The following is a 43045-nucleotide window of genomic DNA, read 5'->3' on the forward strand; positions in this document are numbered from 1 at the left end:
TCCGCCGTCGTGAACCCTGAACTAATAGACATTTCCCTGCCTCCTACTGATCATGAACTGACTCACAACCAGCCTGACGCAGAGGGTACGCGGGAGATCGGTTCTGGCCACAACTCCAGCGCAACCCGCCACGCTGGACTTGCGCCAGTGCGCCCGAGTTCCGCCTCCCGCGCACTGGCGCAACTCGCGCGCCTCGCGAAAGCGGCCCGCGACGAGCTCCCGACCGCTCGGTCAAGGCCGCGCAGGGCCTCACCGGGCGCAGTAGCCTGCCCCACTCGCCCGACCCCGAAGCCTCGTGAGCGCAGGCAGCCTCGCCCCCTAGTTCCGGACTGCTACGTTTGCTACACTCGCGGCATGAGAACAATCGCTCATCGTGACCTACGCAACAACAGTGCCGAGGTGCTCCGCGCCGTGCGGGATGGCGAGACTCTCCAGATCACCAATCACGGCGAGGTCGTCGCCGTGCTGTCCCCACCGCCCGTCGCAGCACTCGGCGGCATACGACACCGGGCGCCCCTGATCCGCGGCGGCTTTTCCAACATGCCGCTCTTCACTGTCGCCGTGAGTACCGAGTCCGCCCTGGACGAGTTGCGCGCCGAACGTTGATCACCTACTTGGATACCTCTGCCGTCGCCAAGCTCCTCGCCGACGAAGCCGAGACCAGCGCGCTCCGGGCGCATCTCGACAACAAAGTCGCCGGCGGGGACGCCGATCTGGTCTCGGCATGTCTTTTGGAAACCGAATTGCGGCGCATGGCCACACGAACAGGAATACCGCAGACCGCGGTCACTGACGTGCTCTCACGATTGGCCGTGCTGGATATGGACCGCAGCGTCTTCCGCGAAGCCGGGCTCCTCACGGGCGCCAGCTTGCGGAGCCTGGACGCCCTTCACATCGCCGCGGCGCTCCAAGCAGGAGCGAACGAGTTCATCACGTACGATGCTCGCCAGCAGGAGGCAGCCGAGGCCGTCGGCCTGCTCGTGCACACCCCGGGACGAACCTAGCCTCTTTTCAGCGAGCTGCAGACCTTCAAGTGTGCGCCCTTCACCAGCGGATGCCTTAACCCAGCGTCGCGCAAACACCACCATAAAGCGGATGCCGTCAGCCAGCCTCGCCCGGCATGTTGACCATGCCCTCGAGCTCGGCCTCGCTCACCCGCACCATGCTGCCGAACAGCGTCCACTCCGGTGCACCAATGGTGTCGCCGACGATGCAGTTGCTCGCGCCGACGTCGACCAGGTCGGGATCACGATTGCCGTCGGAGGCCTCGACGTACACGAAATACGCGCCGTCCTCGCGCGCAGCAACGAACGAGCCGGCAAAGTCAGCGAAGGTCACCAGGCCGGGATCCCCCGGGTAGAACCCAATCGTCTGCGCCTTGCAGAGCGCGTAGGCATCGATCGGTTCCAGCGGGCTGTCGGCCGTTCGCGCAGTCGGATCCGGCGTGATGGTGATGGTGGGAACCGGCGCGGCGCTCTCGGTCGCGTCCGGCGGCGCGGTCGTTGACACGCACCCCGTCAACACCAGCGCACACAGCGCCCCGGCCAGCAGTATTCGCGTAGGTTTCACCACGCCACCTTCTTTCAGCCACGGCCATGCAACATCACTTCACGCACCTTCACAAGGTGGCGGTTCAGACCGGCTGCACCAGATCACGCAGCACGTCTTGCAGACCCAGGCCGAACCGGGAGTAGTCCCCCGCGAGCCAGCCGCGCACGATCGGCCGCACGCGCAGTAGCCGGGCCGCCGGCAGCGCGCTCCGCCGGGTCTCGTGCGCCAACTTCGCCTCGATCAGGGCCAACACCGAAGCGGATGCCGCCGGCTCGCGCCAACAGCCGCGCGTTCCGAGCGGTGCGCGGTGCCTGCAGCCGTCCGAGGATCTGCACACGCTGCAGCTACTGGATCGATGCCGAAGGTGTAAGTCGATCGGCGAATAGCTCAAACGCTCGCGACTCCGGGGGAACATCAACCCGCAGGGCCGAACAGCTCAATATTTCGGTCAACCCGGTACTGCCATCGTTGGGTTCATCCCTAATGTCGAGCTGAACAACTCCCGGGGCCTCAGCATAGAACGGCACACGCTGCTCCTGTGCCGCTGGATCCAGCGGCACATAGCCGTAGGCGTCGCCAGCAACGTTGATATTGTTTCGGATCATCGAAAATGCTCGTGCGTTGTTTCCGGGGCCCCGATATTCGAGGTGCACCTCGAAGAGGCCCGGCTGATCAACAGACACGCGCACAGCGTTTGAACCGTCCATTGCACAACTTGCCGGAGTCCAGTCAGCAGACTCGGAGAGCGACCACAGCAGCGTCGAAGGAGAGCTTTCCTCAACCGTATAGCTCCGAAAAAGTTCGCGATAGAACCACCAGTTTGCGCTGAGGTTCCAGGTGATCCAGTCCGACACAATCGGGCTCGTTGTGATTACGCGTTGAGGGTGCTGTTCCATCGTGTCGATAAACATCAGACGCTGGCTGCCCAGAGCACCGATTACAGAATCCACCGGCATACCGTTTGTCGAATGCTGCAAGGCACTGTAAAGCCCGAAATACTCCTCGACGACAATTGAGTTGGACGCGCCCTTCATCTCCAGATGATCTGCGTAGTCCTTTGAGAGGTATCCGCCGAGGTCATTTTGGAAATAGAAATCAGGATTCGCTGCCAGGGCCGTTTGAGTCCCGCGCCCACCCTTGAACAGCAGGGCCGATCCGCTTCCGAGTCCGAGAACGACAATAACTGCCATCGCCACTATTGCGAGGGAGTGCCTCCGAGCGGCCCGTCGAACTGTTAACCGACGAGACAGCAACCGCTCGGCATCGTAAATGGCGGCCGCGGAAAAAACAAATATTCCCCAGAACAGAAATGCCAGAAAGTATCCACCGATGTGACCGCCGATCGTTGCCGCGGCACCACCCAAGAAGAGGGCCGCCCCTAAGTACACGAGTAGCCAGTCGTCGAAACGCCGGGTAAAAACACCCCGAACGAATAGAGCCATCAAAACAAGCAGAGGGAATAGAACCACAGGGTCAGCAAGAACGACCAAGAAATCCGAGAGTCCGTAAACGTGACTTCCCGGCTGCCAAGGGCCGAAGTACCAGAATTGGTCACCACGCACGTCGGTGAAGTTGAAAGTTAGGTACTGAAGAAAATTTCCCCAGGTGGCAAGTGCGCCCAAGGATAGGTATGACAATGCGGCGGTCAACCAGAGGACGGCGAGACCGCGTTTCGCAAATTTAATACGCGGTGACAGCAATAGCGCAATGGTAAGGAAGACGAGGAGGAGGGTTCCTGAGACCAGCCCATAGTCGTTTGACCACAGTGCAATCGTCGCCCCAGCCGCCCCTCCAACCGATAGTGCCTTAACCCACCAACGCCAATTGCTGGCGTATGCCCCCAAGGCCAATGCAGCGAGTGCGTAAGGCGCCAAAGCGCGAATTGGTCGCAGGCTGTTCCCTGGGGTACTCGCATAATCGATGACCATCGAGCAGGGAATACAGGGGTATTGCGCACGGGATACCACTTCGATCGCCGCGAACAGGAGAAGCAATGCGGTTGAGGAAGCCAGGACGGCGGTCAGCCAGGACCGGCTTCGCAGCATCAGCATCGAAGCCACCCCGGCACAAAATGAAAAAACCAGCAATCCCATGAAAGACGCCGCGAATTGCGATGCAGCGAGATTGGCACCAAGGAGCGTGAATAGGGGATAGAGGAGATAAAGTGGTCCGATTCCCAAGTATGGATAGAAATCCAACCCAGGCACCTCACCCGAAGCCAACCGATTCAACCCGCTAAAGGTTTGAAAAGCACCATCGATGTGAAAAGTTGGTACCAGGATTGAGGCCCTCCACGCTGCTACCGCTAGTAGCACAACGTCAAAAACCAGCAACCCGACAATAATTGCGAGCCTGGACTTGATTCCCTGAATCGACTGGATAACACGAAAGGTCTCTTGCTTAGACGATTTCATTGCTCTCTCGGTATTTTTAAAGCGGACAAACGGTACTCCTAGCCTTAGCCGCTTCCGCAAGCGTTTAAATTCGGATCCACCGGAGCCAAATCAGCCCTGCCACCGAGGTGGCGTACACGCTACTGGCGCACGCTATCCAGATTGTCGCGATACCACTGAACTGTGGAGCGCAACCCGGCCTCGAGGTCAATCGCAGCGCTCCAGCCCGCTTCGGCCAGCTTCGAGACATCAAGGAGTTTCTGCGGTGTGCCGTCGGGCTTCGTCGTGTCCCATTCGGTCACACCACTGAAACCGACGACTTGGGCGACGGTCTCCGCAATCTCCCGAATTGTCACATCCTGGCCCGTCCCCACGTTGACCTGCTCGGGGCCATCGTAATGCTCCATGAGGTGCAGGCAGGCCGCTGCCATGTCGTCTACGTGCAGAAATTCACGTCGCGGCGTTCCGGTTCCCCAGTTCGTGACTGACGAAACGCCCGAAGAAACCGCATCGTCATACCGACGAATCAATGCCGGAAGAACGTGCGATCCCTTCAGAGAGAAGTTATCCCCTGGCCCGTAAAGGTTCGTCGGCATCGCCGAGATCCAGGGCAGGCCGAATTGGCGGCGCACTGCTTGAATCTGCAGAATGCCGGCAATTTTGGCGATCGCATAGGCGTCGTTGGTGGGTTCAAGGTGCCCGGTCAACAGGGAATCTTCCTTGATCGGCTGCGGTGCGAGTCGAGGGTAGATGCAGCTGGAACCGAGAAACAACAGCCTCTCCACTCCGTGCTTCACCGCAGCGTCGATAACATTTACCTGAATCCGCAGGTTGTCACTGAGGAAATCGACCGGGTACGTGTCGTTGGCAAGGATCCCTCCTACCTTCGCCGCCGCGAGAACGACATAGAGCGGCTTAGTCTCAGCGAAGAACGCGAAGACCGCGTCCCGGTCCTTCAGATCCAGCTCAGCCGAGGACCGACCAATAAGATCGGTGAATCCCTCCGATTGCAGTCGTCTCCAAATCGCCGAGCCAACGAGCCCTCGGTGTCCGGCCACGTAGAACGTGCTCGACCGTTCGAGTGCGCCCGGGGTGAAATTGACCGTATCGCGGGCCGCGATGTCAGTCATTGCTACTTCGTGCCCCAGCTGGCGAGCTTGACCTGATCGATCCACTTGCCGCCAGCGTGAGACAGCACGGCAATGTCGGCGTCGACCATGATGCGGGCTAGTTCAGCGGTGTCGACGGTGGCCTTCCAGCCCAGCTTGTCTTCAGCGTGAGAGGCGTCGCCCACGAGGGCGTCGACCTCGGTGGGGCGCAGGTAGCGTTCGTCGAAGCGCACGTGCTTCTCCCAGTCCAGCCCCGCGTGCTCGAACGCGGTGGAGACGAAGTCGCGCACCGAGAAGTTGCCGCCGGTGGCGAGCACGAAGTCGTCGGGTTCGTCGGCCTGCAGCATGCGCCACATGCCCTCCACGTATTCGGCGGCGTAGCCCCAGTCGCGAATGCTGTCGAGGTTGCCAAGATACACGTGGTTCTGCGTGCCGGCCTTGATCGCGGCGACGGCCCGGGTGATCTTGCGCGTTACGAAGGTCTCGCCGCGGCGCGGCGACTCGTGGTTGAACAGAATGCCGTTGACGGCGAACATGCCGTAGGCCTCGCGGTAGTTCTTAGTGATCCAGTAGCTATAGACCTTGGCTGCGCCGTAGGGCGAGCGCGGGTAGAACGGGGTGAGCTCGTTCTGCGGCGGCGGGGTGGCACCGAACATCTCCGACGACGACGCCTGGTAGAACCGGCACTGAATGCCGGCCATGCGCACGGCCTCGAGCAGCCGAATGGTGCCCATGCCGGTGGTGTCGGCGGTGTGCTCGGGCTCGTCGAACGACACCCGCACGTGCGACTGCGCCGCCAGGTTGTAGACCTCGTCGGGCTTGATCTCCGCCAGCAGCGTGACCAGCCGCGAACCGTCGCTCAGGTCGCCGTAGTGCAGAAACAGCTTCGCGCCCTCGTCGTGCGGGTCCACATAGAGGTGATCGATGCGCGACGTGTTGAAAGTGGATGCCCGGCGAATAAGCCCATGCACCTCATACCCCTTGGCAAGCAACAGCTCAGCCAGGTACGACCCGTCCTGTCCGGTGATGCCGGTAATGAAAGCACGCTTGGCCATGGAAGATCCCTACTGTCTGGCTTGAAGGGCATGACTCTGCACGCGGTGATCCGCTGCCAAGCCCCTAAGTAATCGAGCTTACCCAGCAATCACGTGCTGGCTGCCCAGCTACTGACTCAACGACTGGATATCGGCATCGACCATGAGCGTGACCAGCTGGTCGAAGTTCACGCTCGGAGCCCAGCCGAGTGCCTTGAGGCGACTCGGATCGCCGACGAGTTCCTTGGGATCCGCCGGGCGGTAGAACGCCGGATCGATAACCACATGGCTGCTCGAATCAGTCACGCCGATGTGGGCGAACGCGGCCTCAACGAAGTCGCGCACACTGTGAGCAACACCGGTCGCCACGATGAAATCGTCTGCGTTGTCAGCCCGAGAAATGCGCACGAGAGCGTCGACGTAATCGGGGGCATAGCCCCAGTCGCGGAAGACATCGATGTTTCCCAACACCACATGATCGGAGAGACCCAGTGAGATGCGCGCGACTTCACGCGAGATCTTGCGGGCCACGAACGACTCCGGGCGCGTCGGCGATTCGTGATTGTAAAGAATCGCCGAACTCGCGAACATGCCGCGCTTGCGGTACACGCTGATCATTTCGTGAGCAAACGACTTGGCCGCGCCATACGGTGTGACCGGGTCCCGCAGGGTTCGTTCTGTCTGCGGAACGTCGGTCGCATCTCCGAAGATCTCTGCGCTCGACGCCTGCACGAAACGCACGGATTGCCCGGTACGTTCGCCCAGCACCCACGCGGCCTGGAGAAGCCGCACCGGACCCACGCCGAGCACGTCGGCGGTCTCGGCCGGAAAGTCCCAGGATCGAGCCACCGAGGTGTTGCCGGCAAGGTTGAAGATGACGTTGGGGCGCACCTCGTCCATGAGATCAACGATGCCCAGCGGGTCGCTCAAATCGCAGGTGTGCGCGGTCACGCCTGGCACGTCCGTGATGAGACGGTCCGATCCTCCGGTGGAGTGGCACATGCCGTGCACATTATGGCCCTCGGTGGCCAGCCGCTGCACGAGATACATCCCGTCCTGGCCATTCGCCCCGGTTACCAGGACTCGTTGCGTGTCATTTCGAGGCGTCATGAGTTCTTTCTCTGGTGGGCCGCTCGATAGGCCTGAACATGAACGTCGCCACATTTCTCCCACGTGAACTTGGTCACCTGAATTAGGCCGGCTGTGGTGAGGTCCTGTCCCCGGTTCACTGCCTCGATGATTCCCGCGGCGATCGCCTCGGGATCGTAGGGATCGAATTGAACGGCTGCATCCCCCACGACCTCGGGAATTGATCCAGCGTTCGATGCCGCTACCGGGCAGCCCGAGGCCATTGCCTCCAGCGGCGGCAGGCCGAAGCCCTCGTAGAGGCTCGGGAAGACTAACGCGGCAGCTGATCGATACAGCCGTAAAAGTTCCTGCTGCTCGACCAGTCCTCCGCGGTCGACCCAATCGGGGAGGTCGCCCAGGCCGTCGAGCCCTCCCCCGGTCAGCACCAGGCGCAGATCCGGCAGCTGCTGGCGAGCAAGTTCCATGGCGGCGATCAAGCGCGCGTGGTTCTTGTGCGGCCAGCCACGTGCTGGGTATAGGACAAAGTTTTCCCGCGGGCCGACGTTGGGAACGAACTTTGCCGTATCCACGCCGAGGTGCGCAACGTGGATGCGGTCCGGGTCCAGGCCGAGACTGTCAACCATGCGTTCCTTGGCGAAGTGGCTGATCGTAACTACAGCATCCGCTCGCGCTGCGAAGCCCTCGTAGAAGCGACGCCGATAAAGCAGTTCCGGCCGGCTGAACAGGTGCGGCAATTCAAGGTGTTGCACGTCCAGCAAGGTCTGAACGGATGCCTGCGTGCGACTCGGAGTCGGCATGGGAACGGTAAAGGGATAGTGGACGACATCCGCATCCGCCATGCTGCGCCGAATCGAGTGCGTTCGCGCTGCGATCCGTGCGAGGCCAACGAGTCGCTCGCGGGTACTCAAGCCGACCCTGACTGACTCGATGACGTGTTCGGCAATTCCGGCGCTGAACCCTCGAGCAGATGCCGGCAGGTAGGCTTTCGCCTCCACCGAATTTTGGTGGGCCAACTGCTCGGTGAGCGCGCTGGCATATGTTTCGCTTCCGCCCATGCCGCCGCGCACGAGCGTAAGCATGGACAGCGCGACGCGCAAGGACCCGATCATGTGCTTCACTCCAAGATTCACTAAACCAGCGGATGGCATGCTACGGACTGGCAAACGTTGACCGCAGCGCAGCGCCAAAACTTAGGCTTGAGCGCTCACACGACGTGCCGCGAAAGCGGATGCCCATCGGATCGGATAGTTCCACAGTGGACTGAGCGGGCGCAGTCGGGCCGGCAGATGACGGCGCTTGACGGCTTCTGACTCGAGGCTCGAATTCAGACGGTTGGCCACGGTCAGGGAGTCCGGGTGCCAGCGAAAGGCTGAGACCGGTACCCGCGTTGAGATGAATTTGCCATGGCTGCGCAATTTGAGGAAAGCATCAAGGTCCATGGCGTACTTGAGCGTGACATCGAATCCGCCGATAGCTTCGAGGGCGTCCAGGCGAATCATGGTGCCCGGGTGGGGAATCAGATCCGGGCCCCAAGCGAGGAGAAAGGTTGCCAAGGCGCCAGCGTTGCTGGTCGCCAGCTTCTTGCCGGTGGGGTCGATGTATTCGCATCCCCCGAAGGCAAGTACAGCGGATGCATTTTGGTCGAGCAGGCGCTGCAGCCGCAAGAGACCGCCAGGTCGAAAGAGATCGTCGTCACCGATCCACGCGTAGTAGCGTTCGCCGTCGCGCACGGTGAGGCCGCAGTTGATCGCCGCTGAGATGCCTGTTTTCGGATCGTCGACGATTACGGCACCAAACGTGGCAGCCATGTCTCGTGCCTCAACGGCCCCGACCGGGGCAACGACAACGAGCGTTAGTGCTACGTCACCGCGTTGCTGTTCTACCGCTTCAAGAGTCTCGCGAAGGCTTTCAATTCGGTCACCGAGGGTGGGGAGGACGACAAGAATTTCAGAGCTAGTCATAGTGTGGCGGTGGCCGCGCACCTTTCGATGTGAATTCTGGGGATCTCCTTTATGATCCCATGGATTGGAACACGACATTCCAGCCGTACACCGACAGCGCCCGCACGCCTGGGAGCCCCGAATCACGAGCCCTGTCTTAGTAGGATTAGCTAATATGCACCCCCGTCAGGCACAGACTCTCATCGTTCTCCCAGCTTTCAACGAAGAGGAGTCTGTCGAAGCGGTTATCGCCGAAGTTTTTGCGGCCCTTCCAGACATGCACGTACTCGTGGTTGACGACGGCTCGACCGACCGAACCGCACTCCGCGCCCGCAAGGCCGGCGCATTGGTCGCCCGCCTTCCTTTCAATCTGGGAGTCGGCGGGGCAATGCGCCTCGGATTCAAATATGCGCTGGAGCACGGCTATTCCAACGTCGTTCAGGTTGATGCTGACGGTCAGCATGATCCAGCCGAAGTTCGTTCACTCGTCAACGCCCTCGACCGAGCCGATGTCGTTCTGGGGGCGCGCTTTGCTGGCGGGGGTGACTACGCGGCACGCGGCCCGCGTCGGTGGGCGATGACGGTCCTGGCCGTCATCATTAGTCGTTTGGCGAAGTCCAGACTGACCGACACGACATCCGGGTTCCGGGCAAGCGGCCCGCGCGCTGTGCGTCTCTTCGCGGAAACTTATCCGGCGGAGTATTTGGGCGACACCATCGAGTCCTTGGTCATAGCGGCCCGAGCTGGTTGTTCGGTCACGCAAATCCCCGTCGCCATGCGCCCACGCGCCGGGGGCGTTCCGTCTCACCATCCGCTGAAAGCTGCGGCCTACCTCGGCCGTGCCTGCATGGCCCTACTTTTCGCACTGGCGCGCCCCCGAGCAACCCTTCGGGGACAGGAGATCACTTCATGACCGCCACCAGCTACATCCTCGGAATCGCTGCGGCGCTCCTCACTCTCGCCGTGGTCATTGAGATGCTCAGGCGACGGCGCCTGCGCGAACGCCACGCCACGTGGTGGCTCATCGCGGGCACTCTTGCACTAATCGTGGGCGTTTTCCCGAAAACCCTTGAGTGGGCAGCCGATGTTGCCGGCGTTGCGATCCCGATCAACCTCGTCTTTTTCGTCAGCGTCGTCATTCTCTTTCTGGTGTGCATTCAGCACAGCTCGGAGTTGACGAAACTTGATGACCAGACACGAACCTTGGCCGAGCAGACCGCCTTGCTGGAGCTGCGCATCCGCGAGTTGGAGCAGAACACGCAATCATCGATCGAGGCGGACGACCAGTGAAACGCAGTTTGGCGATCTTTGCCAGCGCGTGGTTGACTCTTTCCTTGCTTGCCGGCGCGTGGGCGATGGCAACACCAATATCCGGCGCTCCTGACGAACCAGCGCACATCATCAAGGCGGCATCAGTTGTTCGGGGTCAGTTCGTGGGAACCCCTTCCGAAAACGGCCACACGGTGAATGTGCCGCAATATATAGCCTCGACCCATGCAGTGACATGTTTCGCCTTCCAACCTGAGGTTGCCGCTGACTGCGCAGACTCCGTTCCGCTCGGTGACGACACGATCATTCCGGCTGAGACGTCCGCTGGTCTGTATAACCCGGTCTACTACGAGCTCGTGGGCTGGCCAAGCCTGCTGGTGAACGACGAGAGCGGCATTTACCTCATGCGCATCGTGAGTGGCATGGTCGCCTCGGCCTTTCTCGCACTCAGTTTTGTTCTCATCGCATCGTGGTCGCGCCGAGTATTGCCGATGCTTGGACTCGTCGTCGCCTGCACACCTATGGTGTTTTTCTTGAACGGCGTCGTGAATCCGAATTCTCTGGAGACTGCCGCCACTCTGGCTGCCTTTGTGGCGCTGCTTTCCGTCGTCCTACAACCCAACGAGCGGCTGCTCAACCACCGCTTGATCATTTTGGTTGTTTCATCGGCGTTTGCTGTCAACACACGCGGTCTTTCTCCACTGTGGCTTGCCGTTGTTCTGGTCATACCGCTGGCGCTTCTGTCGTGGAAATCTCTGTTGGCCCTCATCGGTCGAAAACAGGTGATCTGGGCGATCGGCGCAATCTTCGCATCCACTGGTGTCGCCATTCTCTGGATGCTGTCGAGCAATTCCCTCGCGGCTGGAATCTCGACGGATGAGGTTGTCACCGACTATCCCGGAGTCGGATCGAGTTTCCTGGTCGGGTTCGTCAATGTCTTCTCGGAGACCTTCGGCTTCGCGAATGGCCTTGTTGGCCAATTCGGCTGGCTGGACACAACGGCTCCCGCAGTGACGCTCTTCGTGTGGGCTGCTCTGACCGGAGTGCTGATAATTGCCGCCGCTGCTGTTTTGCGAGGCCGTCGCCTCACGGTATTCGTGCTTCTGGCTGGCTCGCTCGTCATCATTCCGGCCTTGATTCAAGGCGTGTACATAACAGCGGGCGGGTTCATCTGGCAAGGTCGATATGCGCTCCCTCTCTTCGTCTGCCTGGTCGTCGGCACTGCCGCCCTGATCAGCCAAAGTCTGACTATGACTGACCGATCCGTGCAACGCCGCCTTACGGGAGCCATTTTGGTGACCGCCGCATTCGCGCAAATCATTGCGTTCGCCGTTGTACTGCAGCGTTACGCTGTGGGCAGCTCGGGGAGTCTCCGCGACTTCTATTTAGACCCAGCCTGGCAGCCCCCGGGTGGGGTGCTCACCTGGCTGGCATTCTATGCGATCACGCTGTTGGCCGGATCGATTCTTGCATTCTGGTGGGCGTGGCACGAGTCAGGCCCGAGTAGTTCGCACCAGATAGATAACATGAACAGCCAAACCGATGGCCGGGCCAACGGCGAGGGCGAGGATGCTGCGACTGTTCAGATCTATGGGCAGGAAGAGAAGCGCGACCACGCTGACAGCCGCAGCCATCCAGCCCGCTGAGTAGGCGGCATGACCGTTGCGGGCCAGTACCGCCGGACCGCTCGCGCACAGTGCTGCCGTAAATCCGGCGGAAGCTACCAGCAGCCCCGCTGTTGACGCGTCCACGGCGTACTCGGGCCCGAACAGGCTTAACAACGCCGGACCAAGCCACCAGGCCAAGCCCGATGCCGCAGTGGTGGCCGCGGCGATGGCTCCGAGAATGAGCCCGAACGCACGCCAGAAATTCGAGGTGTGGTCTCGAAAGAACACGAGGAGATAGCTTTGGAGCGCGAGGAAGGGGATGACGAGGGGTGCTCGTGTCAGGGTTACCACGGCAACCAACGTTCCGACCGCGGCGGCGGATTCATGACGGGACGCGAGACTCAAGAAAAGTGGGAATCCGCTAATCAGCATTCCTGTGGCCACGGACCCGCTGACGGTTCGCGCCGAGTTCCATGCGAGCGACTTGAGATTGACATCGAGGATTGAGCTGCCCCTCGTGTGCTTACGCACGAGGGCCCACACGACCAGCACTGTGAGCGGGAAGGGCAGCACGACCGCCCAAGGAAGCAGCTCTCTGGCACCCGAGAACGACAGGAGAATTCCGATAAAGGCCAGCCGGAGCAGGGCGTCACTAGAAATCATCACGGCAAGAGTGCGCCACTGCTGGAGTCCGTACATTGTTCCGCAGAAGACCGCCACGACGACATAAGAGGCCGCGCCCACTGCCAATGCAACAACCAGCGACCAGGACCATGCGTCGCCGAAAACGAGCGGCCCCCACAACGGACCCAAACTCACAATCGCGCCGAAGAAGGCGAGCGACGTCAGCGCTCCAAAATTGCGGGCAGTGTTCGATTTGTTCTCTTGCCGACGCGCGCTTAGACGAGTGGCGCGGGTTACTTCCTGCTGGATGCCGGCCAGGCCGCTTATAACCAGATACAAAGCCGACCAGAACACACTGAATTTCAAGTACGCGGCAGGGTCGAGCTGCGACAAAACAACGGCCTGCACCGCATAGCCGGCGAGGCCGCCCAGCACGGTGGCGAGAAGGATGAAGCCGAGCCCACGTTTCGCGGTGGAATTCACCACAACCGCATCGCCTGGATGGTCGTGACTCGAAGCCACCGGACTACCCGGGGATGAGAAATTTCCAGTAGCAGACACGACCCCAATGATACGCGGGCGGTTGATACGTGCTGATTCGTGGAGACCTGCTCAGATCGGTTGAAGGACATCCCGGAACATGTCCAACCATCCTTGGCTGGCGTACCGTCTGTAGCTTCCCTTACGGCCTTCCCGCGCTACAGGTAGGAGCCTCAGGAGTCGGTGCGCCGGCAGGCGAGAACGAAGATCTTCAAAAGCCATCTTTCCCGTTGCCCACATCATCTTTTCAGGAGCAATCGGCGCGACAGCGTCGAGCGCTTCGAGCCGAGCGACGAGTGTCCGAAACTTCAGCATCAGCCGCAGGTTGCGATCGCCGCGCGGTTCCAGTACTCGCTGCACTTTGATCGAGAGAGACGGCAACTGCACACCGATTTGATTCTGTCCGTGTTGCCGATAGTCGATGAGCGCCTCCGGAACAAAGTCCAGCTCGGCCACGGCGCAAGCCACAATAGCCAGCCATTCGTCATGCACCCATTCTTTGGGAAAGGGTAGGGCGAATTTCAGCAGATCTCGCCGGATCATGCTGGTAGCGCCCGTAGCCAGGTTCCTGCGGAGGAAAACCGAAAAGGCCTGCCCCGAATGGATGGCGGACCGATCCGGCGCAGAAACTTCCAGAGCGTCCAATAGGTTTCGCCCCAGTGGCACTCCGCTTCCGTCGACGAGGCGAGCATCGGAGTGAAGAAAGAGCAAATCCTGCCGGGTGTCAAATTGCTCAAGCATGATGCCCAGCTTGTTCTCGTGCCAAATATCGTCCTGATCAGCAAGCACGATCAAGTCGCCACGGCAGGCAGATATCGACCGTTCAAAGTTTTTCGTGACCCCGCGACCGCCCACGGAATCAAGGAGCCGGATCTGTGTTGAGGTTTTGCCAGCACGTACTTCGGCAGCGACTCTTCGAACAATTCCCAGAGTGTCATCAGTTGAGCCGTCATCGGAAACGACAATTTCTGAAACCGGAACGACCTGAGCGAGAATGCTGTTTAGCTGCTCTTCGATGAAGCGGCCGCCGTTGTACGTACACAACGCCACCGAAACACCACTGGCAGTCACTTTCGGCGACGCAGCCGGCTCTGCACTTTCTTGAGCACTACCCGGGGACCCCCTGTACGGAGATAGTGCACGAGCAAACCGGCGTCATGGCGCAGACCGTGCTTGCGCAGACGCACGAGTGGCCTACGAGCAAGGCCGCTGCCTGCCGTGACAACACCGCTCTCGATCAGGTCGGGAGCATGCCGTGGATCAGCGACAAAGCTGACGAGAGGCTCAAGCACGGTGCTCCATTCATAGGCCGCGCGCACTCGCTTGATGTTCTTTCGTGCCTCGCATATGAATGCGTCGTCAAAGAGCACTGTCTCGAGCGCATCCGCGAGAGCATTGATATCACCAGAGGGAACGACGATGCCAAGCTTCTCGGCGGCTACAAGTTCTGCGAAGTGGTCGCCCTCGGTAACGACCATGGGCAGTCCAGCCCAGAGGTAGTCCAGAATTCGGGTACGGAACGAAAAAGTCGTCTCGACGTGGGCGAAATGGGTGCTGACGCCGGCATCCGCTTCACCGAGGTAGTTGTGACGATCGGCGTAGTCGACCCATGAACCATTGAAGAAGACCGACGAATCGAGAACACCGAGCTCGCGGGCCAGGGCGCGGGATTCGGCCACGATTCCCATCTCTGGAACGCCAGGGTGCGGGTGCTTTGTGCCCTGAAAAAAGAGCCGCACGTTGTCATGGCGGGTCGACAGGTCGGTCACAGCTGAGATGAGAGTCTTGGGATCGAACCAGTTGTAAAGACCGCCGCTCCAGAGGAGCAGTTTGTCGTCGGCGCCGATACCGGAAAGAACCTCCTTGAGAACGGGGCGCGTCGCTTCAGGAAAGTCTGCGTTCAGTCCGAACGGCACGACATCGATCAGGCTGGTCAGATCCGGGTCGTCGGCATAGTTGGCTGGATTGACACGCCCGAGGGCCGCCAACTGCCCGAGGTAGAAGTGCCGCTGGCGTTCGGAGGCGCACAGGAAAAAGTCGCCGCGGGCGAGTTGCTCGTTGAGCACATCGGTGGCGTCGGATACCTGCTTCTTCCATTGCTCCGTGCCCTGCTCTCGTCCCTGTTCGAGCTGCTCCAGGTGCATCGGGTCGTAAATGTCGGCCACGATAATTTTGTCGCTCTTGCGCAGGCTCTCGAAGAGAGCCATTGCAAGACCTTGAAAGACGATCACGTCGCTACCGGTTTCGAGTTTACGCATCGCACGGTTGTCGCCGGGATGCACGTGCAGGATCTCGAAGGGGGCGGAAACTGGCTCCGCTCCCGCGAGAGTCACGAGTGTCACGGCGTTGTCTTTAGAGAGGGCTTCGGCCATGTGCCAGGCGCGGATGGCCGGCCCGGCCATCTTGGCGCCAATCGGATCGCCCGTAATGATCAGCACCCGTGTTAACGCCGGAGCGTCGGTTACGCCGAACGCGGTAACAATTTTGTCGTAGCCCTCAAGGTAGTGGTCGGTATCGTACGACGGAGCATCCGTTTCGCCAAAGAGCGGCCAAATGCGATTGTCGGCCACGACTCGGCTCGACTGAATTTCGTTGCGCGATTTCAGCAGGGAGGGAAGATTCTCCACAAACTGATCAATCGCGTAGAGGCCAACGACGCTCTCTTTGGCCACCGTGGTGTCGCTCTCGTTGTCTGCACCCTTGCGCAGATCGAATTCGGTGGAGTCGAGACCGCCGCGCGCGACCGCACGACGAACGGCCAGCGCCAGCGTGGCGGCAAATGTCTTTGCTAAGGCCTCGTCACCGAGGTTCTTGTACTGCGTGAACAAGGCATTGCGCTCAAGCAGGTAGGTCTCCTTGAACGAGCCGTAAGAGCCCATTGAAGCGTGGTGCTTGTGGAAGGCGATGGATGCCGGCGCGTACGCGTAGCGGTAACCTTTGAGGTTGAGCCGCCACCCCAGATCAACGTCTTCAAAAAACATGAAATAGCGCTCGTCGAAACCGCCTAATTCGTCATACACATCGCGCCGAACAAACATCGCCGCGCCAGTACCGAAGAGTACGTCTTTCGCCGCGTCCGCCTGCGCGGGTACCGGTTCGGCTGTCATCGGTTTGTAACCCTGGCCAAACCACGTCATCGCCGAGCCGATGTAGTCCACCAGAACTCCGTCCCAGTCCAGAACGCGGCTAGCGACAGCCCCTATGTTCGGTGCTTCCTCAAACCGTGCCACCGCTGCTCGAACCCATGCTTGGTCAGGCTTCGCATCGTTGTTCAGAAAGGCCACATATTCGCCGCTCGACGCAGCTACTCCCAGATTGCAACCACCAGCGAAGCCAAGATTTTCCTTGGACTCGATGAGAATTACGTGTGGCGCTGCCGCTCGAATCTGACTGCTACTGTCGTCGCCAGACGCATTCTCCACGACTACGATCTCAAGGCGATCAACCGGCCAGTCGATCCTCGAAAGATGACGTATCGCTTCAATTGTGTCATCGGCACCACGAAAATTTACGAGAACGACGGAGACGACACCCGGCTGTGAAATTGGCATGCAAGCCTTTCTTGTATTTGAGCAGTTGGAATTCTACCAAGGGCGTTCCTGCAAGACCCTCGGCGACTACCTGCGGCTAACTATGCCGAGCGGCTACGAAACTGTCACGGATGAGCACGACAGTAGGGCTTCAGTACCGTGCACGCACACCTGATACGTCCCCGGCGGTTTCGGAATTGTGACATCGAATCCGTGGTTGACACCACTCCCTGGGTAGTAGGACTCGAACCAACTCAGTTGGCCATTGGCCAGATAAGATCCCCCTAACCCATCAATGTTTACCCAGATATACGACGACGCCGGTGTCGTGAGATCGACAGACCACCCCTTGACGTTGATCCCACCGCCCACGCCGACGGCAGAGTCGACGTGCCCATCAGCAGATTTGTTGACAACGACGTTCTTGCAACCGAGGAGGTTCTCTGAGCCGGATACGCACACCGAGTGGGAACCCTTGCGCGCCGGAACCTTGATCTCGAAACCGTTGTTCTGGCCAATTCCCGGTATGTAGTTCGGGAGCCAGCTCAACGCCTTGTTAGTTGCGTAGCCAGCCCCGTGTCCATCAACGTTGATCCAGACAAACGACGAATCCGGGCGGGTGTAGTCCACGGACCAACCAGAAACGACGATCCCACCGTTCACTGCGGTCGCCGAGTCGACGGCACCAATTCCTCGAGGCACCACCACGGTCTTACAAGTCAGAAGTTCACGATTCGCTCCATACACTCCGTAGGCACAGATTTCGTGCGAGCCGGGATCCGCGGGAATCTTTGACTTGAACCCATGGCTCGATCCCATGCCTGGGAAGTAGGACGCCAGCCATGGCAAGCTGACACCCGCTTGCTGGGCGATGTCGACGCCGCCGTTGAGCTTGAAAACTACGCTCGCCGGTTGCTCCGTCGCAAAATCCACAACCCACCCAGAAACGTCTATGCCACCCCACGTACCGGTCGCGCTGTCAAATGAGCCTTGCCCGGCCGGCACATTTATCCATTTGCAGGAAAGCAAGCTATAGGTCCCGTAGACACACACCTCATGATCCCCGGGGGTGGCTGCGACGGTTTCTGCGAAGCCGTGATAAGAGCCAAAACCCGGAAGATAGGTGTTGAACCAGCCCAATTCCTTGTTCGCTACGTACGCCTTGCCCTGCCCGTCGACGTTTACCCAGATATACGACGACGCAGACGTGTTCGGGTCGAACGACCACCCTGTAATCGCGATGCCACCGTAAACGCCAGCTGCTGCGTCAAAGCTTCCGTATTGTGGCGCCGAAGTCGTTGTAGACCCAAACCAATCGGTGAATATGCGCCAGAAATTGCGATTTCCATAAGAGGAACATCCGTCGCCGACGCCGTATAGATTATTCAAGGCCGCAGCATTGGGCTGGTAGGGCGTGTAATAGTACAGGGCTGCGGTAGCACGGTTCTGTATGAGAACGTTGGATGATCCACAGTTCACATCTGTTCTCGGATGAAACGGCCGTGCGTTGTACTGGCCGACCTTGATGGAGGTGTGGGATCCCGCAGGGTTTCCGTACCAGGCAAACTGTCGAGCCGCTGAGAAAACCTGGATGAAGAAACCGTAGTAGGCGGAATCGCAGGCGGCCGTGTCTGGGCAGCCTTGGCCAAGTGCTTTACGGAGCTCCGCCTCCGAAGGCGATTTCTTGGAAATCAGGCTGTTTTCTTTCTGCAAGGTTACTAGGAGCACCTTGGCGCTGATTGCGCAGGCCTCCTGAACTTTATAGATGATTCGGGCGGCCGACTCGTTTGCTTCACCGACATACGTGGCACACGTCCCGAAGTCGAGCGTGGTGGTCGGAGTGTTCACGTGAAGGTCCCTCAGGCACAGTGAATTGCCGCAGGTTCCGGCCTGACCCCCCACGCGCTGCTCAGAAATTCTGTCATTGAGAAAGGACTGGATTTCATCCTGCGACATCACTCCTCTCGCGTAGAACTGCTCGTCCGAAATGATGTTGCCGGGGTCGAATTCTGCCCCGGTTATTGCCTGCGCCTCGTCCGTGTTGGTTGCCAACTGGAGGGGCACCAGTAGCGAAACCGTGAAAATGATCGCCGCACTAGCAGCTACGAAACGTTTCATGGACTTGCTCTTTTCGCTAGTGAATCTGTCAAGCCAGTGGACCACAGGGCCTGCCCCGGTGACGACGACTCAATAGCCTAGAACCGTAACCCCGCTGTGAGCCTACGACACGCCCTTGATGGAGACTAGCTTTCGTACAGGAGAAAATGTCCGCCACACCATTTCCGTTGAACAAAATTTCGTCCACCCTGTTGGATCCGCGTGGTCTATCAACGACAAGTACTGACTTGGCGATAGATCGCCTGTTATGTCCAAAAATTCCATTCCACGCGATGGCGCGGACAGCGACGTGACATTGGAACAAGAACTGCGCGAGGCACGACTTGAGATTCGTGCGTTGCGCCCAGAACTAGCGCGCGTCGGGTCCGAGAAAGAAGACCTCCGGCATCCGCTAACCGCCGCGCGGGCGCGTGACCGAGGATTGTTCCTTCTGCAGCAGAACGATTAGCACCTTGGGCCTCATGAGACAAGCTTGCGCGACCTTAGCAATTATTCGACTGGCTGAATCGTTGGTTCCGTCGGAATATTGCGCGCCGTGTCTGCCACGGACGGCAGCGACGGTCGATGTTGTCATCCTGAAATTTTCTAGACAGGGGCCGCCGTCCCGGGCGGGGGCCCGTCTTGCTCGACAGGAACGTTTGAATGGCGGCTTATCTCATACGTTGGAGTCAAGAAATTCTCGTCGCTGATGATGTTGCCAGCATCAAAGTCGGCAGCCGATGCCGCAGCGGCAGCATCCGTTTCTGCCGACAGTGCCAGCGGGACCAGGACAGACACCGATCGCGCAATCGCCGCGATGGCACCAACGATGCGCTTCAAAGTCACCTTAGAAAGATAGTCAGACCGCTCGGTCGCTCGCGCCAGCACGCGTTCAGCACGGCAGCGCTCCTTGGCAACCGCTCACGAGGCCTGCCATACAATAGGGAGAAAGTCCTGCTGCAAGAGATCGGTTCCGATGTTCACAGATGCCAACACAGAAAATCCTGCGGAGCGTTACGGCGTAGAAAACGAGGAAATGCGTCAAGCCCGGCTTGAAATTCGCGCGCTTCGCGCCGAACTCGCCGAAACGGCTAACGTCATCGAGGATCTCAAACGTCAGGTTCTTGCGGCCCGCAGGCAGGGTGAGCGCTACCGCTTTCAGGTCGAAGTCCTCAGGAGGTCCTCTTCTTGGCGCCTAACACGACCCCTCCGGATATGGCAACGACGCAGGACAAATGCGGCTTCGAAATAGCGGTGCAATAGTGACAGACCGCGTTACGACCCTCGCCATGCAAACGGTTCGCTTTGAGCGCGGATCGCGGAGGCTTCAGCCGACCGATCGAGTAGCAATTGTGGCAAGTTTTGGTCCCGACAACACAGTCTCGCGTTCCTTAGTCACTTTCACTCAGGAGCTGGAAGCCAACGGATACACGGTGATCATTGTTCGTGCCTCGGACGACGCCCGGCCACTCCGGTGGCCAACCGACAATGTGGCGCATCCCATCATTGTTCGCAAAGCCAATATTGGCTACGACTTCGGGTCGTGGGCCGTAGGCCTGGAATTGTTCCCGAGTGTGCGTCGGAAACCGTTCGTGATCCTTACCAATGACAGCCTCCTCGGACCCTTTTCCAGCCTGACGCCCCTCATAGAGAATTTTGAGTCATGCTCGACCAACGTTTGGGGCGCCACCAACACGTCACAAATGCATGCTCACCTGCAAAGTTTTTTTGTCGGCTACCGCTCCGGCATCCTTTCTAACCCAGCACTAAAACAGTTCTGGTCTGATCTCAGAATCGAGGCCGACAAGGGAATGATCATTCAGAAATATGAACTAGGCCTGAGCCGTCTACTTTTCGCCGAAGGACTGACGACCTCAGCTTGTTTTGAGTCCGAACGCGTAGTGTCAGATTCGGAGAACCCGACGATTGAGGGCTGGAAAAACCTGCTACGTCTCGGCTTTCCCTTTGTCAAGAAGGAACTCATCACCAATCCCGCCATAGTGCCCAGCGCCACGGACATCCCTGCAACAGTCCGTGCGCAATTTGGCACCGACCCGCGCGAGTGGCTCTGAGCCTGAACGTGCAGAATGAACTAATGACGATACATTCCCTCCGAAGGTTCAAGAACGGCCTGAGTAGAGTCTTCGGCTTTGCATCTCGGCTCCTCGCCGCACCGTCACCTCAAACACCGACTCGGTCCCACCCTGCCGACTTCGACCGGTGGGTTGGTCGTCGTTCAGCACGACTTCGGCCGAGCATCCCCCAACCGTGGCTCGGGACGTTCGAGCGAATCGAGAATCCAACTAAAATTGCCGTTCTCTTGCACGTCTATTACCGCGACTTGGTCGACGAAATTCTCGTTGAGTTGCAGAATGTCCCAGTTGCATTCGACCTGATCGTCACAAATGCCACTGATCAGCCCCTTGAGTTGGATACCAGCAAACTCGCCCTGCTCGGCAAATCTGTCATCGTCGATGTAGACAACTGCGGTCGAGATATTCTCCCCATGATCTCGGTCGTCAATTCCGGTCTGCTCGACCCATACGAAGTCATCTTGAAAATTCACACGAAGAAAAGTGAATGGCGACTGAATCATCCCGAGCTGAGCGGGAACGGGGACTCTTGGCGACAAGGCTTCCTCGCGGGTCTGCTCGGCTCACCGGAAAACGTCGAGTCGATCCTCTCAGAATTCGCCGAGAACCCGGCGCTGGGCCTCCTCACCACCGATGGCAACGTTCTGAGCACCGAGTTCTGGGGCGGAAATCGAGAACGTGCACGTGAACTCCTGCTGCGACTGCAACTTCACCTTAACGACGAGTCCCTGACGTTCGCCGCAGGATCCATCTACTGGGTCCGGGGTTTTCTTCTCCAGGGGCTTCGCGCCCTCAGCGTGAATGCAGAGGACTTCGAATCAGAGGCGGGTCAGATCGATGGGACAACCGCACATGCAATCGAGCGGATTCTGGGAATACTCACCACTGAAGCGGGATATCTAACCCGCGAACGCGCGGAGATAGTCAATTCTGGCGGATCCTCTTGGGCCCACTACTCCCCCTCAGAGACTCGCCGCCCGAGGGCACGTGCACTCGCCTTCTATCTTCCCCAGTTCCACACTTTTCCGGAGAACGACGCCTGGTGGGGAGAGGGCTTCACGGAATGGTCCAATGTATCTGCGGCGCAGCCGGTCTTCCAAGGTCAAAATCAGCCACTTCTGCCTGCCGAGCTCGGTTTCTACGATCTCGCGAATCCCGAGGTTCGAACTCACCAGTATGAAATCGCGCGTAGTGCGGGCCTTGAGGGATTCATGTACTACTACTACTGGTTTGCTGGCAAGAAGCTGATGAACCGACCGATTGAGGGCCATCTATCCGGCACGAATGATGAGCCGTTCTGCATCATGTGGGCCAACGAAAACTGGACCCGCCGTTGGGACGGTGGAGAACAGAACGTCCTTATTGCCCAGGACTACGACGCGGTGCCCGCTACTCAGTTCATCCATGACGTACTTCCCCTACTCCTCGACCCGCGATACATCCGCATAGACGACAAACCTGTTATAGCCGTCTACAGAATCACGCAGATTCCGGACTATGTGGACGTACTGAATTATTGGCGCACCGTGGCCATCGAGGCGGGGCTAGGGGGACTGAACATCGTCACGGTTGACGTGGGCCGATCCATGGATGGCATCGAGGGAAACCTTAGTGAGCATGGTGTGGACGCTTTCCTAGAATTTGCACCCCACAACCGCCCGTGGACGGCTCAGGACCGTAATTCGCTGTCAGTCGACCCTCGCTTTGAGGGCAATATTCTCAGCTACGCTGCCATGGCAAGCGACTCAGAGCTACATCTGCGGGAGCCGGTCGCCGAATATCGCTACCCCGGGATGCTGGTTAATTTTGATAACACGGCGCGACGCCAGTGGCAACCGGACCTGTGGTACGGCTCCAATCCATATACTTTTCGACGTTGGTTTAATTCAATGGTTTCGGCTGTTGCTGACCGTAACTGGGATCGTCGCGTTGTCTTCGTCAATGCTTGGAACGAGTGGGCCGAAGGCGCCGTCTTGGAGCCTTCGCAACGGTTTGGTCGAACGTACTTACTAGCTGTTCGTGACGTTTTATATCGGTAGCATCCACCGATCGTTTGCCGTCACCTATTGCGTGCCGTATCTCCCCTGGAAGACAAGGATTCATGAAGCTCGCTATGACCCTTATGGTCCGCGATGAAGCGGACATCATCACGCCGATGATTGAGCACCACCTGAATCAGGGTGTCGACATCATTATTGTCACCGACAACGGGTCAGTTGACGGAACGACCGAGATCCTTGAAGAATTCGCCCGGGGGGGGCTCCTCGAGCTCCGGCACGATCCAGTGCACCGCAAGCAACAGGGCGTCGTTGTTTCTGAAATGGCGCGAGAAGCATCTCGCCGCTTCGATGCTGACTGGGTGTTCAATGCTGACGCCGATGAATTTTGGATGCCCGTATCCCCCCATCTGACGCTTCACCAAGCATTCAGCCAGATCGACCGTGGAATTCAGTCGTTCACTGTCGAAGTTGTGGACATGACCGGGCCTCCCGCCTTGACCGGTACAGGCTTTCAGCGCCTCGTCTATCGAGATCTGCGCAGCACGGAGAAGCTGAATGCGATTGGCTTGCACGCCCATTCGACATCCGACGCAGCTCACATAGGTGATCCCGACGTCACGGTCGTACAAGGAAATCACGCCGTTAGTCTTGAGAGTAGGGGCGGTCCACCGTCTGACCTAGCCATCGAGGTCTTGCATTTTCCTTGGAGGTCCTGGGTACAGTTCAGTCGCAAAGTGGACAATGCGGGCAGCTCGTATTTAAAATCCCCAGATCTGAATCCAAGCGCGAACCATCACGGCATGCGCGACTACGGGCGGTTGCAGGACGATACCCTGTATCCGTCTTACCTCTATCGTCATCCTTCAGCGGACGCTCTGGCCAACGGCCTTCTCTCCGGAGATTTCCTTCTGGATCGCCGCCTTGCGGATACGCTCCATTCCCCTGTTCCCGACCACTTACCCGAGCCGAACCAGCGGGACTGGACTCTGGGCAAAGCCTTCGCTGCTTTAGAATTCAAAATTGTTGGCCTCGAGCGGGTTAACTGCGAAAAGTCGCAACAGATCGATGAGAAGTCACGAGAAATCGATGAAAAATCCCATCAGATCGATGAAAAGTCCCATCAGATCGATGAAAAGTCACGAGAAATCGATGACCTGGCAGCACAGCATTTAGCGGTGCAGACTGAACTCGCCGCGGAGAAGGAGGGATCACTCCGCGAACGCGAGGTGCTCGAGGCAATGCAGCATCGCAAAATTGTGCGAGCAACCGACAAGATTTCTGAGCACGTCAAGCGCTTCGGCTCGAGGAAGCCAGGCTGATGACGGGAGAGCAGACCGACGATCGGTAGGGAGTCACAAACGCCCCGACTATACTTGCGAAGTCTTACTATCTTGGAATGAAGTGAATCTCTATGTCTATGTCTACTCAGGAGCGCTACGACTCCCTCTCTCAGCAGAAGCTGGCACGAGTTGGCTCAGGACCTGGTAAGAGCCGAGGTCTGTGGGCTTCCGTACGTGAAATCGCCAGCCAACGAGAGATGCTCGCGCTACTCATTAGACGGGACCTGAAGTCCCGATATAAGGACAGCGCACTGGGGTTCGTCTGGACCCTCGTGCGTCCGCTCACCCAACTATTCATCTATTACGTTGTCATCGGTAAGTTTCTAGGTGCAGAGCGCGGCATTCCGGAATTTGCCATCTTCGTCTTCACCGGGCTGACTGCCTACGGTCTCCTCAGCGAAATAATCGGAGGCAGCACTGCCTCCATTGTCGGTAATAGTGGCCTCATCAAGAAGATCTACTTGCCGCGTGAAGTGTTCCCCCTTGCCAGCGTCGGGTCGGCGCTTTTCAATTTCGTCATTCAACTCCTCATCATCCTTGCTGCGACCTTTGCCGCTGGTTCATTTCCCGCCACAGGAGAGATTATCTATTTCCTGCCGGGGCTGATCGTCTTGATCGTGTACGGGACCGCCTTCGGCCTCTTACTTTCTGCAGTCAACGTCTACCTCCGAGATGTTCAATATCTCGTCGAGGTTTTGCTCCTGCTGATGCTCTGGGCCTCTCCCATCGTCTACTCCTGGTCGATGGTGAAAGGAATCGTGGGAGAAGGACTGGCCCTGGACATTTACACGAGCAACCCGATCACGCTTGCAGTTATGGCCTTCCAGAGGTCCCTCTGGACTGCCGGGCACGGCATTGCCGAATACCCCTCCGATATGATGCTGCGCTTGGGAATCTCATTCGCAGTCGGCGTAGTTCTGTTGCTTGTTTTTCACCGAGTTTTCGCAAAACTCCAAGGCAATTTCGCTCAGGCACTCTGATCCGCATGGTGATTGGGAACATGAACACTACAAATAGCGCTTCCACGGTCTTCAGCGGGCCGGCGCCGGACGTCGTCGTCATTAAAGACGTCTCAAAACGCTTCGTACTGCGCAAGGACAATTCGCTGAAGGAACGTCTCGTTACCTTCGGCCGTCGAGGTCGCCGTCATCGCGAAGAGTTCTGGGCACTCAGAAACGTCAGCACAACAATTCAGGCGGGGCATACTGTCGCTCTCATTGGTCATAATGGTTCAGGAAAGAGCACCCTCCTGAAGGTCATCGGAGGCATCCTAGATTCCACTTCGGGTGACGTATTCAGACGTGGCCGTATTGCTGCCTTGCTCGAGCTCGGCGCGGGATTTCACCCCGACCTGTCCGGCCGCGAAAATGTCTTTCTCAACGCCTCCATCATGGGTCTGTCCCGCGCAGAGACCGAGGCACAATTCGACGACATCCTCGCTTTTTCGGGCATCGGTTCTTTCATCGATGCTCAAGTCAAATTTTATTCGTCGGGTATGTACGTACGACTCGCATTCGCTGTCGCAGTCCACACAAACCCCGACCTCCTTCTAGTTGACGAAGTACTTGCTGTTGGCGACGAGGCATTTCAGAAGAAGTGCCTTGACAAAATTCGTTCTTTCCAAGAAGAAGGACGCACGATTGTGCTCGTAACTCATTCCCTGGGACAAGTGACAGAACTCTGCGATCGTGCGATCCTGCTCAACAAAGGAGAAGTAGTCTTCGACGGCGAACCGCGCGAAGCTGTTGCTCAGTTCCGTGAAATCTTAGAAGACCGTCGCGTCGCCGAAAATGTCGTCGCCGCAGTGCCCACGGCACGAGAAGCCAAAATCATTTCGGCCTTCGTCACGATTCAAAATGGCGCCACCTCATCGTCCGTTGGGCAGGGTGATGATCTCATCATCACAGCCAAGATCGAACACCTTGTGCCGAGTGAGGCGCCGTGGGTGTACGCGATTCAGATTGAAAACTCTCTGGGCCAGCCGGTATATGGCACGACGAGCCGGCGCTTGGGATACTCGCTCAAGCCCGGCATCGGTCCACGCGAAGTTGCGCTCACGTTGAAGGACACGCACTTCGGAACGGGTAAGTATTTTGTGAACGTCTCCATCCTCGATTTTGCCGGTCGGCACGTCGAAGATCTACCGCAAGCGTGCTCGTTCAATGTGGCCTCAAACCCTTTGGCCACAGGTGTGACGTATTCAGAACCGACCTTCGCAGACTTGGGCCCGTCTAAGTATTGAAGGAACATTCTCACGAAGATCCTTGCACGACCGAAAGGCACCATGTCTGAATCTGTACTAGTTGTGACCGTCACTCACAACTCAGGGGAGTCGCTGGACGCATTCTTGGAATCCTTATCTCAGGCCTGCGAAACGCGACACGTTTCAGTTGTAATCGTGGACAATGCATCGGCTGACGTCAACGCCGTCCGCACTTCTGCCGCCCGCCTCGGGGCCACCCTCATCCAATCTGCGGAAAATCTCGGCTACGGCGGCGGCATAACTCTGGGCGTTAATTCTTCCCCATTGGATTCCCAGTACATCCTCATCAGCAATCCCGATGTCACATTTCGTCCCGGGGCGATCGATGTCTTAATTCAAGCTGCCGACCGACTTGCCACTGCTGGTTCCCTCGGCCCGCAGATTCTCGATGCGACGGGGAACGTCTATCCTTCGGCCCGAAATCTCCCCTCCCTCAGTACGGGAGTCGGCCACGCAGTTCTCGGACGCCTCTGGACAAGCAATCCGTGGTCGCGCCGCTATCGCGCCGATGAGAACCATCCGAACCTCCAACGCGACGCCGGGTGGCTTTCCGGCGCTTGCCTCCTGGTCAGGCGGAGCGCTTACGATTCGGTAGGTGGATTCGATTCCAGCTACTTCATGTACTTCGAGGACGTGGATTTGGGCGCACGGCTGGCGCAAGCCGGTTGGAGAAACGTATACGTACCGAGCTCTGTCGTCACGCACACCGGTGCTCACTCGACCGCTCACAGCGCAACCCAAATGGAGCGAGTACATCACAAAAGTGCGTATCTATATCTGACCAGGAAGTATTCCTCTTGGTATCTTTCGCCTATTCGCCTAGGCGCGCGTGTGGCTCTGGCAGCTCGACAATGGTGGGTAACTCGATAATGACCAACTCCACATCCATCCTCGTCATCACCCCCGATGTCATCGGAGAACGAATGGCCGGACCGGCAATCCGAGCCTGGGAAATCGCCCGCACACTAAGCAACGTGGGAACAGTGCGGTTGGTCTCCACAGTCGGAGCCACGATTACGTATCCCGATTTCGACGTCATTCACGCCCAGAAGGACAGCCTGCGACCGCATGCAGCCTGGGCAGACATCATTATTGTCCAAGGGCATATCCTGCGCAGCCATCCCTGGCTGAAGAGTTGTGAAGCCATCATCGTGGCCGATATTTACGATCCCCTCCATCTCGAGCAGCTCGAACAAGGAAAAGATTTCCCAAAGGCCGACCGGTATGCGATAGCGCTGGATTCGATCGAGGTTATGAACGATCAGATGGAGCGCGCGGATTTCATGCTGTGTGCCTCTGAGAAGCAGCGCGACTTCTGGCTTGGACAACTTGCCGGGCTCGCGAGAATCAACCCTGCGACGTACGATCAGGATCCCAGTCTGCGTTCACTCTTGGCGGTCGCTCCGTTCGGGATCCAAGAAGCACCGCCTGAGCAGACTTCGCACGGTATTCGGGGCGTAGTCGACGGAATCGGTTTTGACGACAAGGTCATTCTTTGGGGCGGAGGAATCTACAACTGGTTCGACCCAATCACTCTCATTGAAGCTATCGGTCACATTTCGGGAACGCATTCCGATGTGCGCCTCTTCTTCCTCGGAGTTAAGCATCCCAACCCTGACGTTCCTCAGATGGAAATGGAACGCCGAGCTCGAGAACTCTCCGATCGCCTCGGACTGACGAATCGGTTTGTATTTTTCAACGAGACCTGGGTCCCCTACAACGCGAGAGCGAATTTTCTTCTTGATGCGGACGTTGGCGTGAGCACTCATTTGGACCACGTCGAAACGGCCTATAGTTTTCGGACACGCATCCTCGACTACCTGTGGGCATCATTGCCCATTATCGCTACGTCAGGTGACACGTTCGCCCCCATTATTGAGGAAAACGAACTGGGAATCACAGTACCGGCCCAGGACGTTGATGCTCTCGTGCAGGCAATCGAAACCCTCTTGTTCGATGACGACCGGCGAGCACAGACGTCCGCACGGGTACGTGATCACGCGGTTCGACTGACTTGGCCCCTCATGCTGCGGCCGCTAATAGAATTCTGTGAGCATCCGGTGCGTGCCGCCGACCGAGAATATGGTGTAATTTCTCAACGAAATCAAATAGTTGCCGATCTCAACAAACGTATCGCCGGCATGGAGTCGAGCTCATCCTGGCAAGTGACGGCCCCGTTGCGACGGCTCGGCTCCGTGCTAGGCGCCCTTCGCCACCGAGTGCTGAAATAATGCGAGGCCGGGACGCGATCATAATCGGGGGCGGCTTTTATGGCCTGCGCATAGCCTTGCACTTGCGGCAGAAACTGGGTTTTCGGTCAGTTCTCGTACTAGAACGTGAACCCCAAGTTATGCAACGTGCGAGCTATGTGAACCAAGCGAGAGTTCACAATGGATACCACTACCCTCGCAGTATCCTCACAGCGTATCGGTCGCGGGTGAACCTGCCCTATTTCCTCACCGAGTTTGCCGACGCAATTGTTGACAATTTTGACCACTACTACGCCATTGCATCTCGATTGTCCAGAACGAATGGCCGCCAGTTCGAGCTCTTCTGCGATCGAATCGGGGCCACCTACGAGCCGGCCGAGCCCCGAGCAATGAATTGGTTCAATCCGCAGATGGTGGAGTCTGTGTACCTCGTCACGGAGCCCGCTTTCAACTCAGTGACACTTCGATCTATCCTTCTCGATCGCATCGCCGCAGTTGGTGGCATATCAGTGAGTACCAGCGATGAAGCTTTTCACGTCGAACAGGCAGGATCCGCACTTTCGGTGCACTCCTCAACAGGGATCCATAAGGCTGAAGTGGTCATCAGTGCGACCTATTCACGGCTCAACGACTTGCATCGAAGCTCCCAGGTCGCGGTCATACCGGTACAGCACGAGTTGACAGAGATGGCTTTGGTCGAGCTAGAGTCGCCCTTTGCTGAATCCGGAATCACCGTCATGGACGGGCCGTTCTTTTCACTAATGCCGTACCCTGATCGTGGAATGCACACCTTGAGCCATGTGCGGTACACCCCACATCATCGGTGGCGAGAATCGGGAACTGAGCCCTTCTCGCCACGCCCCTCTACCGAGCTGGAGTCACTTCCAGAAAAATCCCGATTTCGGGAGATGTACGCTGATGTCCTCCGATATGTGCCAGCACTTGCCACGATGCGCCAGGTGGACTCCCTCTGGGAAGTCAAGACCGTGCTGACTAAGAGCGATAAGGACGACAGCCGTCCTATTCTCTTCAAACCAGATCATGGTCTGAAGAATTTAACGACGATCATGGGTGGTAAATTGGACAATGTTTACGATGTTCTTGATGAATTGAGTTCGTATTATGCCTGATCGTTATGTCTTACACGCCCCCCCAGTGCACCAGCGCTCAGATATTTTCGTCTCGCTCGTGGCCGTGGTGGATGAGTCGACGACGGACGTCGGGTTCTTCGTCCGATCCCTCAGTGACGAACTGGCACTTCGGTATTCGAACTATGAAATTCTGCTGATTGATAATGGGCTGGTGCCTTCGGAGCTCCAAACCGTGAGAACGGTCCTGAGGGAATTGGCCTGTATCCGCGTCCTGCGTTTGTCTCGCCTGTTCTCATTGGACAGCGCCGTCTTTGCCGGCTTGGAGTCGGCTATCGGCGATTACTTGATCGTTGTGACGCCCGGCCACGACCCAATTTCGGTCATCCCCGACATAATCGATTTACTGGCGGGCACCGGCACGGATATTGTTCAGGGAATCAGCTCGGTCGCCCGGAGAGGGACCTGGTCGAGCAGAGTCGGACGGCGGTTTTTTTACTGGTATAACCGAAAATTTCTTCATGTGGAGATTCCCAGTCGTGCCACACACCTCACGGGACTTACCCGGCGGGCTGTGAACACACTCACGGCGACCTCGCGCAGTCATCGCTATCTTCGTCACCTCATCCGCCACGTCGGCTATGGGATTGCTGATTTGCACTACGAGCCAATCTGTGGCGCAGCCGCGAAACGCTCCGTGCGTTCCGGTTATCTCCAAGCGGTAGAAATGATTTCCAGCTACTCCACTCACCCTTTGCGGGTCGTTACAGTCATGGGCTCGGTGGCCGCACTGTTCAACCTTTTTTACGCGATATATGTTCTGACCGTATCTTTTTTTGTCGGTGGCGTAGTGCAGGGGTGGACGACAACATCGCTGCAACTCTCTATTATGTTCTTCATAATCTCCATAGTCTTAGCTGTGCAGTCAGAGTATCTTGGACGAATCCTCACGGAAACTCGACGGGAACCCAGCTATGTGATCATGGAAGAATTAGAAAGCGAAACCCTTATTTCCGATATGCAGCGTCGTAATGTCAGCGTCTGACGCGCCACTCTCGGCACCGACCCGCCAAGTTCCGGAATACAGGTCCGATGTGCTGTCCGAACGTTCCAGTCGGTACTGCGTAGCGATTTTCGTTATAAACGAAGGTTCAAAGGTGCGGGCACAGGTCGCTGAGATGCATTCGCTCAACTTTCAGATCGACGTCCTCATTGCTGATGGCGGAAGCACGGATGGTTCTCTTGATCTAGAGTTTCTCCGAGCGAATGGTGTGCGAACGCTTCTGACAAAAACTGGAGCGGGCGGGTTGAGTGCACAAATGCGGGTCGCCTTGGCCTATGCCCTCGACGAAGGCTACGAAGGTGTAATTGTTGTTGACGGCAACGGGAAAGACGACATTTCAGCCATCCCGGACTTTGCTCGCCGTCTTGACGAAGGATACGATCACGTCCAAGGTTCGCGCTTTATTCCCGGTGGTCGTGCAATAAACACTCCGCGATCTAGACTTGTCGGCCTGAGATTCATCCACGCCCCGCTCATGAGCATCGCTGCGCGGCGTTGGCAAACGGACACGACCAATGGTTTCCGTGCATACAGCTCGCGTCTCCTTTTGGATCCCCAAGTATCGCCCTTTCGGGACATATTCCGAACGTACGAGTTGCATTATCACTTGGCGATCGAAAGTTCACGCTTGCACCGTTTTCGCACAACTGAAACCCCCGTGACACGCGCGTACCCGGCGTCGGGAAAGACTCCCACGAAGATCAGCCCAATCCGCGGTAATAGCCACGTGCTCGCGGTTCTGTTCCGAGCGGTGACCGGCCGCTACCGTCTAAGGGATATAGGCCATGACTAGCGCAATTTTCGGATATACCGGTTTTGTTGGGAGCAACCTAACTGCCCAGTACGAGTTTGACAATGTGTTCAACACTAGCAACTCTATGGAGAGTGCCGGAAAGGACTACGACTTCGTCGTCTTCGCGGCAGCGAAGGCGGAGAAGTGGCGAATCAATAAGTACCCCGCCGCTGATATCCAACACATTCAGGAGTTAGAGGGCTTGATTGCCGGAGTGCGAGCGAAACAGTTCGTCCTGATCTCTACGGTAGATGTCTATATTTCTCCCAACGGGGTTGACGAGGCTACAGAGATAGCCACGGACGGTCTCAGCCCGTATGGGGCGCACCGGTATCGTTTAGAAGAGTTCGTTCGAGCGCAACATCCTGGCGCCTTGGTCGTACGCCTGCCCGGCCTCTTCGCTGCTGGCCTCAAAAAGAACGTGATCTTTGACCTCCTCACAAACAATAACGTCGAGCGCATTCACGCTGACAGCACATTTCAGTACTATAATCTCGAACATCTCTGGTCGGACATACAAATCGCTCTTGCTCACGACCTACTAACCGTGAATTTGACCAGCGAACCAATCAGAACTGGAGATTTGGTCAGAGCCGCGTTCGGTTATGATTTCGATAACCGGCCCGACGATGCGAACGTCGGTAGCTACGATATGCAAACCAATTTCGCTGAATTGTTCGGCGGTTCCGGGTCATACACTCGATCACGGGATCAAACTATTGCAGAAATCACATCATTCGTACGCCGCGAACAGGGACGGTAATGAAACTCGCGGTCTCAAACATTGCTTGGGACATGGACGAAGAATCGACCGTCGCAAATTCTCTTCAATCCCTGAACGTGCGATACGTGGAGATCGCGCCCACCAAGGTATTTGCCAATCCAACATCGACAAGCGCCATCGAACGATCCGACTATTTGCATTTCTGGCGCAATCATGGAATTTCTATAGTCGCCTTCCAATCCATGTTGTTTGGTCGCCCCGACCTTCAACTCTTCGAAAGCGAATCCATTCGCTCGGAGATGCGAGAAACGCTGTCACGCTTTATCGAATTGGCTGGAGCGCTGGGCGTCGGGAAGCTAGTATTTGGTTCGCCGAAGAACCGGGTCATTCCCCCGGCCATGGACCCCCGAACCGCTCACGACATCGCCGCCGCCTTCTTTGCCCGCCTTGCACAAACGGCAGTCGACAATGATACCTGTTTCTGCATCGAGCCGAATCCTGAGGATTATGGCTGCAACTTTGTGACGACCGCAGCCCAGGGGCTAACTCTGGTCAAGGCTGTTGGGCATCCCGGATTCCGCTTACACCTTGATGCTGCTGGGATGGCATTGGCTGGAGATGCACCAGCTGAATCCATCAAATCTGCGGGAGAGCTTCTGGCACATTTTCATGCGAGTGCACCTTACCTCGGCCCGTTAGAAGCAACCCAGGTTAACCACCGCCAGGCCGCTCTCGGGCTCCGCGAGATCGGTTACGCGGGTAATATCTCTATCGAGATGCGCCCAGGCAATCCCGGGACTGCTATTTCCGCGATTGGAAGCGCGGTCGCCCTCACTAGAGAGTTCTATTCTGCATCTTGAGCTTCTGTGGGCGTCCCTGCCCGAACCTTGTACCGGCCAAGAAATAGAAAGCGGCTAAATGCATAGTTTAGGGAAAATGAAATGGGAATAGAGAGTAGCTTCCAGCCGAAAGGATCTCCGCCGAGCCCCGTGGAGACGGTCTGAATAAGCGCCGAGTACCCAACTACAGATAATCCGTACCAGCCAAAGAAGATCCCGTAGGTAACGAAACGCGTGTCAACGCCAAATGTAAATCTGGTCACGACGAAGTACACCGCAGTGATAGAAACACTGGAACTGATCAGGTTGGACTCCCATGGGGACAATCCCAGGGAAATTAGGGCCTGAAATCCGATCAGATCGATCGCGAGTCCGACTGCGGAACCTACAAAAAATCTCAGGAACTGCCGCACGCTAGACTGATTTAGTCGATTTCGAACAAGCTCCAACACGCTGTCTGCACCTCTCTTGTCGACATCTAGTACTCGAACCAAACACTACCTCCCGCGCATGGGGAATTTGATATGCATTAGCAAGTCGCGGTTGCTCCTTCACTGCGCCTAACGGTAATTCGCTCGCGACGACACGACATAGTTTGGAAACCCTGGCTCCATGGCCGCTACCGAACGGGCTACGGCTCAGACAAAATCCACCCCATCTAAGGTACGGCACGGGACCGTAGGTTGGATCGTTGGTGCCAGCGTTGCCTCCTTCCCCATGCTGCTCCTTGCCGCCGTCACTGTCCGGTTTCTACTTGACAGCCTTCTAGCGCCCGCGCAGCTTGAATTTTTTCGAGTCGGAAATCTTGCTCTCACCGATGAGACGAAGACCGCTGATGCGGCTTTCCCCGTGGTGTTTTTTGCTTCACTGGTAATCCTGATCCTGGTACTTACTCGCGCATTTAGACAATCACCGCCGAGCTCGAAACTCAAGGCGTTTCTGCTGCTCGAACTCCTCATGGCGTCACCCGTACTGGTCCAGTCCATATTGGGCATAGGACGCCCCCTCTTGGAGATTGTAGACAGTCCGTACCTCGTCACTGTCGCGCTGCAGCTGCCCCCGGCGATTTTTCTCTTGGCCACGTGGCTCTTGTCAAGAAGGAGTCAGGCGTCATCATCCAGCGAACGCAGGGAAGACCCGTTTCTCCCGTTACTCGTTCTGTCCGCCACCGCTGGTTTCGCCTCTCTGGGTGCGGTGACTGCTATTCGCTTTGTCGCGGCACCCGCAGTGATACCAATACCGGTGACAACCGGCCTGTGGGTGTTGATCGGGCTCGGCTTCGTTGCACTTGTCATATGGGCATCACGGTCTACGCGCATTTCGGACCGAGCCAGCATTGCCGTCGGATTCGGAGTCTCTGGAATCATGGCTTTGCCTCTTCTAGTCCCTCCACTCATCCTTCAAAACGGCTTCATGATTTCGACGCCAGGGGCGAACAGCGGGCTGTGGAAACTTGTCGTTGCCGTTCTTGCCACGCTTATCCTGAGTGAGACAGCTATTCGCTACGCCCGGCGGGTACGCCCGGGGCTGTGGGCGACGATCCCGTCCATATCCGTTGCTGCGCTCTTGGTCCCGCTTCGGGCTGTCTACGCGCTGCCGAGCGTCCCGAGTGACGACTACCACTTCGGTGAGACCTTCGCCCCATTTGCCCTACTTCATAATTCGGGTCAACTTCCGTATGTCGATATCTACTTGCCCCGCGGAATATTGCTGAACTTAGTTCCGGGTTTCGTAAATGCTGTACTCAACGACGGCTCCGCAGCGGCGTTGGCTCTGGGAACGACCGTGATTGCCCTTGTCGTAGTCGCAGCGGCACATCTGCTCCTGCGGTACGCAGTCGGATTTCCCTTGGCCACGGCAGCCGTGGCGCTCATTGCAATTAGCAACTCCTATGTCGAAGGCGACCTACTCACGGTGGCCATAATGATCGCGCTTTTGGTCTTCATCCTGCGTCGGCCGAATCCTGTGCTCTTAGGGATTGTCATCGTGGGCGCGAATGCGTTCTCGATATTGGCCTATCCGATGATGGGAATCGTTTCCACAGGCCTAACCGGCGCCGTGCTAATTGCTGGCTCGGTTGGTTCCCTTCTGGCACGATCTCATCGGGACCTTCGCTACGGGATTATCGTGTTCGGCGTTTCGATCGTGACGGCCGCAATAGTAGCATTGTCCCCGGCCGGTCAATTTCTCTCTGCGGCCATTTCGTACGTCACCTCGAACGGATCGAGTAACACAGAGTCCTTCGGAGTCGCCCTCACAAGGACGTGGATGACCCCATTCTCCATTGGACAAATTTTCGCGTTTGCTTTCGTTCTTGGGATTGCAGCGAGTGTCTGGCTACTCTGGACGCGGAGAAGGCTTTTTCGCGCGCCTTCGTGGAATCGGTATATCTTCCTCGGCATCGCCATAGTTCCTGCTGCGTTTGCGATTGGCCTTACCGGGCGGTATATGGGACGCATTGATCCCGATGCTTGGTCGTTTCGCCCTGCTGCCGGCACGCTCGTTGTGCTTGGGCTCCTAGTTCCCGCAGTCATTTGGATCGTAGGAAATCGGCGGGCACGAACTCTGGCGATGTACTCACTGTCGATAGCGGCTTGCATTTCCATTACAGTCCTTCCGCTCAATCAGGGTGGCCTCGTCCGAAGTTCGCTAGGAATGTTGGAAGCACCGAGCTCGTGGGAATCTGGCACGTACACAGCGTCTGCACCGAGACTCGGGGTGGGCCAAGGTAATGCGGATCAAATGTCAGCTGTGAGCGATCTGGCGTCGGTCTCTCAAAATTTGCCTTTCGGCGAAAGCATTCTCAACTTGTCAAATCGAGGTGCATTGTTCGGCTACTTGAGCTGGGAAAATCCGCTGCCTTATCTAGCTCCATACAACATCGAGTCAAGTGAGGCTGAAGCAGAAAGCATCGCCCGGCTGAAGCAGGAGAGCCCGACATACGCCCTCATCGGCCCCGGGCCACAGTGGGACGGCGTAAGTCTCTCGCTTCGTAACGCAGAGCTGTCTAAATGGGTTATGGAAAATTACACGCCGTTTGAGTGCGGCTCTTCAATCTGGGCAACGCTCGGTGTTGCCGGAGATGCATCGACGGGTCTGCTGGATTGTCCGACTCCTGCAACGGGTTCCACCGTGCAGAGCGTGGAAGCCCTATGGACTACTTTCGTCGGCGCTCCGGTCGACCTGGACATGGTGCCCGCCGCCTGGGGCGCCAGGTCAGCCAGCATGATGTCAACCACGTCGCTGTCAGTGTCGTCAACTATCAGGGCTGTGGGCGCGACAACCCAAGTCTTTGAGCTGAGCACAGACAGGCGGGCTGTTGAGGATGGAGAATTACTGATCTTGACTGTGCAGTGCGGGTCCGACGCGAGTGCAGACTCACCTTCAATGACCTCCGTCGGTGATTCCCGAGCATCACTTCAGTGGACCGACGAGGGCGCCGTTCCCGAAGGACTCAGCAGATTCGAGTGGGGTACGGGCAGATTCGTCGTTCCCCTGGATGCCTACCCTTCATGGCTGCTCGATAGCGAACACCCCACGACACTCCATCTGACCGCGCCAGTGTCGGACTGCGACGGCGGTTGGGACGTTTCCGGATCGATTATGCCGCGCCCCTAGGTGGCACCGACACCGGCGGAGCGCCGCTACCTGCTCGCTAGACCCACAATAAGTGGGCGCAGAAAAGACGGTTCTAGTCGTTGAGAAGGCTCTGGAGGTAGCTGCCGTACCCGCTTTTCACCAGTGGTGCGGCGATGACCGCAAGCTTCTCATCGGTTATCCAGCCTGCGCGCCAGGCAATCTCCTCGATGCAGCCGACCTTGAAACCTTGGCGATCCTCAATGACCCGCACGTATTCTGAAGCCTGCATCATGGACTCGAAGGTTCCAGTATCCAGCCATGCGGTGCCGCGATCGAGCACCTGCACGTGCAGAGTGCCCTGTTCCAAGTAACGCTCGTTGACCGTACTGATTTCCAGCTCGCCGCGTGCGCTCGGCTCGATGGTCTTTGCGATCTCAACGACGGAATTGTCGTAAAAGTAGAGACCAGGAACGGCGTAGTTGCTTTTCGGTTTCGCCGGCTTCTCCTCAATAGAAATGGCCGTTCCGGTTTCGTCGAACTCGACGACTCCGTAAGACGTGGGATTGCTGACGTGATAGGCAAAAATTCGGGCACCCTCGATCTCTGCATTACCCCGCAGAGAAGAACCGAGGCCAGCGCCATGGAAGATGTTGTCGCCGAGCACCAGTGCAACGCTGTGATCGCCGATGAATTCCTCGCCGATGATGAACGCCTGGGCCAGACCGTCCGGAGAAGCCTGCACGGCGTATTCGATGCGAATACCCAGGTCGGAACCATCCCCGAGGAGTGCACGGAATTGCTCGTTGTATTCGGGCGTGGTGATGATCAAGATCTCTTTGATGTCCGCCATCATCAACGTCGAGAGGGGGTAGTAGATCATGGGCTTGTCATAGATGGGCATGAGTTGCTTCGAGATGCCCTTGGTGATCGGCCACAGTCGCGTGCCGGAGCCACCCGCGAGAATAATTCCGCGCATAAGTCTTAGTTCCTGTCGTTCAAAGTGGCGTAGTAGGCACGGGCGGCGTCCCAAGTGGGGAGCAGGCCGGCTGCCGCTGCAACGGCGAGAGTCGGGGCATCCGTGTCTTTCGGAGACAGCAGCAGTTCACCAGCTTCGGGCGGAAACACGAGCGCGATCTCTTCATCAAGGGGACTGATGCCGTGTTCACGGCCAGGGCTAAAAGTGCTGTTAACGAGGTAGCTCACCGTCGCGTTGTCAGTCAGCGCGACGAAGCAGTGACCGAGCCCCTCAGCGATATAAACCGCACGACGGTCTGTGTCGTCGAGCAGAACGCTGTCCCACTGGCCGTACGTCGGCGAACCAACGCGAATGTCGACGATGTAATCGAGAACCGCCCCGTGAACGGCAGTGACGTACTTGGCCTGGCTGGGGGGCACGTCCGCGAAATGGATGCCACGCACCGAACCGCGTTTTGACACGGAAGTGTTGGCTTGCGCGAGGTCGAGCTTGTGCCCGACCTTCTCTTCGAGTTTGTCGAAGCGATACCACTCGAGGAAGACGCCCCGGTCGTCACCAAACTGCTTGGGGATAATTTCGAAGGAATCGGGGATGGAAAGTTCGCGAATCTGCACAATCGGAGTCTAGCAATCGCCACTAGATTGAGCGTTCAAAGGTCTGTTGCCCCACGCCCGACTACGATTTTAGCCTCGCACGTATTGCCCTGAATGGGCGAGTGACTGCCCAGCTTGTGCTGGAATGAACTGCAAGAAGTTGTTGGCGAAGTCCCATGCCGTCAGCTTCCGCTGACTCGACCCGCGTGCGCGCTTCGCGAAGTTCAGATTGAACCTGACGGAGAGCTGCGTCGCTGGCAGCAACCTTGATAGCTAAGATCTCTGCCTGCTGGGCACGATTGTGAAGCTCTGCGAGATCCTCGATTTCGAGACCGAGGCGCTTATAGACTGCGCGCACCGGTTCGGGCGACTGCACACCCGCGGCAAAAAATGCCTGTATTTTTTGTGGCAGGTCTTGCCCGACTCCCAATACACCCAACCCATGCGAGTGCTCGAACTCGAATGCTGGGTATTGCTCCTTCACGCTCGCCCAAAACCGCCAAACGCCGAATCCCTCCTGATGTTCGGCGATGTCGTGAAAGATGACGACACCGCGATTGGACAACTTGGGCAGCCAGGCCGTGAAATCGTGGGTGACATCCTCAAAGCCGTGCCGGCCATCAATGTGCAGAAGATCGACGCTACCGTCAGCGATGGAAGACAGTGAATCGTCAAAATAACCGCGCAGGAGTGTCGAAAAGGATGAGTACTCAGAATTGTTAATGGCGTTGACGGAGTCGAAGACTTCCTCGCCGTAGAGGCCGGCCTGGTCATCCCCGTGCCAGGTATCGAGGGCGTAGGCCTTGGTGTCCAGCCCCAGTCGAACCGCAGCTTCGCAGAACACAAAATAAGAAAACCCGAAGTGCGTGCCCAGCTCAACAATGGAACGCGGCCGAAGGGCATCGACGAGCCAGAAGGCGAAAGGCGCGTGACCCAACCACGCGGAGATTGTGATGTGAGCGGGTTTCCAATAAGAGCTGGCAGCCAGCCAAGGTTCGCTTGAGGGTGTCGCGCGCGTCGTATCGGCCGAGTCGTTCACATGAGTCTCCCTTGCGTCGTTGGCGATCAATGACCGTCATAGTCCTGACAAGTCGCCTTAATCGTAGCTGTTCGAAAAGAACTGCTACTTGGCAATTCCACGCACGGATTGAGTTGCAAGGGTTCTCAGGAACCGCGGGCCGGCCACGGTAGAATTGCTGAGGCCATGCAAGCGAACGGAACGGTTACTCCTATATGAAGATCCTCGTCACCGGCGGCGCCGGTTTTATCGGCTCCAACTTTGTGCGACGCACGATTGAAGACAAGTACCCGGGCCTCGAGGGCGCCGAGGTTGTCGTGCTCGACGCACTGACCTACTCGGGCAACCTCGAGAACCTCGCCCCGATCGCCGACTCGCCGCGCTACTCCTTTGTGCACGGCGATATTCGCGACGGCAAGCTGCTCGACACCCTGTTCCCCGGGCTCGACGCGGTGGTGCACTTCGCCGCCGAATCGCACGTGGACCGCTCCGTGATGGACTCGACGATCTTCGTCGAGACCAACGTGCTCGGCACCCAGCAGCTGCTCGACGCGGCCCTGCGTCACAAGCTGGCCCGGTTCGTGCACGTCTCCACCGACGAGGTCTACGGCTCGATCGCCGAAGGCTCCTGGAACGAGGAACGCGCGCTTGAGCCCAACTCCCCCTACAGCGCGTCAAAGGCCGGCAGCGACCTGCTCGCCCGCAGCTACCACCGCACCCACGGCCTCAACGTGTCGATCACGCGCTGCTCGAACAACTACGGCCCCTACCACTTTCCCGAAAAGGTCATTCCGCTGTTCGTCAGCAACCTGATCGACGACCTGCACGTTCCCCTCTACGGCGAGGGCAACAACATTCGCGACTGGCTGCACGTCGACGACCACACCCGCGCCATCGCCATGGTGCTCGTCGGCGGCCGCGCCGGCGAGATCTACAACATCGGCGGCGGCACCGAGCTGACCAACAAGGAGCTCACCCAGCTGCTGCTCGACTCGACCGGCAAGGACTGGTCCTACGTCGACCGCGTCGCCGACCGTCTCGGGCACGACCTGCGCTACTCGGTGGACATCTCAAAGATTCAGGCCGAACTGGGCTATGCCCCGGAGGTTCCGTTTGAGCAGGGCCTGGCCGACGTGGTGCAGTGGTACCGCGACAACCGTCAGTGGTGGGAGCCGCTCAAGGCTCGTGCGGCGCTGAACTAGCATGACCCGCTATCTGATCACCGGCGCGACCGGCATGCTGGGGTGCGACCTGCAGACGGCTTTGGCCGGCCGCGAGGTGACGGCCCTCGGCCGGAGCGACCTCGACGTGACCGATCTTGACGCGGTCACGGCCGCCGTCGCCGGGCATGACGTCATCATCAACTGCGCCGCGTACACCAAGGTCGACGACGCCGAAACGAGCGAAGACGAGGCCTACGCCGTGAACGCGGTGGGGCCGCGCAATCTGGCGGTGGCGGCATCCGCTCTGCGGGCGAAGCTCGTGCAAATCTCTACGGACTACGTCTTCGACGGCAGCGCCACCACTCCCTACGCGGAGGACACGACGCACAGCCCGATCTCGGCCTATGGCCGCACGAAGGCTGCCGGTGAGGACTTTGTGCACGCCGAGAATGGCGCACGCAGCTACATCGTGCGCACCGCCTGGCTGTACGGCAAGAACGGTCCGAACTTCGCCAAGACCATGCTCAGGGCCGCTGGCACGCGCGAGACGCTGAACGTCGTCAACGACCAGGTCGGCCAGCCCACCTGGACGATGGACCTCGCCGCGCAGATCGTGCTGCTGCTCGACTCTGACGCGCCCGCCGGCATCTACCACGGCACGAACTCCGGGGTGGCGTCGAAGTTCGACCAAGCCCGCGACGTGTTCGCCCTGGCCGGGCTCGACCCGGAACGCGTGCTGCCGACCGACAGCTCGGCCTTCGTGCTGCCCGCACCGCGGCCCGCCTATTCGGTGCTCGGCCACGCCAACTGGTCCGCCGCCGGGCTCGCGCCGATGCGCGGCTGGCAGGAAGCCCAGGCCGAGGCCTTCGCAGCGGGGGTTTTCGAGACAGCATGATCACTCTGCGGGTAGTCGTCGACCAGATGGTCTCCCCGGTACCGGGCGGCGTCGGGCGGTACACCGAGGAACTCACCCGCGCGCTGATCGCTACCGCGCCGGCCGAGTGCGACGTTGAGGGTATCGTCTCGTCGTCGACCCCCGAACAGTACGAACACATCGAGGCCGCCCTGCCCGGCCTCGGCAACCTGCACAAAACAACGCTGGCCCGGCGCGAGCTCGCTGCGGCTTGGGCACTCGGCGTGACCAAGTCGTCGGGCACCGGACTGATTCACGCGCCGGGACTGCTCGCTCCGCTGCGCCGCCACAACCGCGCCGAGGACGGCACCCAGATTGCGGTGACGCTGCACGACGTGCTGGCGTGGACGCATCCGTCGTCACTGACCCCGGCAACCGTGGCCTGGACCAAGGGCATGCTCAAGCGCGCCCGCAAGCACGCCGACGCGATCGTCGTGCCGAGCCACGCCGTGGCGCGGCAGCTGACCGAGATCATGGACCTCGGCGACCGGGTGCGCGTGATCGGCGGCGCCGTGGGGCGGGGGCTTGTGCTTCCGGCCATTCCACTGGTGGAAGAGCGCCTGCAGGCGCTGGGACTGCCGTCGCAGTACATTCTGACCTCCGGGTCGCTCGACCCGCGCAAGGCCGTGACAGCACTGATCACGGCGCTCGGGCTGCCGGGGGCACCCGATCTGCCGCTGATCGTGCTCGGACCCGACACCTGGGGCGAACTCGACCTCGCGTCGGTCGCCGACGAAGCCGGGCTGGCGCCGGGGCGCGTGCGCGCGCTGTCGGGGCTGAGCGACTCCGATCTGGCCGTGGTGATCGCCCGGGCGAGCGTGTTTGTCTACCCAAGCCTGGAAGAGGGTTTCGCGCTGCCGATCATCGAGGCCTTTCACCTCGGCACGCCGGTCGTGCACTCCGACGCTCCGGCCCTGCTCGAAGCCGCCGGTGACGCCGGCGTCGCGGTCGAGCGATCGGACCCGAAGGAGTACCCGGCCCGACTCGTCGATGCGATCAACCGCGTTCTGGGAGACAGCGTGCTGCGGGGACGCATGACTGTCTTCGGCGGCGACCGGTCGCGGGCATTCAGCTGGCGGGATTCCGCCGAGCGAGTCTGGCAGCTGCACGCGGACCTGTAGTCGGCTCCGCAGGCAGCGGGCCGTCGCTTCACACCCAGCCGGTAGGCTCGATGTGATCACAGCAGGGTTGTGCGTTCACGAGTTGAACGGCCACTGCTCGCATAAACACAGAGGTTTTCATGACAAAGATAGCTTCTATCGGCTCTCCTGACTCTTCCGCGGGTTAAACCGACCGGGAAGCACGGGTTTGTGGCCACCGACGCTGAACATTGCGAGGGCGATGAGGACGTCGGGTGATGTGAAGCCGAACGCGATGCGGGTCATGAGGCGGATCTTGGTATTCATGGATTCGACCCGGCCATTGGAGAGGCCGTCCTCGATGGACGCGATGATCGCGGTGCGATGCTTCACGATGCTCTTCTGCAGTTTCACGAAGGTGTGTGTGATCAACTCTTTGTAGGCCGTTTCGGCGCTGAAATCCTGCCAAGTTAGTGGCTGGTTTCCTGCCGAAAGAGCGCTAATTATCAGGCCAGGCAACTCCCCGCC

At 58.4% G+C, this 43045-nt stretch carries 37 protein-coding genes; 21 read left to right on the forward strand and 16 right to left on the reverse strand.

The genetic code is table 11. From position 1 onward, the window contains the following. Positions 1–354 precede the first annotated feature (354 nt). Together E3O06_RS17500 and E3O06_RS06955 are read left to right on the forward strand one after the other, a co-directional pair. Entirely contained in the window at positions 355–606 is a 252-nt protein-coding gene (locus E3O06_RS17500) for a type II toxin-antitoxin system Phd/YefM family antitoxin (RefSeq protein WP_166788132.1), read from the forward strand. Positions 607–614: 8 nt separating this feature from the next. Continuing rightward, positions 615–1004, forward strand: coding sequence for a type II toxin-antitoxin system VapC family toxin (locus tag E3O06_RS06955; RefSeq protein WP_198415792.1), 390 nt, complete (start codon positions 615–617; stop codon positions 1002–1004). A 97-nt stretch (positions 1005–1101) separates the two neighbouring features. Here E3O06_RS06955 and E3O06_RS06960 read toward each other — a convergent pair whose 3' ends face one another. From E3O06_RS06960 to E3O06_RS06995, 8 genes are all read right to left on the reverse strand, one after another. After that, positions 1102–1569, reverse strand: coding sequence for a hypothetical protein (locus tag E3O06_RS06960; protein ID WP_134502261.1), 468 nt, complete (start codon positions 1567–1569; stop codon positions 1102–1104). 64 nt (positions 1570–1633) lie between these two features. Next, positions 1634–1888: a hypothetical protein gene (locus E3O06_RS06965; RefSeq protein ID WP_134502262.1), complete on the reverse strand. Its 255-nt coding sequence runs from the start codon at positions 1886–1888 to the stop codon at positions 1634–1636. A gap of 7 nt (positions 1889–1895) precedes the next feature. Beyond that, positions 1896–3965, reverse strand: a complete 2070-nt coding sequence (locus E3O06_RS06970; RefSeq protein ID WP_134502263.1) for a hypothetical protein — start codon at positions 3963–3965, stop codon at positions 1896–1898. Between the two features lie 119 nt (positions 3966–4084). Then, entirely contained in the window at positions 4085–5074 is a 990-nt protein-coding gene (locus E3O06_RS06975) for a GDP-L-fucose synthase family protein (RefSeq protein ID WP_134502264.1), read from the reverse strand. A gap of 2 nt (positions 5075–5076) precedes the next feature. Then, positions 5077–6108, reverse strand: coding sequence for a GDP-mannose 4,6-dehydratase (gene gmd / locus E3O06_RS06980; RefSeq protein WP_134502265.1), 1032 nt, complete (start codon positions 6106–6108; stop codon positions 5077–5079). Positions 6109–6216: 108 nt separating this feature from the next. After that, positions 6217–7197: a GDP-mannose 4,6-dehydratase gene (locus tag E3O06_RS06985; protein ID WP_134502266.1), complete on the reverse strand. Its 981-nt coding sequence runs from the start codon at positions 7195–7197 to the stop codon at positions 6217–6219. After that, the gene (locus tag E3O06_RS06990; protein ID WP_134502267.1) at positions 7194–8363 is read right to left on the reverse strand and encodes a glycosyltransferase family 4 protein; all 1170 of its coding nucleotides are present in this window, start codon (positions 8361–8363) and stop codon (positions 7194–7196) included. Before E3O06_RS06990 ends, E3O06_RS06985 begins: the two co-directional genes overlap by 4 nt. Positions 8364–8366: 3 nt before the next feature. Then, positions 8367–9215 (reverse strand): glycosyltransferase, encoded by an 849-nt coding sequence (locus E3O06_RS06995; protein ID WP_338144821.1) that lies wholly within the window; start codon positions 9213–9215, stop codon positions 8367–8369. A gap of 76 nt (positions 9216–9291) precedes the next feature. Between E3O06_RS06995 and E3O06_RS07000 the strand changes: the two genes are divergently transcribed. The 3 genes from E3O06_RS07000 to E3O06_RS07010 are packed head-to-tail and all read left to right on the forward strand — an operon-like array spanning position 9292 to position 12031. Beyond that, the gene (locus E3O06_RS07000; RefSeq protein WP_134502269.1) at positions 9292–10029 is read left to right on the forward strand and encodes a glycosyltransferase family 2 protein; all 738 of its coding nucleotides are present in this window, start codon (positions 9292–9294) and stop codon (positions 10027–10029) included. Next, positions 10026–10406, forward strand: coding sequence for a DUF2304 domain-containing protein (locus tag E3O06_RS07005; RefSeq protein WP_134502270.1), 381 nt, complete (start codon positions 10026–10028; stop codon positions 10404–10406). The genes E3O06_RS07000 and E3O06_RS07005 overlap by 4 nt, the downstream gene beginning before the upstream one ends. Further along, the gene (locus tag E3O06_RS07010; RefSeq protein ID WP_134502271.1) at positions 10403–12031 is read left to right on the forward strand and encodes a DUF2142 domain-containing protein; all 1629 of its coding nucleotides are present in this window, start codon (positions 10403–10405) and stop codon (positions 12029–12031) included. Before E3O06_RS07005 ends, E3O06_RS07010 begins: the two co-directional genes overlap by 4 nt. 1197 nt (positions 12032–13228) lie before the next feature. Here the strand turns inward: E3O06_RS07010 and E3O06_RS07015 are convergent. The 3 genes from E3O06_RS07015 to E3O06_RS07025 form a co-directional block, all read right to left on the reverse strand. Then, complete coding sequence (locus E3O06_RS07015) at positions 13229–14227, reverse strand: glycosyltransferase family 2 protein (RefSeq protein WP_134502272.1); 999 nt, start codon at positions 14225–14227, stop codon at positions 13229–13231. Next, positions 14224–16707: a glycosyltransferase gene (locus tag E3O06_RS07020; protein ID WP_134502273.1), complete on the reverse strand. Its 2484-nt coding sequence runs from the start codon at positions 16705–16707 to the stop codon at positions 14224–14226. Before E3O06_RS07020 ends, E3O06_RS07015 begins: the two co-directional genes overlap by 4 nt. Before the next feature lie 93 nt (positions 16708–16800). Continuing rightward, positions 16801–18804 carry a hypothetical protein gene (locus tag E3O06_RS07025; RefSeq protein WP_134502274.1) on the reverse strand — a complete coding sequence of 668 codons (2004 nt, stop codon included), beginning with the start codon at positions 18802–18804 and terminating at the stop codon, positions 16801–16803. 1241 nt (positions 18805–20045) lie between these two features. Between E3O06_RS07025 and E3O06_RS07035 the strand changes: the two genes are divergently transcribed. The 12 genes from E3O06_RS07035 to E3O06_RS07090 all read left to right on the forward strand — a co-directional run bounded on the left by E3O06_RS07035 (position 20046) and on the right by E3O06_RS07090 (position 33217). After that, positions 20046–20855, forward strand: a complete 810-nt coding sequence (locus E3O06_RS07035) for a rhamnan synthesis F family protein (RefSeq protein ID WP_166788133.1) — start codon at positions 20046–20048, stop codon at positions 20853–20855. 23 nt (positions 20856–20878) lie between these two features. Further along, the gene (locus E3O06_RS07040) at positions 20879–22915 is read left to right on the forward strand and encodes a glycoside hydrolase family 99-like domain-containing protein (RefSeq protein WP_134502277.1); all 2037 of its coding nucleotides are present in this window, start codon (positions 20879–20881) and stop codon (positions 22913–22915) included. Between the two features lie 62 nt (positions 22916–22977). Continuing rightward, positions 22978–24195 (forward strand): glycosyltransferase family 2 protein, encoded by a 1218-nt coding sequence (locus E3O06_RS07045; protein WP_241979955.1) that lies wholly within the window; start codon positions 22978–22980, stop codon positions 24193–24195. 98 nt (positions 24196–24293) lie between these two features. Then, positions 24294–25196, forward strand: coding sequence for an ABC transporter permease (locus E3O06_RS07050; RefSeq protein WP_134502278.1), 903 nt, complete (start codon positions 24294–24296; stop codon positions 25194–25196). Between the two features lie 20 nt (positions 25197–25216). Further along, positions 25217–26458: an ABC transporter ATP-binding protein gene (locus tag E3O06_RS07055; protein WP_134502279.1), complete on the forward strand. Its 1242-nt coding sequence runs from the start codon at positions 25217–25219 to the stop codon at positions 26456–26458. A gap of 42 nt (positions 26459–26500) precedes the next feature. Beyond that, positions 26501–27349: a glycosyltransferase family 2 protein gene (locus E3O06_RS07060; RefSeq protein WP_134502280.1), complete on the forward strand. Its 849-nt coding sequence runs from the start codon at positions 26501–26503 to the stop codon at positions 27347–27349. Beyond that, a complete protein-coding gene (locus E3O06_RS07065; protein ID WP_134502281.1) occupies positions 27349–28710 on the forward strand; it encodes a glycosyltransferase in 1362 nt (453 codons plus the stop codon). The genes E3O06_RS07060 and E3O06_RS07065 overlap by 1 nt, the downstream gene beginning before the upstream one ends. Further along, positions 28710–29819 carry an FAD-dependent oxidoreductase gene (locus tag E3O06_RS07070; RefSeq protein ID WP_134502282.1) on the forward strand — a complete coding sequence of 370 codons (1110 nt, stop codon included), beginning with the start codon at positions 28710–28712 and terminating at the stop codon, positions 29817–29819. Before E3O06_RS07065 ends, E3O06_RS07070 begins: the two co-directional genes overlap by 1 nt. Beyond that, positions 29812–30822 (forward strand): glycosyltransferase, encoded by a 1011-nt coding sequence (locus E3O06_RS07075; RefSeq protein WP_134502283.1) that lies wholly within the window; start codon positions 29812–29814, stop codon positions 30820–30822. The genes E3O06_RS07070 and E3O06_RS07075 overlap by 8 nt, the downstream gene beginning before the upstream one ends. A gap of 112 nt (positions 30823–30934) precedes the next feature. Next, the gene (locus E3O06_RS07080; RefSeq protein WP_198415793.1) at positions 30935–31633 is read left to right on the forward strand and encodes a glycosyltransferase family 2 protein; all 699 of its coding nucleotides are present in this window, start codon (positions 30935–30937) and stop codon (positions 31631–31633) included. Next, positions 31626–32396: an NAD-dependent epimerase/dehydratase family protein gene (locus E3O06_RS07085; RefSeq protein WP_134502285.1), complete on the forward strand. Its 771-nt coding sequence runs from the start codon at positions 31626–31628 to the stop codon at positions 32394–32396. Before E3O06_RS07080 ends, E3O06_RS07085 begins: the two co-directional genes overlap by 8 nt. Next, positions 32396–33217 carry a sugar phosphate isomerase/epimerase family protein gene (locus tag E3O06_RS07090; protein WP_134502286.1) on the forward strand — a complete coding sequence of 274 codons (822 nt, stop codon included), beginning with the start codon at positions 32396–32398 and terminating at the stop codon, positions 33215–33217. Before E3O06_RS07085 ends, E3O06_RS07090 begins: the two co-directional genes overlap by 1 nt. On the opposite strand, the gene E3O06_RS07095 is transcribed toward E3O06_RS07090, so the two are convergent. Beyond that, the gene (locus E3O06_RS07095; protein ID WP_166788134.1) at positions 33202–33648 is read right to left on the reverse strand and encodes a GtrA family protein; all 447 of its coding nucleotides are present in this window, start codon (positions 33646–33648) and stop codon (positions 33202–33204) included. The genes E3O06_RS07090 and E3O06_RS07095 overlap by 16 nt on opposite strands. Positions 33649–33808: 160 nt before the next feature. Here E3O06_RS07095 and E3O06_RS07100 point away from each other — a divergent pair, with 160 nt between their 5' ends. Beyond that, positions 33809–36814, forward strand: a complete 3006-nt coding sequence (locus E3O06_RS07100) for a hypothetical protein (protein WP_134502288.1) — start codon at positions 33809–33811, stop codon at positions 36812–36814. Between the two features lie 73 nt (positions 36815–36887). Here E3O06_RS07100 and rfbA read toward each other — a convergent pair whose 3' ends face one another. The 3 genes from rfbA to E3O06_RS07115 all read right to left on the reverse strand — a co-directional run bounded on the left by rfbA (position 36888) and on the right by E3O06_RS07115 (position 39383). After that, the gene (gene rfbA / locus E3O06_RS07105; protein WP_134502289.1) at positions 36888–37751 is read right to left on the reverse strand and encodes a glucose-1-phosphate thymidylyltransferase RfbA; all 864 of its coding nucleotides are present in this window, start codon (positions 37749–37751) and stop codon (positions 36888–36890) included. A gap of 5 nt (positions 37752–37756) precedes the next feature. Further along, positions 37757–38365 (reverse strand): dTDP-4-dehydrorhamnose 3,5-epimerase family protein, encoded by a 609-nt coding sequence (locus tag E3O06_RS07110; protein ID WP_134502290.1) that lies wholly within the window; start codon positions 38363–38365, stop codon positions 37757–37759. 61 nt (positions 38366–38426) lie between these two features. After that, positions 38427–39383, reverse strand: a complete 957-nt coding sequence (locus tag E3O06_RS07115) for a class I SAM-dependent methyltransferase (RefSeq protein ID WP_198415794.1) — start codon at positions 39381–39383, stop codon at positions 38427–38429. Positions 39384–39577: 194 nt separating this feature from the next. Here E3O06_RS07115 and rfbB point away from each other — a divergent pair, with 194 nt between their 5' ends. From rfbB to E3O06_RS07130, 3 genes are read left to right on the forward strand one after another with little or no spacing between them, the layout of a single operon-like run. Further along, the gene (gene rfbB / locus E3O06_RS07120; protein WP_105035105.1) at positions 39578–40564 is read left to right on the forward strand and encodes a dTDP-glucose 4,6-dehydratase; all 987 of its coding nucleotides are present in this window, start codon (positions 39578–39580) and stop codon (positions 40562–40564) included. Position 40565: 1 nt separating this feature from the next. Beyond that, a complete protein-coding gene (gene rfbD / locus E3O06_RS07125) occupies positions 40566–41420 on the forward strand; it encodes a dTDP-4-dehydrorhamnose reductase (protein ID WP_134502292.1) in 855 nt (284 codons plus the stop codon). Next, a complete protein-coding gene (locus tag E3O06_RS07130; RefSeq protein ID WP_134502293.1) occupies positions 41417–42559 on the forward strand; it encodes a glycosyltransferase family 4 protein in 1143 nt (380 codons plus the stop codon). Before rfbD ends, E3O06_RS07130 begins: the two co-directional genes overlap by 4 nt. A gap of 135 nt (positions 42560–42694) precedes the next feature. Here the strand turns inward: E3O06_RS07130 and E3O06_RS07135 are convergent. Continuing rightward, the coding region (locus tag E3O06_RS07135) for a transposase (RefSeq protein ID WP_241979957.1) at positions 42695–43045 on the reverse strand (351 nt) is incomplete at its 5' end.

Source organism: Cryobacterium glaciale (assembly GCF_004402535.1).
GTDB classification, from domain to species: domain Bacteria; phylum Actinomycetota; class Actinomycetes; order Actinomycetales; family Microbacteriaceae; genus Cryobacterium; species Cryobacterium glaciale.

Coding starts and splice junctions, on each gene's coding strand:
- E3O06_RS07055 (WP_134502279.1), top strand. CDS start 25,217: ATGAACACTACAAATAGCGCTTCCACGGTCTTCAGCGGGCCGGCGCCG.
- E3O06_RS07000 (WP_134502269.1), top strand. CDS start 9,292: ATGCACCCCCGTCAGGCACAGACTCTCATCGTTCTCCCAGCTTTCAAC.
- rfbB (WP_105035105.1), top strand. CDS start 39,578: ATGAAGATCCTCGTCACCGGCGGCGCCGGTTTTATCGGCTCCAACTTT.
- E3O06_RS07075 (WP_134502283.1), top strand. CDS start 29,812: ATGCCTGATCGTTATGTCTTACACGCCCCCCCAGTGCACCAGCGCTCA.
- E3O06_RS06970 (WP_134502263.1), bottom strand. CDS start 3,965: ATGAAATCGTCTAAGCAAGAGACCTTTCGTGTTATCCAGTCGATTCAG.
- E3O06_RS06975 (WP_134502264.1), bottom strand. CDS start 5,074: ATGACTGACATCGCGGCCCGCGATACGGTCAATTTCACCCCGGGCGCA.
- E3O06_RS06985 (WP_134502266.1), bottom strand. CDS start 7,197: ATGACGCCTCGAAATGACACGCAACGAGTCCTGGTAACCGGGGCGAAT.
- E3O06_RS07025 (WP_134502274.1), bottom strand. CDS start 18,804: ATGAAACGTTTCGTAGCTGCTAGTGCGGCGATCATTTTCACGGTTTCG.
- E3O06_RS07040 (WP_134502277.1), top strand. CDS start 20,879: ATGACGATACATTCCCTCCGAAGGTTCAAGAACGGCCTGAGTAGAGTC.
- E3O06_RS07005 (WP_134502270.1), top strand. CDS start 10,026: ATGACCGCCACCAGCTACATCCTCGGAATCGCTGCGGCGCTCCTCACT.
- E3O06_RS07050 (WP_134502278.1), top strand. CDS start 24,294: ATGTCTACTCAGGAGCGCTACGACTCCCTCTCTCAGCAGAAGCTGGCA.
- rfbA (WP_134502289.1), bottom strand. CDS start 37,751: ATGCGCGGAATTATTCTCGCGGGTGGCTCCGGCACGCGACTGTGGCCG.
- E3O06_RS07045 (WP_241979955.1), top strand. CDS start 22,978: ATGAAGCTCGCTATGACCCTTATGGTCCGCGATGAAGCGGACATCATC.
- E3O06_RS07060 (WP_134502280.1), top strand. CDS start 26,501: ATGTCTGAATCTGTACTAGTTGTGACCGTCACTCACAACTCAGGGGAG.
- E3O06_RS07065 (WP_134502281.1), top strand. CDS start 27,349: ATGACCAACTCCACATCCATCCTCGTCATCACCCCCGATGTCATCGGA.
- E3O06_RS17500 (WP_166788132.1), top strand. CDS start 355: ATGAGAACAATCGCTCATCGTGACCTACGCAACAACAGTGCCGAGGTG.
- E3O06_RS07020 (WP_134502273.1), bottom strand. CDS start 16,707: ATGCCAATTTCACAGCCGGGTGTCGTCTCCGTCGTTCTCGTAAATTTT.
- rfbD (WP_134502292.1), top strand. CDS start 40,566: ATGACCCGCTATCTGATCACCGGCGCGACCGGCATGCTGGGGTGCGAC.
- E3O06_RS06995 (WP_338144821.1), bottom strand. CDS start 9,215: ATGTCGTGTTCCAATCCATGGGATCATAAAGGAGATCCCCAGAATTCA.
- E3O06_RS07100 (WP_134502288.1), top strand. CDS start 33,809: ATGGCCGCTACCGAACGGGCTACGGCTCAGACAAAATCCACCCCATCT.
- E3O06_RS07130 (WP_134502293.1), top strand. CDS start 41,417: ATGATCACTCTGCGGGTAGTCGTCGACCAGATGGTCTCCCCGGTACCG.
- E3O06_RS07070 (WP_134502282.1), top strand. CDS start 28,710: ATGCGAGGCCGGGACGCGATCATAATCGGGGGCGGCTTTTATGGCCTG.
- E3O06_RS07090 (WP_134502286.1), top strand. CDS start 32,396: ATGAAACTCGCGGTCTCAAACATTGCTTGGGACATGGACGAAGAATCG.
- gmd (WP_134502265.1), bottom strand. CDS start 6,108: ATGGCCAAGCGTGCTTTCATTACCGGCATCACCGGACAGGACGGGTCG.
- E3O06_RS07085 (WP_134502285.1), top strand. CDS start 31,626: ATGACTAGCGCAATTTTCGGATATACCGGTTTTGTTGGGAGCAACCTA.